Below are 41,470 nucleotides of genomic sequence, written 5' to 3'. Positions count from 1 at the left end.
GCCGGGGACCCCGCCCTGCTCGGCCGCTCCGTACGCGTTGAGCTGGGCGGCCTGGCCGGTGTCGAGGAGGCCCTGGCGGCGGCCTCCGGCGCGGGCCCCGAGGGCGATCCCACCGCGGACGCGCTGCGCCGGGCCGCCGGCCGCGCGCCACTGGTCGGAGCGCTGGTAGGCCTCGCGCATCCGCCGCTCCAGGGAGTACTTGCCGAGGCCGTCCGCGTACAGGGCCTCGTACCAGGTGGCGTGGCCCTCGTTGAGCCACAGGTCCGACCAGGTGCGCGGGGTCACGCTGTCGCCGAACCACTGGTGGGCCAGCTCGTGGACCATCACGGATTCCACGTACCAGTCGGGGTATCCGCTGCCGCCCGCGAAGAGGGAGCTCTCGAACAGCGACAGGGTCTGCGTCTCCAGCTCGAAGCCGGTCCTGGCCTTCGCGATCAGCACCCCGTAGTTCTCGAAGGGGTAGCGGCCGACCCGCGCCTCCATCCACTCGATGTGCGCGGCGGTCTTCTTCAGCCACGGCTCCAGCCGCTCCCGGTCCGCCGCCGGGACCACGTCGCGCAGCGGCAGCCCGTGCGGACCGGTGCCGCGCACGACGGCCGAGGTGCCGAGCGAGACCTGGGCGAGCTCGGTGGCCATGGGGTGCAGCGTGCGGTACGTCCACGTGGTCGCGGAGCCCGCGCGAAGGTCCGGGAGCGCGCCCGGCACCCCGTTGGCCACGACCGTGGTCCCGGCCGGCGCGGTGATCCGGAAGGTGAAGTACGCCTTGTCGGCGGGGTGGTCGTTGCAGGGGAAGACCCGGTGGGCGGCGTCGGCCTGGTTGGCCATCGCCAGCCCGTCGTCGGTGACCACCCAGCCGCCGTCGCCCCGCCCGCGCGGATCGCTGGTGTGCCGGATGGTGACGTGCAGGGGCACGCCCTTCTCCACGGGCCGGGCGGGGGTCAGCACGAGGTCCTCGCCGACGCTCGTGAAGGCCGCCGGCTCCCCGTTGACCTCGGCGGAGGCGACCTTCCCGTGGGTGAAGTCCAGGTTGACGGTTTCGAGCCGTTCCAGGGTGCGGGCGTCGATGACGGTGACCGCGTCGAGCGGGGTGTGGTTGTCCTTGTACGCGAAGGACAGGTCGTACGAGAGCACGTCGTACCCGGGGTTCCCGAGCTCCGGGAACAGCGGGTCGCCGATGCCGAGGGCCTTGGGTACGGGCGCCACGGCGGCGACGAGGGTGAGGGAGGCCGCGGCCAGCAGGGCGGCGCGCAGGCGCGGGGAGGTGAGCTGCATCCCCCATCGGATACCAGCGCCCGCCACGCGCCCGCGAACGGCGCGCGACGGCTCCACCCGAAAGGGGTCGGGCGGGCTAGCGCAGGCCCCCGGGAGCGCCTACGCCCGGCTGACGTCGTAGACCCCCGGCACGTCCCGCATCGCCCGCATCAGCGCCTGGAGCCCCGTGGCGTCGGGCAGTTGCAGGGTGTAGGTGTGCCGGACCCGCTGTTCGACCGGGGGTTCGACGGTCGCGGACACCACTTCCACCCCCTCGCGGGCGATGGCCTCGGTCAGATCGGCCAGCAGGTGCGGGCGGCCGAACGATTCGGCTACCAGCGTGACCCGGCAGTCGGCGGTCGCCCTCCAGTGCACGGCGACGGGGGTGCGCCCCACCGCCCGCATCTGGGCCACCGTCGCGCACTGGACCCGGTGCACGGTGACGGCCCCGCCCCGGACGACGAACCCCGCGACCGCGTCCGGCGGCACCGGCGTGCAGCACCCCGCGAGCCGCACGGTGGCGTCCGGCAGGTCCGCGACGGCGTTGCCCCCGCCGCCGCGGGCCCCGATCACCGACAGAGGCGCCCGGGGCGCCGCCGCGGCGGGCCCGGCCCCGTCGGGATGGGACTCCAGCCAGCTGCTGACGGCGATCCTGGCGGCCGGGGTCTTGGCGTGCTCCAGCCAGTCGGCGGCGGGCCCGGAGGTGGCGTCGTGGGCGAGCAGCAGCTGGACGGTGTCCCCGTCGGAGAGCCGGGAGGACAGGGAGGTCAGGCGCCCGTTGACCCGGGCGCCGATACAGCCGTGGGCCGCCTCGCCGTACTGCGCGTAGGCGGCGTCGATACAGCTGGCGCCGGCCGGCAGGCCCAGCGTGCCCCCGTCGGCCCGGAACACGGTGATCTCCCGGTCCTGTGCCAGCTCCGAGCGCAGGACGTCCCAGAAGGTGTCGGGGTCGGGCGCCGACTGCTGCCAGTCGAGCAGCCGCGACAGCCAGCCGGGCCGGGTCGGGTCGACCCGCTCCTCGTCGGGGTCGGCGGCCTTGGCGGCCTCCGCGGCCTCGCCGGGCTGCTGCGGAGCCGTCGTGGAAGCCGTGGCCGCCGTGGCCGCCGTCGGGGCCGTGGCCGGCGTCGACGTGTACGGATTGCCGAGGGCCACCACCCCCGCCTCCGCGACCCGGTGCATCTGCCGGGTCCGGACGATCACCTCGGCGACGTACCCCTCGGTCGTGGCGAAGGCGGTGTGCAGCGACTGGTAGAGGTTGAACTTCGGGGTGGCGATGAAGTCCTTGAACTCGGAGACGACCGGGGTGAAGCAGGTGTGCAGCTCGCCCAGGACCGCGTAGCAGTCGGCGTTCTCCCCCACGAGGACCAGCAGGCGGCCGAAGTCGGAGCCGCGCAGCTCCCCGCGCTTGAGGGCGATCCGGTGCACGGAGACGAAGTGCCGGGGGCGTACCACCACTTCGGCGGCGATGCCCGCTTCGCGCAGGACTACGCGGACGGATTCGGCGATGGCGGGCAGCGGGTCGCGGTCCCCCGCGTGAGCCGCGATGAGGGAGCGGGTGTACTCGTACTCCTCGGGGTGCAGGATCGCGAAGACGAGGTCTTCCAGCTCGGTCTTCAGGGCCTGGACGCCGAGCCGCTCGGCGAGCGGGATCAGTACGTCCCGGGTGACCTTGGCGATGCGGGCCTGTTTCTCGGGGCGCATCACGCCGAGGGTGCGCATGTTGTGCAGCCGGTCGGCCAGTTTGATGGACATCACGCGGACGTCGTTGCCGGTGGCGACGAGCATCTTGCGGAAGGTCTCGGGCTCGGCGGCGGCCCCGTAGTCGATCTTCTCGACCTTGGTGACCCCGTCGACGATGAAGCAGACCTCTTCGCCGAACTCCTCGCGGACCTGATCGAGGGTCACGTCGGTGTCCTCGACGGTGTCGTGGAGGAGAGAGGCCGTCAGGGTGGTGGTTTCGGCGCCGAGTTCGGCCAGGATGAGCGTCACGGCGAGCGGATGTGTGATGTACGGCTCACCGCTTTTGCGCATCTGACCGCGGTGCGAGGTCTCGGCGAGCAGATAGGCGCGGCGCAGGACGGACATGTCCGCGTCGGGGTGGTGGGCGCGGTGCGCCTCGGCGACATGGCCGATGGCGTCCGGCAGCCGGTCCCGCGACGCGGGACCGAGCAGTGCGGCGCGTCCGAGTCGTCGCAGGTCAAGCCTGGTCCGGCCCCGTCTGCGAAGTTCAGGGCGCGCTTCGGAACGTGCTTCGGGGTTCGTGGCCTCTGCACTCATGGGCACCTCCGGCGGCTTCGACCGGCGGTGGCGGGCATGGGGTGAGCCCTCAGGGCCGGTGCCTGATGCTACCGACCCCACCACGTGGCGCAGTCCACCTCTCGCTCAGCGTGAAACGGATCACCCATTAGAGGGAAGCTTCAGGCGAAAGCCGTTTCGGTGAGCCAGGCCGGATCGAACTCGCCCTCGGCCACGATGACGGCCGGTCCGGCCATCTCGATCCGGCCGTCGGGGTGCTCGGTGATGACCAGCGTGCCGCCGGGCAGATCGACGGTGTACGTGACGGGCGTGCCGGTGACGGCCGGGTCCGCGCCATCGCGGCGGATGGCGGCCACGGCGACCGCGCAGGCGCCGGTACCGCAGGAGCGGGTCTCGCCGGAGCCCCGCTCGTGGACGCGCATGGCGACGTGCCGGGGGCCGCGGTCGACGACGAACTCGACATTGACACCCGTCGGATAGGCCGACGCCGGGCTGTACGGGGGCGGGTCCAGCAGCTTCCCGGCATCGTCCAGGCTGTCAACGAACGCCACCGCGTGCGGGTTCCCCATGTTGACGTTCCGGGCCGGCCAGGAGCGCTCGCCCACGGAGACGGTGACCTCTCCCTCGGGCAGTTCGGCGCGGCCCATGGAGACGGTCACGTCGCCGGTCTTGTCGAGGTGCACCCGCTTGACCCCGCCCCGGGTGGCGACGGCCAGTTCGCCGGGCTCCACGTGTCCGGCGTGCTGGAGGTAGCGGGCGAAGACGCGGACGCCGTTGCCGCACATCTCGGCGATGGAACCGTCGCTGTTGCGGTAGTCCATGAACCACTCGGCCTCGCCGGCCATGTGCGCGGCCTCGGGGTGTGCGGCGGAGCGCACGACGTGCAGTACGCCGTCCGCGCCGATCCCGGCGCGCCGGTCGCACAGGCGCGCGACGGCGGACGCCGGCAGCTCGACGGCGTTGTCCGGGTCCGGGACGATCACGAAGTCGTTCTCGGTGCCGTGGCCCTTGAGGAAGGGCAGAGAGGAGAGCGGGGAGGCGGGGCTGGTCTGCGTCACCCGCCCATCGTACCGAGCCGCGACTAGCGCAGCCGGGCCACCCGGTACACCGCCAGCGCTACGACGGCCACCGCGACCAGCGCGTACAGCAGGGCCATCCGCCAGTCGGGGCGGAGCCCGGACCCGCGGGCCGGGAGCCCGGGCAGGGCGTAGCCCACGCGGCGCGCGGCCATCATGCCCCAGCCGCCCGCGCAGCTCATGAGGAGGAATCCGAGCATGGCGACGACCGCTCCGCCGTCGCCGAACTCGAAGGCGAGGGGGAAGGCGAACATCAGGGATCCGGCCGCGGCCAGCACGACGATGGGGGCGATCTGCCACAGCCTGAGCCGGCGCTGCGGGCGCAGTTCCACCTCGAACTCGGGCGCTGCGGCGGCCTCCGCCTCGGCGGTGTCCGGCGCGTCCGGGCCGTCGGGGGTCAGCCGCGCGGGCCCCGCGGGCAGTCCGAGCGCGTCGACCGCGGCGAGCGCGTCGGTATCGGCAGGCGCGTCGGCCGCGGCGACCACCGCGAGCTCGTCGGCCGGGGCGAACCCGTCGGCCACCGCGAACCCGTCGGCCGCGGCGAGCTCGTCGGCCTCGCCGAACCCCTCCGCCCGGGCGAGCGCGTCGGCTTCGGCGAGCGCAGCGGGAAGCATCGGGTCCGGTTCTCGCCGGGTGTCGTCCCGACCGGTGTCGCGAGGGCCGGCCTCCATCGCCACGCGCCCTCCCCACTCGGACTTCGTACGCTGCCGTTCACCGCCGGTGACGGCACCGCCGGAAGTTTGATGATGGCACGCCACCGGGCCCCGGACAGGCGCCCGGGGCTTCCCGATGCCATCACGTGATCAGGCTGTGACCGCTCGTTCGACCAACGACTGCGCGAGTCCGGCCAGTTCCCCCCGGTCGGCGACGGCCCCGCTGAGCCAGTGCACCCTCGGGTCGCGGCGGAACCAGGAGTCCTGCCGGCGGGCGAACCGCTTGGTCGCCCGTACCGTCTCGGCGCGCGCCTCGTCCTCCGTGCAGGCGCCGGCGAGCGCGGAGAGCACCTGCTGGTAGCCCAGCGCCCTGGAGGCGGTGACCCCGTCGCGCAGCCCGGCGGCTTCCAGCGTGCGGACCTCGTCCACCAGCCCGGCCTCCCACATCCGGTCCACGCGCAGCGCGATCCGCTCGTCGAGCTCGGGCCGGGCCACGTCCACGCCGATCTGGACCGTGTCGTAGACGGACTCGTGGCCGGGGAGGTTGGCGGTGAACGGCCGTCCGGTGATCTCGATGACCTCCAGGGCGCGCACGATGCGGCGGCCGTTGCTGGGCAGGATCGCCTGCGCGGCGGCCGGGTCGGCGGCGGCGAGCCGGGCGTGCAGGGCGCCGGGGCCGCGCAGGGTGGCCTCGGCCTCCAGCCGGGCCCTGACCTCGGGGTCGGTGCCGGGGAACTCCATGGCGTCGAGCGCGCCGCGCACGTACAGGCCGGAGCCGCCGACGAGGACGGGGGTGCGGCCCTGCGCGAGCAGTTTGTCGATCTCGGCGCGGGCGAGGCGCTGGTACTCGGCGACGCTCGCCGTCTCGGTGACGTCCCAGATGTCCAGGAGGTGGTGCGGCACCCCGCCGCGCTCCTCCGTCGTCAGTTTGGCGGTGCCGATGTCCATCCCCCGATACAGCTGCATCGAGTCGGCGTTGACGACTTCTCCGTCGAAATGACGGGCCAGGGCGACGCCCAGATCGGACTTTCCGGCCGCGGTGGGTCCTACGACGGCGATGACCCGCGGGGCGGGGGCTGCTTTCCTCACCGCCCCAGTCTCGCAGCCCCCGGTCAAGTCACGGCCATGTACCCGATCGAGCTACGTGACGCGGCCCGGCCGGGGTCGTTGCCTTGGCGGGGTTCCGGCCCGGCGCACGCCTGTCGCACGCCCGGCTCGTGACCGGCGCAGGCCGGTCCGTCCACGGCGGAACTTCACTCACACGAGTAACGTTATAGGAGTAGACATGGGCATTTTGGACCGGTTTCTCGGCCGCAAGAGCCAGGCCGCGACCGAAGAGGTCGCTGCCGCGGATCTGACGGCGGAGTCCGCGACGGCCGACGAGGCCGTGACCGAGCCGGCTGTGGCCGAGGGGACGGAGACGGTGGAAGCCGTCGAGATCCCCAAGCAGCAGTCGGCGGAGGTCGCCGCGGACAGCGAGGCCGCCGGCGAGGGTGCCCGTACGTAGCGATCGCCAACGGAGGGTGACCCATGGGGCTGCTGGACGATTTGAAGGCCAAGCTCGCGCCCGCGAAGGAAAAGGTCGGCGACCTCGCGCAGCAGCACGAGGGAAAGATCACCCAGAATCTGGAGAAGATGGCCAAGGTCGTGGACTCCAAGACCAAGGGCAAGTACAGCGGCCAGATCTCTAGCGGTACGGACAAGGCGAAGGACGCCCTGGGCAAGATCGCGCACAAGGACACGCCCGGCGGGAAGACACCGCCGGCCTCTTCCTGACGCGGTCCCGGAAAGGGGCGCGGCACCACCGGGCGTGGTGCCGCGCCCCTTCGTCGTGTTCCGGGCCGGCTGTCGTCGCGCCCGCCGCCCCGCCCCGCGCCTAGGACCAGGCGGCGACGAAGTATCCGACCCCGTAGGGCGCGTCCTCGTACAGCAGCCGCCCTTCGAGACCGGCGTCCTCGGCGGCGCCGGCGAGCACCTGCCAGGGGGCCCGCCCGGCGGCCTGGAGCTCGGTGGCGAGCCCCGCGTCGAGGGCGGCGAGCGCAGCCACGTCGGCGGCGCCGAGCGCGCGGGCGGCCTCGGCGTCGAAGGCTGCGGCCCGCTCGTCGAGGTAACCGGGTGCCTTGAGGGAGCGGCAGGCGCTGCCGTCACCCATCACGAGCAGCGCGACCCGGGCATCGCGGGCGGCGAGCTCCCGGCCGGCCGCCAGGCACTGCGCGGTGTCCAGCGGCGCGGCGATCCCGAACCCCTCCACGGGCGCGGCGCCCCAGCCCGCCCGGCCGAGCAGCCAGGCGCCGACGGCGAGCGGGGTGGGCAGCAGGCGCGGGCCTTCCTCGCCCTCGCCCAGCTGTACCTCGGTCCCGGCCCCGAACCCGCGGAAGCTGCCGCGGGAGCCCTGGGGGTAGGCGCCGTGGTGGTCCCGGTCGGCGGCTCCGACGACCACGAGCAGATCGGGCCGGGAAGCGGCGAGCACCGACAGCGCGTCCGAGCACGCGGTACGGGCATCACCGAGTTCGGCGGCGGCCCCCACGGCGAGCTCGGGCAGGAGCAGCGGCGGGGCGGGGCAGACGGCGGCGGCTACGAGCATGATCCGCAGCGTAGCCGCAGCCGGCCGGGTCGGTCCGGTCAGTCCGGTCAGGAAGAGGGCATCGCGCAGCCCGAGGCGGCCACCGGCAGCGGAGCCGGGACGCCCAGCGTCGGGATGCCGAGCAGGACGCCCTTCGGCTGGGCCGGAGCCGCGTTGCGCTTCTCCCAGGCGTCGCCCGCGCGGGTACGGCGTACCGACCGGGTCGGGCCCTCGGCCAGCAGGTGGTGCGGGGCCGCGTAGGTGATCTCCACGGTCACCACGTCACCCGGCCGGACCTCTTGCTCCGGCTTGGTGAAGTGCACGAGGCGGTTGTCGGGGGCGCGCCCGGACAGCCGGTGCGTGGCGCCGTCCTTGCGGCCCTCGCCCTCGGCGACCATGACCTCCAGCGTCCGGCCGACCTGCTTCTTGTTCTCGTCCCAGGAGATCTCCTCCTGGAGGGCGACCAGGCGCATGTACCGCTCCTGGACGACCTCCTTGGGGATCTGCCCCTCCATGTCGGCGGCCGGGGTGCCGGGGCGCTTGGAGTACTGGAAGGTGAAGGCGTTGGCGAAGCGGGCCTCGCGCACGGCGTGCATCGTCTGCTGGAAGTCCTCCTCCGTCTCACCGGGGAAGCCCACGATGATGTCGGTGGAGATCGCCGCGTGCGGGATCGCGGCGCGGACCTTCTCGATGATGCCGAGGAAGCGGTCCTGCCGGTACGAGCGGCGCATCGCGCGCAGGATCGTGTCCGATCCGGACTGCATCGGCATGTGCAGCTGCGGCATGACGTTCGGGGTCTCGGCCATCGCCGCGATCACGTCGTCCGTGAAGTCGCGCGGGTGCGGGGAGGTGAACCGGACCCGCTCCAGGCCCTCGATCTGCCCGCAGGCGCGCAGCAGCTTGGAGAATGCCTCGCGGTCGCCCAGGTCGGAGCCGTACGCGTTGACGTTCTGGCCGAGCAGGGTGATCTCGGAGACGCCCTCGGCGACCAGGGCCTCGACCTCGGCGAGGATGTCGCCGGGACGGCGGTCCTCCTCCTTGCCGCGCAGCGCCGGAACGATGCAGAAGGTGCAGGTGTTGTTGCAGCCGACGGAGATCGAGACCCAGGCGGCGTACGCGGACTCGCGCCGGGTCGGCAGCGTGGAGGGGAAGGCCTCCAGCGACTCGGCGATCTCGACCTGCGCCTCTTCCTGGATGCGGGCGCGCTCCAGCAGGACGGGCAGCTTGCCGATGTTGTGCGTGCCGAAGACCACGTCGACCCAGGGGGCGCGGGACACGATCGTGTCCCGGTCCTTCTGCGCGAGGCAGCCGCCGACGGCGATCTGCATGCCGGGGCGCTTGGTCTTCATCGGGGCGAGCCGGCCGAGGTTGCCGTAGAGCTTGTTGTCGGCGTTCTCGCGGACGGCGCAGGTGTTGAACACCACGACGTCGGCGTCTCCGTCCGACCCCTCGGGGGCCCGGACGTACCCGGCGTCCTCCAGCAGACCGGACAGTCGCTCGGAGTCGTGCACGTTCATCTGGCACCCGTAGGTGCGCACCTCGTAGCTCTTGGGAACGTTCACACCCGGGCTCCGGTCACTGCTGCTGGTCATGCAACAAGGGTAAGGGTCTCCCCGGCGACGCTCGGCCGGGAGGCCGCCCCGGGGCCCCGGGCCCCGGCTCCGGGGGTGCCCCCCGTGACAGGACGGCGGGGCGGTGGCAGGATCGCGGCCATGCCTCTCGTACCGCCCCGGATCAGCAGGCGCCATGCCCTGCGGGCCCTGGTGGCCGTACTGGCCGTGCTCTGCGCCCTCGTCTGGTGGCTGCGGCCCTTCGGGGCGCCGGAGCTGAAGGGGGATCTCACCTTCAGCACGGGCGTCCGTACCGGGGTCTACCACCGCTACGGCCAGCTCCTGGAGCAGGAGCTGGCGACGAGCATGCCCGGGGTCCGCGTCCGGCTGGAGACCAGCGAGGGGTCGCAGCAGAACCTGCAGCGGGTGGCCGCCGGCGAGGCGGACTTCACGGTGGCGACGGCGGACGCGGTGTCCAAGTACCGCCTCGACGCGAAGCCCGGCGCCGACCGGCTGCGCGGCCTGGCCCGCCTCTACGACGACTACGTGCAGCTGGTGGTGCCCGCCGGTTCACCGGTCCAGTCGGCCAAGGACCTGCGGGGCAAGCGCGTCGCGGTGGGCCAGGACGGCTCGGGGGTACGGCTGATCTCGGAGCGGATGCTCACGGCGGCGAAGCTGGACCCGGCCCGTGACATCACCCCGGTGTCCATCGGCATCGACACGATGCCGGCGGAGCTGCAGGCCGGCCGGATCGACGCGTTCTTCTGGTCCGGCGGGCTGCCGACCAACGCCGTGCGCGAGCTGTCGGAGCGCTTCGACATCCGGCTCGTGCAGCTGGGCGACCTGGTGGAGGCGCTCCAGGCCAGCGGCACCCCGGCGCGCTACTACCGGGCGGCGGTGATGCCGCAGGACGCCTACGCGCGGGCCCGCAACACCTCGGCCGTGGCCACCGTGGCGGTGCCGAACCTGCTGGTGACCCGGGACGACATGGGCGCCGAGCTGACGGAGCAGTTCACCCGCACGGTGATCCTGAGCCGGGACAGGATCGGGCACGAGGTGCACGCGGCGCAGCTGGTGGACCTGCGGACGGCGATCTACACCGATCCGCTGGAGCTGCACGTGGGCGCCGCCCGGTACTACCGCTCGGTCAAGCCCTAGCCGAGCCGGCCGCCGGACACACCCGGGCTCACGCCGAAGTCAGCAGCATCGTCGCCGCCGCGGCCGCGCCGATCAGGCCCGCGTGCGTGCCCAGGGCCGCCGGGACGACCTGGAGCTCCTTGACGAACGAGAGGGTCGCGTACGAGGCCAGGTGCGCCCGGATCGGCCCGAAGAGGGTGTCTCCCGAGGCCGCGACACCGCCTCCGACGACCGCGATGTCGGTCTCCACGAGGGTGGCGGTGGCCGCGATGGCCGCGGCCAGCGCCCGGCCCGCGCGGTCGAAGGCGGCCAGGGCGACCGGGTCGCCGGCTGCCGCCGCCGCGGCCACGCCCGCCGCGGTGGGGTCCCCCGCCGGGATCCAGCCCTGCGCCAGGGCCCAGCGCGCGATGGCGGTGCCGGAGGCGATGGACTCCACGCAGCCGAAGCCCCCGCACGCGCAGGGCTCCCCGTCGAAGGCGACGCTGATGTGGCCGATGTGACCCGCGTTGCCGGTGGGGCCGGGGTGGAGCCGGTTGTTCAGGACGAGTCCGCCGCCGACCCCGGTGGAGACCACCATGCAGAGCGCGTTGGCGTGCCCCCTGGCCGCGCCGAGCCAGTGCTCGGCGGCGGTCATCGCCACCCCGTCGCCGGCCAGCACCGTCGGGATCCGCGCCCCGTGCTCCGCGAGCCGCTCCTCCACCCGGGCCTGGACCGGGAACTCCCGCCAGGCTCCGATGTTCACCGGGCTGACCGTGCCGCGCGCGGAATCCACCGGGCCCGCGCTGCCGATCCCGCAGCGCACCGCCGAGGACCAGAGCGGGCTCGCGGCGAGCTCCGCGACCACCTCCGCGACGGCCGCGAAGACGGCGTCCCCGTCCGGGCCGCGCGGGGTCGGGCGGCGGGTGGTGGCCGTCATCGTGCCGTCGGAGTGCACCAGCGCGCCGGCGATCTTCGTACCGCCGATGTCGATCGCGACCGTCAGGCCGGGGTCGCCCGGCACACCGGCCCGGGGGGCGGGAAATGCGGGGGTGGGGGTGGGAGTGGTCACGGGGGCGCTCCAGGAAGGGGTCGAAATCAGTATGCGGCCGACGGCGGGGCCGTACTCTCACGGGGCTCAAGCCGGGGGCGCTCGCTCTCGCGGGACCTCGGCGGGCTCCCCGCCAGGACGGCGAGGAGCTCCTCGGCGGCGAGCCGGCCGAAGCCCGCGGTGTCCCGGACGAGGGCGGTGAGGCGGGGGTGGGTGACCCGGCAGAGCGCGGAATCGTCCCAGGCCACGATGGAGAGCCGGCCCGGCACGGGGATGCCCAGCTCGGCGGCGACGGCCGCGCCGGCCACCGCCATCACGTCGTTGTCGTAGACGATCGCGGTCGGCGGCTCCGGCTCGGCGAGGAGCCGCCGGGTGGCCGCCGCTCCCTCGGCGTCGGAGTAGTCGGTGGGCACCGAGCGCACCTGGCCGGGGCCGAGCCCGAGTCGCCGCGCCTCGGCGCTCAGCGACCTCATGCGGCGCTCGGTGTGGGCGAGTCCGGGCAGTCCGGCGACGTGCGCGATCCGGCGGTGGCCGAGCCCGTACAGGTGGTCCAGCACCTCCGCCATGGTCCCGGCGTCGTCCGCCCGCACCGCGGCCAGGGTGGAGGGCGGGTCGGTCTCCCCGACCGTGACGGCGGGCAGGGCCAGCTGTTCGAGGAGGGCCGGGCGCGGGTCCTCGGTCCGCGGGTCCACGACGATGACCCCGTCCACGCGCCGCTCGGCCCACCAGCGGCGGTATACGGCGCATTCGGCGTCGATGTCCCCGACGACCTGGAAGAGGAGGGCGATCCGGCCGGCGGCCAGGACCTCCTGGATGCCGGAGACCAGCTGGAGGAAGAAGGATTCGACGCCGAGGGTGTGCGCGGGCCGGGCGAGGACCAGTCCCACGGCGCCGGACTGTTCGCCGGACAGGGCGCGGGCGGCGCTGTTGGGCTGCCAGCCGAGCTCCTCGGCGACCCGGCGGATCCGGGCACGGGTGTCCTTGGAGACTCCCGGCCGGTCGTTGAGCGCGAAGGAGACCGCGCTCTCCGACACCCCGGCCTGACGGGCGATGTCCTTGATGGTGGGTCTGCGGGCCATGGCCTGTCTCATTCCTCGCTGACGTGGACGGCGATGGCCGGACCGTACGCGATCCTGCCCTGACAGACCGCCTTGACCACCACCCAGTACTCCCCCGGAGAGCTGCCGAGTGGCGGCCGCACCTCGAAGACGGCCTCGGCCCAGCCGTCCGCCGGTACCTCGACCGGCTGCACGGCGGGGGGCCGTGGGCGGCGAGGGTGACGGTCGCACCGGACGGGATCCCGTCACATGTCACCGTGTACGGGGCGTCGCCGAGCGGAGCCGCGCCCGTGTTGTGCAGCCAATACCGGCTGAACACCGGCTGGTGCGCCTCCCGTTCGCCCTCCCGCAGCGGCATGCCCGATTCCGCGAGCAGCAGCAGGGTGGTCGTCGCCGCACCCTGGATCCGACCCTCGAAGAAGCCGAGCGGGCGGTCCAGCAGATCGGCCTCGGCGGCCGGATCCGTCGGCCACAGCGTCTCGGTCATCACCGGCCGGCCGTGCGTCTCCCGCAGCCGGACGGCGAGGTCCGCGGAACCCTCGGCCCGTTTGACCGTCTCGATCAGCACCCGGCCGGCCGGCTCCACACCGAGCAGCGACCGTGCCGAAGGCGCGCTCGGCGAGCGGGCGGCCGTCGGGGGTGGTGACGCGGACGGTGGCGGGCAGGACGGTCCCGGGAGCGGCGTCGCCGGTGCGGACGGCGACCTCGACGGTGGACTCGGGCACCTCGGCCCGGTCCCCGAGCGCGGCGCGGGCGTCCGTGCCCGCGTAGGCCTCGGCGGTGTCGGCGCGCACGAGGCGCGGGTGCGCGGTGGTGATTGCGGCCCCGTGCACGGCCCCGTGCACGGCCCCGTGCAGCGGCCCGGCCGGGCGCGCCCTGCGGATGCGCACCCGGATGACCTGCGAGGGGGTTTCCGGCGGGCCGGAGAAGAGGGCCGGTGTGGCGACCGCAGTGACCGTAATTCCACTGTCCATTTCCGTACACTTCCTTGTGTGACAACACCGCTCAACAACAGCTAAACCGCATTAGTGCACTTAGCTTCCAGCGGCCGGAACCGGCCTGTCAACGGGACTGAAGCGCATAAGTACCACCGCCCCGGAGGTCAGGACTTCCATCCCGCCGAGTCGGGACGTTCGAAGATGGGGACCCTGTTGACTTTCCTCGCCAGGTGACGGCAGGTTATGGGGCATCCGGCGAATTCCCCTGAACTCCAGGACCTTTCATGCACGACGGCCCCGCCGCCTCCCCGGCCCCGCGAACCCTCCGCTTCGGCGCCAACTACACGCCGACGCGCGGCTGGTTCCACCACTGGCTCGACTTCGACCTCGACGAGGTCAGGGCCGATCTCGACTCGATCGCGGGCCTCGGCCTGGACCACGTACGGGTCTTCCCGCTGTGGCCGGTGTTCCAGCCGAACCGGACCCTGATCCGGCCGCGCGCGGTGGAGCAGCTCGTCTCGCTCGCCGACGCGGCCGCCGAGCGCGGGCTCGACGTGAACGTGGACGGTCTCCAGGGACACCTGTCGAGCTTCGACTTCCTGCCGGCGTGGACCGGGACCTGGCACCGCCGCAACATCTTCAGCGATCCGCAGGTCGTCGCCGGGCAGGAGGACTACCTGCGCACGCTGGCCGCCGCCCTCTCGGACCGGCCCAACTTCCTCGGCATGACCGTCGGCAACGAGATCAACCAGTTCTCCGACGACCCGCACCCCTCCCCCGACCGGATCACGCGGGAGCAGGCCGGGCGGTGGCTGGAGCGGATGCTCGCCGCCTGCGAGGAGGGCGCGCCCGGCCGTCTGCACCTGCACGCCGAGTACGACGCCGCCTGGTACCGGGACGGGCACCCCTTCACCGTGGCCCAGGCGGCCCGCCTCGGCGGCGCGACCGCCGTGCACTCCTGGGTGTTCAACGGCACCGCCCAGCGCCACGGCCGCACCGGGACGGCCACCGAGCACCACGCCGCGTACCTGATCGAGCTCTCCAAGGCCTGGGCCCGCGATCCGCACCGGCCGGTCTGGCTCCAGGAAGTGGGCGCGCCCGCGCCGCTGATCGGGGCCGAGCACGCGGCTTCCTTCACCGAGGCGACCGTGGCGAACGCGCTGGACTGCCCGGACCTGTGGGGCGTGACCTGGTGGTGCTCGCACGACGTGTCCCGGGAGCTCGCGGACTTCCCGGAGCTGGAGTACGGGCTCGGCCTGCTCACCAACGACCGCGAGACCAAGCCCGCCGGTGAGGTGATCGCCCGGATCGCCGAGGAGTGGCGGGGCCGCGCGCACCGCCCGGCGGTTCGCTCCACCGCGCTCGCCGTGGACGTGGGCGGCGCCGAGGCCGCGCCGGACCGCTCGGTGTGCGCCCCGGGCGGAGCGTTCTTCGAGGCCTGGGCGGAGCTCACCGCGCAGGGGGTCCGCCCGGCGGTGGTCCTGGCCGAACTCGCCGGGGACGCCGAGCACTTGGCCGCGCGAGGCATCACCGAGGTACTGCACGTGTCCGAGGTCTCCACGCGGGCCTGACCGGCCCCGAACACCCTCCGGAGGATCCCTCATGCCCGATCCCGACAACGACGTCGAGCCCCACAACGACCGCGTACCCGGCCCCACGACGTTACGGCCCTCCCGGCGCGGGATGCTCACCGCCGGGGCCGGGATCGGAGCCACCGCCCTCCTGGGCGCGGCGGCCGCCCCCGCCGCGGCCGCAACGACCCCGCCCCGCACCACCCCCTCACCCGCCCCCGTCGGCCCCGCCGACCTCGCGCCGTACGCCTCGTACTGGTTCCCGGACTCGCTCCCCCAGGGCTCCCCCGGCCCCGGGATCACCTGGCGCTCCCTCTTGCGGTGGAGCCCGGAGTCCGACCCCGATCTGGCCCACAACACCGCGACCGTGCCGCTGGCCCCCCGCTTCACCCCGGTGGCGCCGAACACCACCGCCCGCGCCGGCCAGGCCCGCATCTCCTCGCTCGTCTCCTTCGGGAACACCGCCGGGAATCCCTCGCAGGGTTCCCCGACCGCCGACTACTACGCCCTCACCCACTGGGCGTACATCGACGAGCTGGTCTTCTGGGGCGGCTCCTCGGGCGAGGGCATCGTGCTCGCCCCGAACGCGCCGGTCGTCGACGCCGCGCACCGCAACGGCGTACGGGTGCTGGGCAACGTGTTCCTGCCGCCCGTGGCCTACGGCGGCGACCTCCAATGGACCCGGGACCTGGTCCAGCGGGACTCCCTCGGCCGCTTCCCGGTCGCGGAGAAGCTGGTGGAGGTGGCGCGGACGTACGGGTTCGACGGCTGGTTCGTCAACGCCGAGACTGAGGGCGGCGACAGCGGACTCGCCGCCCGGACCCAGCGGTTCCTGCGCGCCCTGCGGGCCGCGGGCGAGCCGCACGGGCTGCGCATCACCTGGTACGACGCCATGAACTCCACCGGCGGGGTCGGCTGGCAGGGCGCGCTCAACGAGTTCAACCAGGAGTTCTTCGAGGACCGCCGGGGCAAGGTCGCGGACACCCTGTTCGTGGACTTCCGCTGGACCCCCGCGAAGCTGGCCGCCTCCGCCGCCCTCGCGGACGGGCTGGGGCGCAGCCGCCACGAGCTGTGGGCGGCCGTGGACACGGAGTCCGACGGGTGGAACTCCCGGGTGGACTGGGACGCGATCGTCCCGCGCGGCCGCGACCACGTCGTCTCCTACGGGTTCTACCGGCCCGAGTGGACACGCAACCACCTCACCGACCGCTCCCCCGGCGCCTTCCACCGTGCCGACGACCGGTTCTGGACGGGCGAGTCCCTGGACCCGTCGCGGCCCGCGGCCGGGGCCGCCTGGCGGGCGCCCGCCACCGCCGTCGCCGACCGGTCCACCGTCGCCGCGCTGCCCTTCGCCTGTTCTTTCAACACCGGCCACGGCGACCGCTGGTACGAGGAGGGCGAGCCCGTCTCCGACGGCCCGTGGAACCACCTCGACCTCCAGGACCGGCTGCCGGGCCGCCGCTGGGTCGTGGACGCCGCCGGGACCCGCCCCGAGGTCACCCTCGACTTCGCGGCCGCCTGGCGCGGCGGCTCCAGCCTCCTCGTCGCGGGCGCGCTCACCGCCCCGACCGCCGTCGGGCTGCACTCCACCCGGCTGCCGCTGACCCGCTCCACCGTGGCCGAGCTGGTGCACTCCACCGAGTCGGGTCCGGTGTCGGTCGAGCTCGGGATCGCCACGCGCGAGCCGGCCGCTCCGGGGCAGGAGGTCCCGTACACCTGGCTGAAGGCGCAGACCCCGGGCACCGGGCAGGGCTGGCGTACGACCCGGGTCGGGCTGTCGGACCTGGCGGGCGGGACCGCGTACGGTCTGGCCGTACGGATCACGGGACTCGGGAAGAAGCCGGTGCGCTGGCGGCTCGGCGCCCTGACGGTACGCGATGGCGCCCCGCACCCCCGCCCGGCGACCCCGGGGACCCCCGCCGTGTCCGCCTCGGCCCAGCAGTCCGGCAGGGCGGCCCTGCGCCTGTCCTGGCACCGGGCAGCCGGACGGATCCGTCACTACGAGGTGTCGCGGGCCCTCCCGGACGGCACCCGCCGCTTCCTCGGCGGCACCTGCGGCACCGCCCTGTACCTCCCGGCCGTCGAACGGGCCGGCCGGGAGAAGGCGGCGGTCTTCGAGATCCGGGCCGTGGACGAGCTGTACGCCGTCTCCGACCCCGCCCGCACCACCCTGGGCTGGTGACCTCAAGCCCCTCAGACCCTCAGACCCCCAGCCCCTCAGACCCCCAGCCCCTCAGGTCCACTCGGGCGTGGCGGTGGGGTCGGTGCGCGGGACGGCCACCGTCACGCGCAGCCCGTGCGGCGGGTTCGTCTCGTAGGAGAGGGATCCGCCGCCCGCGGCGAGCAGGGTGCGGGAGATGGACAGGCCGAGCCCGGAGCCCTTGACGTTCTGGTGGCGTCCGCTGCGCCAGAACCGGTCCCCGACCCGGAGCAGCTCCTCCTCGGTGAGTCCGGGTCCCCGGTCGGCGACCACGATCCGCACCTGGTCGCCCACCACGGAGAGCGTCACCTCAACGGCTTCACCCTCCGGAGTGAACTTGAGGGCGTTGTCGATGACGGCGTCGAGCGCGCTGGAGAGCGCGATCGGGTCGGCCCAGCCGGTGGCGGCGGTCCGGCCCGTCCCGGTGAGCCGGACCCCCTTCTCCTCGGCGTACGGCCGCCAGGCGGTGACCCGTTCGGCGGCCAGCCCGGCGATGTCGATCAGGCGGATCTCGGCGGTGGCGTGCTCGGCCAGCGCCAGGTCGAGCAGATCGTCCAGGACCTGGGTCAGGCGTTTGCCCTCGGTCCGCACGGAGGCGATCTCCTCGTTCCCGTCGGGGAGTTCGAGGGCGAGCAGCTCGATCCGCAGGAGCAGCGCCGCGAGGGGGTTGCGCAGCTGGTGGGAGGCGTCAGCGACGAAGGCGCGCTGCTGTTCCAGGACCTCTTCGACGTTGTCTGCCATCTCGTTGAACGAGCGGGCCAGGCGCCGGAGTTCCGGGGGGCCGCCGCCGGCCGCGACGCGGGAGTTCATCCGACCGGTGGCGATGCCGTGGGCGGCCGCGTCCAGGGTCCGTACGGGCTTGAGCACCCAACTGGTCAGCCGCAGGGCGGCGCCGAAGGCCACGAGCATGGCGGCGCCGAGCCCGCCGATGATGAGCAGCCAGCCCCGCAGGATCCGGGCCCGCATCTGGTCGGTGGGCGATTCGGTGGCGACGACGGCGACCACGTCCCCGTCGAGGACCACCGGGGAGACGACGAGGAGTTTGCCGTCGGTCTGCCAGGGCCACACCTGGCCGGGGTCGTGGCTGCGCCGTCCGGCGAGGGCCTCCTCGAAGGCCTTGCGGCCCTCGCCCGACTCCGGGAGCCGCCACCAGCCGGGGGCGCTGACCATGGCGTTGTCGTCGCGGTAGAAGATGCCGACGTTGATGCCGTACAGCTCCTGGTAGCGGGCGAGTTCGAGCTGGAGGGTGTCGCGGCGCTCGTCGGCGCCGCTGGCCTTCTGACCCTCGGCGTCGATGACGAACTGCGCGAGGGCTGCGAAGCGGGCGCTGTCGTCGATCCGGTCGACGACCACCCGCTGCTGCTGCCCGGCGGCGAGGGAGACCGCGAGCGGGAAGCCGAGGGCGAGGAGCACGCCCGCCATGAGGACGACGAGCAGCGGGAGCAGGCGGGCGCGCACGGCGGATCCCCGTTAGAGGGCGGGCGGGACGGGCGCCGCGGCGGGCCCGGGCGGTGCCGGCGGCGCCGCCGGGACCACGAGCCGGTATCCGACGCCGCGGACGGTCTCGATGAGGGCCGGCATGCGCAGCTTGGACCGCAGCGAGGCCACGTGCACTTCGAGGGTCCGGCCGGTCCCTTCCCAGCTGGTGCGCCAGACCTCGCTGATGATCTGCTCCCGGCGGAAGACCACGCCCGGCCGCTGCGCGAGCAGGGCCAGCAGGTCGAACTCCTTGCGGGTGAGCGGCACATCGGTGTCGTTGACCCCGACCCTGCGGGTGGACAGCTCGATGGAGACGGGACCGAGCCGGACGGTACCGGGCGCGGCCGCGCCGCCCGCGGCGGACTCCTCGGAGACCCCGGTGCGCCGGGCGACGGCGTGGATGCGGGCGAGGAGTTCGCCGGTGTCGTAGGGCTTGGTGACGTAGTCGTCGGCGCCCATGTTGAGGCCGTGGATCCGGGAGCGCACGTCCGCGCGCGCCGTCACCATGATGACGGGCGTGCTGGTGCGCTTGCGGATCTTGCCGCAGACCTCGTAGCCGTCCTGGTCGGGCAGGCCCAGGTCGAGGAGGACCACGCCGAAGGGCGGGGCTCCGGCCGGGAGCAGGGCCTGGAGGGCTTCCTCGCCGCTGCGGGCGTGGGTCACCTGGAAGCCGTGCCGGGCGAGGATCGCGGACAGGGCGGCGGCAACGTGGTCGTCGTCCTCGACGAGCAGCAGTCTCATGCCGTCCCTTCCGTTCTTCTCATATCCGATGTCCGTCATCCGTTTTCCGGACACCTTGCATCCACGCCGATGGAGACTCTCACGTCAAGGTCGTTCAGGTCGGAGGCGGCTTCCGTTATGGACCCGGTACGGCCCCGGGCGCCCGGCGGCGCGGCCGCGTACGGAGCGTATCGGTGCGAGGCCGGATCGTTATGCTCAATTCTCCCTCAGATGTGCTGACGCTGTGCGCGCCACGTCACTACTGTCCTCCCAACCGAGGAGGACGGAGCAAGAAGCCGATGAGCGGAGTATCAGTGACCGAGGACGTGCGGGACGCGGCCGGTGCCGCGGACGACCTGGTCGTGCTGAGCAACGTAAACAAGCACTTCGGCGCGCTGCACGTGCTTCAGGACATCGATCTGAGCATTGCCCGCGGCGAGGTCGTCGTGGTGATCGGGCCTTCTGGATCGGGCAAGTCGACGCTGTGCCGGACCATCAACCGCCTGGAGACGATCGATTCGGGCTCCATCACGGTCGACGGGAAGCAACTGCCGTCGGAGGGGCGCGAACTGGCCCGGCTGCGTGCCGATGTCGGCATGGTCTTCCAGTCCTTCAACCTCTTCGCCCACAAGACGGTGCTGCAGAACGTCATGCTGGGCCAGCTCAAGGTCCGCAAGACGGACCAGGCCGCGGCGCTGGAGAAGGCGAAGTCGCTGCTCGACCGGGTCGGTGTCGGCTCGCAGGCCGACAAGTACCCGGCCCAGCTCTCGGGCGGTCAGCAGCAGCGCGTGGCGATCGCCCGCGCGCTGGCGATGGGCCCGAAGGTGATGCTGTTCGACGAGCCGACCTCGGCCCTCGACCCGGAGATGATCAACGAGGTGCTGGAGGTCATGCAGCAGCTCGCCCGGGAGGGGATGACGATGGTGGTCGTCACGCACGAGATGGGCTTCGCCCGCTCCGCCGCCAACCGGGTCGTCTTCATGGCCGACGGAAAGATCGTCGAAGAGGCATCGCCCGAACAGTTCTTCAGCAACCCGCGCAGTGACCGCGCCAAGGACTTCCTGTCGAAGATCCTGCACCACTGAGCTTCGCGTCTGGTAGTGATCCGGTGACGGATCGTCGTCCAACCACGTCTCACGTCTGTCTCACGTCTCACTCCGAGGGAAGTCCACCATGAAGTTCTCCAAGGTCGGCGCTGCCGCCGCCGTTGCCGTCGCTCTCGCCCTGACCGCGACCGCCTGTGGCGGAAGCAGCGACAAGACCGCCGGCGACGGCGGCGCGAGCGGCGGCGCCGCCAAGAAGGACAAGATCGTCATCGGCATCAAGTTCGACCAGCCGGGTGTGGGCCTCAAGACCCCCGACGGCAAGTTCACGGGCTTCGACGTGGACGTGGCGACGTACGTGGCCAAGGAACTCGGCTACGAGCCGGACCAGATCGAGTTCAAGCAGGCCGTCAGCGCCGAGCGCGAGAACCTGCTCTCCAACGGCGACGTGAAGCTGGTCGTCGCGAGCTACTCGATCAACGACAAGCGCAAGGCGAAGGTCGACTTCGCCGGCCCGTACTTCCTGGCCCACCAGGACCTGCTGGTCCGCGCCGACGACAACTCGATCACCAAGCCCGAGGACCTCAACAAGAAGAAGCTCTGCTCGGTCACCGGCTCCACCTCGGCGCAGAACGTCAAGACCAAGCTGGCCCCCGAGGCCGACCTCCAGGAGTTCCCGGGCTACTCCGAGTGCCTGACGGGCCTGGAGAACAAGGCCGTCGACGCCCTGACCACGGACAACGTGATCCTGGCCGGCTACGCCGCGCAGGACAAGAACAAGGGCAAGTTCAAGCTGGTCGGGCTGAGCCTGAGCAACGAGAACTACGGCATCGGCCTGAAGAAGGGCGACAAGGACCTTCAGACCAAGGTCAACGCCGCCATCACCAAGATGGAGAAGGACGGCGCCTGGCAGGCGGCCGTGACCAAGAACTTCGGCCCCTCCGGCTACAAGAACGAGCCGGCTCCGGCGATCACCGAAGGCAGCTGACCCGTCGGCCGGTCGTCCACCGGCCGGCCCACCGGCTGATTCACCGGCCGGATTCGTCGGCCGGATCGGTCGGCCCGATTCATCGATGAGGTGCGTCGCCGCCCGCCTGCCGCGGGCGGCGGCGTACCGCACCGGCCAACCTGGCCATCCTGGGGAGAGCGCAGGCCATCGTGTTCGATTTTCTTGAGTCCGGGCAGTACGACCTGCTCGGGGCCTTCTGGGTGACGGTTCAGCTCACCCTCTACTCGGCCGCCGGGTCCCTGGTCTGGGGCACCGTCCTGGCCGGGATGCGGGTCAGCCCCGTCCCGCTGATGCGGGGCTTCGGCACCGCGTACGTCAACGTGGTCCGCAACACCCCGCTGACCGTGCTTCTCATCGGCTGCGCGCTGGGCCTGAACCAGACCATGGGCGTCACGCTCGGCGGCGGTACCTTCAAGGACATCGGCTTCCGGCTGGCGGTCCTCGGACTGACCGCCTACACCGGCACGTTCGTCTGCGAGGCGCTGCGCTCGGGCATCAACACCGTGCCCGTCGGGCAGGCCGAGGCCGCCCGCGCACTGGGCCTGAGCTTCTTCCAGGTGCTCACCCTCATCGTGCTCCCCCAGGCCTTCCGGGCGGTCGTCGCACCGCTCGCCAACGTCCTGATCGCCCTCACCAAGAACACCACGGTGGCGGCGGCGATCAGCGTGGCCGAGGCGGCCGTGCTGATGAAGGAAATGATCGAGAACGAGCCGCAGGCGCTCTTCACCATCTTCGGGATCTTCGCCCTCGGCTTCATCGTTCTGACCCTGCCCACCGGCCTGCTCCTGGGCTGGGTGGCCAAGCGAGTGGCGGTGAAGCGATGACCTCCGTGCTGTACGACGCCCCGGGCCCCAGGGCCAAGGCGCGCAACTGGATCTACTCCGGTGTCTTCCTGGTCCTGTGCGCGGCGGGCCTGTGGTGGGTGCTGTCCTCCATGGCCGACAAGAAGCAGCTCGACGCCGACAAGTGGAGCCCGTTCTTCACCGACAGCCAGGTCTGGACGACGTTCCTGCTGCCGGGCCTCGGCGAAACCCTGCTGGCCGGCGCCATCTCCATGGCGATCGCCCTGCCGCTGGGCGCGCTGCTCGGCATCGGCCGGCTCTCCGACCACGTGTGGGTGCGCGCCGCCGTGGGCGCCTGGGTCGAGTTCTTCCGGGCGATCCCCGTGCTGATGCTGATGCTCTTCGGCTCGGCCTTCTACGTGAAGTACACGGGGGTCTCCCACGAGATCCGCCCGCTCTACGCCGCAGTCACGGGCCTGGTCCTGTACAACTCCGCCGTCATCGCCGAGATCGTCCGGGCCGGCGTCCATTCGCTGCCCGGCGGCCAGACCGACGCCGCGAAGGCGATCGGCATGCGCAAGGGCCAGGTCATGACGTACGTCCTGCTCCCGCAGGCCGTCACGGCGATGCTGCCGGCACTGGTCAGCCAGCTCGTGGTGATCCTCAAGGACACCGCGATCGCCGGCGCGGTGCTGGGCCTGGCCGAGCTGATGTCGGTGAACCGGCAGATCTCGGCGAACTTCAGCAACACCATCCCGACCCTCGTCGTGATCGCGGTGCTGTACATCGCGGTGAACTTCGCCATCACCACCTTCGCCTCCTGGCTCGAAGGACGGCTGAGGAAGTCGAAGAAGACCACGGACGCGATCGTTCCGGCGACCGAGTTCGACGGCGGCGCCGCGGCCTGACAGCCGGTCAGTACACTGGCGGGACACGTGTGGTACGGCGGAACTCATCCGCCGCACCACTCGGCATTGTCCGGACCGGCGTCACTTGACGCAGGCACCTCCAGTGGGTTGCATACGTTCTGTGATCACATACCGGACACCGGGAGCCACATCATGGACCCGGTGATCGTCGTCGGCGCGGGGCCCGTCGGGCTGTCCCTGTCCCTCGCCCTGGCCGGACAGGGCGTGCCCTGCGTCGTGCTCGACGAGGGACCCGGCAAGGAAGAGCCCCGCCCCGCCCGCACCGTCGCCCTGCACGCCGACACCGCCGCCATGGTGCACCGGCTGGGCTGTACGACCCTGCGCGACGAGGGCGCGTACTTCGCCGCCTGGCGCACCATGCGGCGCGGCCGGGACTCCCAGCGGATCACCTTCGAGGACGGCCCGGCCCCGATCCACCTGCCGCAGCACGCCCTGACCCGCGGGCTGCGCCACTCCGCCGCCGCGCACCCCCTGGTCCAGCTGGTCACCGAGAGCAGGATCGACTCCCTGGAGCAGGACGACCACGGGGTCACCGCGCACACCCGGGGCGCCGAGACCACCTGGTGGCGCGGCAGCTACCTGGTCGGCTGCGACGGGGCCCGCTCCACCGTGCGCAAGCTGCTCGGCATCCGCTTCCCCGGCCGCACCGCCGTCGAACGGCACGCCGTGGCCGCGCTGCGCACCGAACTCCCCTGGCCGGGCGAAGCCCTGCTGCACCGCGGGCTGACCGGAGGCGCCGGCGAGGTCACCGCCCGGCCGCTGCCCGACGGGGTGTACCGGCTGGACTGGCTGCTGCCTCCGCAGGGGGAACTCGTCACCCCCGACGCGCTCGTGACCCTCATCCGCGACACCCTCGCGGTGTGGTGCGGGGGCACGGCTCCCCCGTACGACCTCCTCGACACCGGGGTCCACACCCTGCACCACCGGCTGGCCCGGCGCTGGCGCGACGGCCGCGCCTTCCTCGCCGGGGACGCGGCGCACCTGCTCGGCGCGCTCGGCACCCAGGGCGTCGAAGAGGGCCTGCGGGACGCCGAGAACCTCGCCTGGAAGCTCTCCCTCGCCTGGCACCAGGGGGCCTCCGCGGAACTCCTCGACAGTTACGAGGCCGAGCGCCGCAGGGCGGTGGCCGCCCGGCTGCGCGCCGCCGACCAGGCCATGCCCGCGCTACGCTCCGGGGGCGGGCTGCGCACCTTGCTCCCCGGAGCCTCGCGCGCCGCCGAATCCCTCCTCACCGACGGCCACCTGGGGCGGGGCCCGCTGGGCGCCGAGCCCGTGTACGCCCCGGCCGTGGCCGTGCGCGAGGTACCGACGGCCACCGAGCCGGGCGGGCCCGTGGAGAACATCCCCGTCACCGCGCCCGACGGCGCCACCGTCCCGCTGCGCGACCAGCTCGGCCGGGGCAGGCTGCTGGTCGTCCTCGTCGCCCCCGGCACCGGCGTCTGGGACCGGCGCCACTGGCTCGGCGCCGGCCTGATGCCCCGCCTCGCGGCGGCCGTCGCGGCGCTCCCGGTCCGGGCGGAGCTGCTGGTCGCGGACGGGTACCCGGGGGCCGCGGCGCACACCGTGCTCCTCGTACGACCGGACGGGCATCTGGCGGCGACCTTCGCCGGGGTCCGCCCGGCGGAGCTGTACGAGGCCGCGGACGCGGTCCGCCACGGCCCGCCCGAGGCCGCCCCCTCTCCCGTCCCCGCCCCTTCGCCGGCCCCCGCTGTGACGCCCGCCGTCACACCGGTGATCGATTGACCCTCCGGCCCGCTCGTGCTTCACTCACGGACATGACCGGCAACGACGTACGCCTGTGGCGGAGGGTCCATATGGACCTGCTCCGCTATGCGGGCTGCGTGTGTCGCCCTTCCTGCTGATTCGCCTTTCCTCCGCGCGCCCGCCGTGTGCCGCGCACCTTCGCGAACCCCCAGGACGGTCACCCTCCATGTCTGCACCTTCGTACGCCCCCGCGTCCACGCACGCCCCTGCTCCGGCTCCGGCGTCCACACACGCTCCGGCTCCCGCCCCGGCGCCCGCCGCCATCACGGCGGCGGACCTCCTCGCCTTCACCCTCCGCGTCGCCTCCGACCCCGAGCTGATCGCCTCCCTCCCCCTCGACCCCGAGGGCCGGACGTGGATCCGGCTCGACGGACCGGGCGGCAGCGAGGCCTGGCTGATCGGCTGGCCGCCGGGGACCGGCACCGGCTGGCACGACCACGCCGAGTCGCGGGGCGCGTTCACCACCGCCCGCGGGCACCTCACCGAGAACTCCCTGGCGGTCCGCATCCCCTCGGAGGGGTGGCGGTCCCTCTCCCTGGCTCCGGACGTGGACCGCACGCGCAGCCTGGGTGCGGGTGCCGGGCGGGCCTTCGGCGAGCACCACGTCCACGAGGTGCTGAACGAGTCCGGGACCGAGCACGCGATCTCGGTCCACGCGTACTACCCGCCGCTCCCGCTGATCCGCCGCTACAGCCGCACCGGCCCGGTGCTCACGCTGGAGCAGGTCGAGCGTCCGGCGGACTGGCAGTGAGCGGCATCGACGCCCTCGTGGACCGGCTGCGCACCACGTACGCGCGAGTGGACCCGGCCCGGGCGTACGCGGAGTCCCTGGCCGGGGCGCTCCTGGTCGACATCCGCTACCAGGCCCTGCGCGAGCGGGACGGGCTGATCCCGGGCGCCCTGGTGATCGAGCGCAACGAACTGGAATGGCGCCTGGACCCCGAGGGCTCCCACCGCCTCCCGGAGGCCACGGACCACGGGATCCGCGCCATCGTCATCTGCAACGAGGGCTACGCCTCCACCCTCGCGGCGGCCTCCCTGCACGCACTGTCGCTCCCGAACGCGACGGACCTCACGGGGGGCTTCCAGGCCTGGCGCGCGGCGGGCCTGCCGGTGACTCCGCCTTCTTCTTGAGGCGTGCCGAAACGCCGGTGAGGCTGCATCAGCCTCACCGGCGTTCCTGCCGCACGCCCCGGGGCCTAGCCCTTCGCGGCCGCGACGTCCACCGGCCGGATGCGCAGGGCCAGCCGGCCCGGGACCGACGTCGCGCACAGCGCCAGCAGGCCCGCCCCGGCGACGACCACCCCGTACGCCAGCGGTAGCACCACCGGCGCGGCCACCCCGGTCATGCCCACGCTGAAGGCGGTCAGTACCGCCAGCGCGATCCCCGAGCCCAGCGCCGCCCCCATCAGGAGCACCGCCAGCGCCTCCACCCGCAGCATCCCCCGTACCTGCCGGCGCGTCGCACCCGTCAGGCGGAGCATCGCGAACTCCCGCAGCCGCTCCCCCGTGGACATCGCCAGCGTGTTCGCCACCGCGATCGCGGTGAAAGCCAGGACCAGGCCCATCGCCAGCAGGTTGATCTCCGCCCCCGCGGCCTGCCGCTCCGCCCGCGCCCCGTCCGCGTCGGCCGCCGACAGCACCGCCACGCCCGGGTACTCCCGTACGGCCGAGGCCAGCGCGTCCCGGCCGGCGGTACCCGCCACCAGCACGCTCGAAGCCAGCGGATCGTCCACGTGCGCGGCCACCAGAGCGTGCGGCAGCGTCACGTCCCCGAAGCCCAGCCCCCGCGCGTACACCGCCGACACGGTGAGGGTGACCGGCGTTCCGTCGCCCAGTGTCAGCGCCAGCGGGCTCCCGGGCTTCAGCCCGAGCTGGTCGGCGGCCAGTTCGCTCACCGCGACGCTCCCGTCCCCGAAGCCCGCCAGGGTTCCGCCCGTCACGCCCGGGTCCCAGGTCCGGTCCAGGCCGGCCGGGGTCACGCCCTGGGCCGCGTACTTCGTCAGCCCCACCCGTACCGAGGTGTGCACGATCTCGGTGACCGCCTCGACCCCGGGGGTCCGGCGGAGCCGGTCGGCCGCGCCGCCGGAGACCCCCGGCCCCCGCCCCGCGAGCACCCACTCGGCCCGCACCCCGTCGCGGGCCTGCGCCCGCGCCGCGTCGCCGAGGGTCGGGGTGACGAAGAGCACGGTGCAGGCCATCCCGATCAGCAGGGTGAGCGGGGTGACGGCCGAGGCCATCCGGGTGGCGTTGCCGCGCAGGTTCGCGGTGGCCAGGTGTCCGCCCGGACCGGCCGCGCGCAGCGGTCCGGCGAGCACCGCGGCCGCGCCCCTGACGATGAACGGGCCCAGCAGCGAGACCGCTCCGGCGAGCACCACGACGGCGAGGAAGGTGACCGGCGTGGACGCCGGCTCGGTGCGCAGCGTGCTCAGTACGGCGACCAGGACCATCCCGGCGGCCAGCAGCAGCACCCCGGCCGCGGTCCGCGCCCACGCGGGCCGGCGCCGCTCGACCGCGGCTTCGGCGAGCGCCTCGGCGGGCCGGATCCGGGCGATGCGCCGTGCGGTGATCCGGGCCGCGGCCCAGGCTCCGAGCAGGCTCGCCCCGACGGCGGCGATCATCGGGAAGATCCCGGCGGTGCGCTCCAGGGTGACGGGAACCACCCCGCCGGCCACGAACCGGCCGTGCAGCCAGGCGGCGAGCGGCAGCCCGGCGAGCGCTCCGGCCACCCCGGCGGCCAGGCCGACGAGCAGCGCCTCGCGGCCGATCATGCGGCGCAGCTGGCGGGGCGTGGCGGCGATGGCGCGGAGCAGGGCGAGTTCGCGGTGGCGCTGCTGGATCGACAGGGCGAAGGTGCCGGTGACCACGAGGATCGCCACGAGGAGGGAGGTGCCGCCCATCGCGCCGCCCATGGAGACCAGCTTGATCCGGGCACCGGCCGCGTCGAGGAACTCCACGGGGCCCCGCTCGTCGCCCGAGGCGACCTGCGCGGTGGCGCCGTCGGCGGTGCCGTGGAGCGCCTGACGGACCCGGTCCGCGAGTTCTCCGGCAGCGGTCCCGGGCTCGGGAACCACCCCGATGGCACTGACTTGCCCGTCGCGGGCGGCGAGCCGCCGGGCTTCGGCGTCGCTGAAGAACAGCGCGCCCTGCTGCGCCAGGCTCCCGCCGGCCGTGGCGGCGATCCCGCTGACCTTGTACGTCCTGGGCTCACCGGTGGACTGCACGATGAGGTCCGAGCCGGGCTCCAGGCCCGCGCGGGCGGCGAGTTCGCGGTCGACGACCACCTCGGCGCCGCCCTGGGGGGCACGGCCCCGGTCGAGCGTGAAGGGGGTGAGCACGGCCGAGGTCCAGGCGTGCCCGTACGAGGGCTTCGTGCCCGCGCCCTTGACCAGCGGCACGGCCTGGAAGGTGAGCTCGGGGACGGCCCGCGCCACTCCGGGCACCGCGCGGACGGTGTCCACGGTGGCGGCCGGCAGCCAGGCCCGTTCGGCGACGGGCTTGGCCTTGTGCTTCGTCTTGCTCTTGCCCTTCTTCTCCTTGACCGTCGTCTCGTGGACGTTCTGGTCGGCGGAGACGAGGACCGGGGCGCCCGCGTAGCGCTCGGTGGCGATCTTTCCGCGGAGCCCCGTTTCCAGGAGGGTGCCGCAGGCGGTGACGAGGGCCGCCGCGCACAACAGGGCGACGAAGGCTCCGAGGAAACCGGCTTTGCGGTCCCTGACGGTCTGGAGTGCGTAGCGCAGCATCATGCGGTCAACTCTGCCGCCGGGGCGGTTCCCTGACATTGGAGCACCCCGGCGTCCGCCCCCTGGGGCTAACCCCACCCCACCGGCGGGATCAGCCCCCCGAGTACCCCGAGTACCCCGAGTACCCCGGGTCGTCGGCGTCGAGGTCCTCGTCGGTGCCCTCCGCCTCCAGGGCGCGGCGCACCACCCGCAGGGCCATGCCCTCCGGGTATCCCTTGCGGGCGAGCATCCCGGCGAGCCGCCGGAGCCGCTTGTCCCGCTCCAGGCCCCGGGTGGAGCGGAGCTTGCGCTCCACGAGCTCCCGGGCGGTCTCCTCCTCCTGGTCGGAGTCCAGCTGCTCCAGGGCCTCCTGCACGAGGGTGGGGTCCACCCCCTTGGTCCGCAGCTCCTGCGCGAGCGCCCGGCGGGCCAGGCCCCGGCCGCGGTGCCGGGACTCGACCCAGGCACCGGCGAACGCGGCGTCGTCGATCAGGCCCACCTCCTCGAACCGGGAGAGGACCTGCTCCGACACCTCCTCGGGGATGTCCCGCTTGGCCAGGGCGTCCGCGAGCTGCCGCCGGGTGCGCGGCATCCCGGTGAGCAGGCGCAGACAGATCGCCCGCGCCTGCTCCTCGGGACTCTGGGGCGGCAGTTCCTGACGGTCTTCCCTGCCGCCCTCCGCGCGGCGGCCGCCCCGGCCGCCGCCTTCACGGCGGCCTTGACGACTGCCCGCGCGGCGGCCTTCAGGGCCGTCCGCGCCGCCCCTTTCCTGCTCCCACACGGGTCAGCTCTTGGCGACGGCGGCCTTGGCCGCGGTCTTGGCCTTCGACGCGGGAGCGGGCACGGCCGGCGTCTCGGCGGCGGCGTCCGCGCCTGCCTCGGCGGTGGTGGCGGTGGCGTCCTTGCGGACTCCGACGCCCAGCTTCTCCTTGATCTTCCGCTCGATCTCGTTGGCGAGGTCGGGGTTGTCCTTGAGGAAGTTGCGGGCGTTCTCCTTGCCCTGGCCGAGCTGGTCGCCCTCGTATGTGTACCAGGCGCCGGCCTTGCGCACGAAGCCGTGCTCCACGCCCATGTCGATCAGGCCGCCCTCGCGGCTGATGCCCTGGCCGTAGAGGATGTCGAACTCGGCCTGCTTGAAGGGCGGCGCGACCTTGTTCTTGACGACCTTGACGCGGGTGCGGTTGCCGACCGCTTCCGTGCCGTCCTTCAGGGTCTCGATGCGCCGGATGTCGAGGCGCACGGAGGCGTAGAACTTCAGCGCGCGGCCACCGGTGGTGGTCTCGGGCGAGCCGAACATCACACCGATCTTCTCGCGGAGCTGGTTGATGAAGATCGCGGTGGTCTTGGACTGGCTGAGCGCACCGGTGATCTTCCGGAGGGCCTGGCTCATCAGGCGGGCCTGGAGACCCACGTGCGAGTCGCCCATCTCACCCTCGATTTCCGCGCGCGGCACGAGCGCCGCGACGGAGTCGATGACGATCAGGTCGATCGCACCGGAGCGGACCAGCATGTCCACGATCTCCAGCGCCTGCTCGCCGGTGTCCGGCTGGGACAGGATGAGGTTGTCGGTGTCCACGCCGAGGGCCTTGGCGTACTCGGGGTCGAGCGCGTGCTCGGCGTCCACGAAGGCAACGGTGCCGCCGGCCTTCTGCGCGTTGGCCACGGCGTGCAGGGTCAGGGTCGTCTTACCGGAGGATTCCGGTCCGTACACCTCGACCACACGGCCGCGGGGCAGCCCGCCGACGCCGAGCGCGATGTCCAGCGCGGTCGAGCCGGTAGAGATGACCTCGATGGGGTCGTTCGGCTTGTCGCCGAGCCGCATCACGGCACCCTTGCCGAATTGCCGTTCAATCTGTGCGAGCGCGGCGTCGAGAGCCTTCTCGCGGTCGTTGCCTGCCATGGGTTCCACCCGATTTGCTTGAGTCGATCGCTTCACGCCATTGACGCTAACGCCTGCCACTGACAACGCGGTCCGCCGTCCGGTTTGACTGTGGATAACCCATAAGAATGTGTGTTCGATTTCCCTGTCAAGCGCGCCACGCCGAACCCGTCCGCCCCGCCCGCGACTGGCATGATCCACTGCCATGGCAGACAGAGACGACACCAGGTTCCGGGCAGGTCAGACGGCGCTCATCATGCGGATACCCGAGGCGGAGCCCGTGGTCGGGGCCTGGCGGGACCGGCTCGACCACTCGGCCCGGGCCGGGGTCCCGGCGCACGTCAGCGTCCTCTATCCGTTCCTCGACGAGAGCCGCATCACCCCCGCCACCCTGGCCGCGCTCGCCGCGATCCTGCACCCCGTCCACGCATTCGACCTCCGCTTCGAGCGGACCGGCCGCTTCCCCGGGGGCCTCTACCTCGCCCCCGAGCCCGGCGACCGGCTGAAGCGCCTGACCCTGGCGGTCGCCGAACGCTGGCCGGAGGCGCCGCCCTACGGCGGCCGGTACCCCGAGGTGGTCCCGCACCTCACCGTGGCCCAGCGGGCGGACGAGGCGGCCCTGGCCGCCGCCGAGACCGACCTCCGCGACCGGCTCCCCTTCACCGCCCGCGTCCGCTCGGTGGAGCTGGTGGCCTTCGACGGCACCGCCTGGCGCGAGCGCACGTCGTTCGCACTGCGGGAGCCGTCGCGGGATCCGTCGCCGGAGCCGTCGCGGGAGTCGGAGACAAGAAAGTGACAACCCATGGTTGACAGTCATTCGACTGTCAACCTACGGTTGCACTCATGACGAACCCTTCAGTGGAACCCGTTCGCATGACCAACCCGGTACGCCTCGACGAGCTCATCGAGGCCATCAAGAAGGTCCACACCGACACCCTGGAGCAGCTCAGCGGCGCCGTGGTCGCCGCCGAGGCGCTCGGGGAGGTCGCCGACCACCTCATCGGCCACTTCGTCGACCAGGCCCGCCGCTCCGGCGCCTCCTGGACGGACATCGGCCGCAGCATGGGCGTCACCCGCCAGGCCGCCCAGAAGCGCTTCGTCCCCAAGGCCGACAAGGCCGGGGAGGGCAACGACCTCGACGCCTCGCAGGGCTTCGCCCGGTTCACCCCCCGCGCCCGCAACGTGGTAGTGACCGCCCAGAACGAGGCCCGCGCGGCCTCCAGCGCGGAGATCGGCGCCGCGCACCTGGTCCTCGGGCTGCTCGCCGATCCCGAGTCCCTCGCCGCGATCACCCTGCGGGCGCAGGGGATCGTCCTGGACGACGTACGGGCCGCCGCGACCGCCGCCCTGCCGGCCGCCGCCGCGGAGATGCCGGCGCTCGTGCCCTTCGACGCCGCCGCCAAGAAGGCCCTCGAACTCACCTTCCGCGAGGCCCTGCGGCTGGGCCACGCCTACGTCGGCACCGAGCACATCCTCCTCGCCCTCCTCGAACTGGAGGACGGCGAGGGCGTGCTCACCTCCCTCGGCATCGACAAGGCCGCCACCGAGGCGAGCGTCACCGAAGCCCTGGAATCCGTACTCGGCGCCACCGAGGAGAAGTAGCACCCACCGCGGGGTCGTCCCCGGCCCGGGGCGGGCCGGGGACTTCCCCGTCCGGGTCCTCCGCCACCGCGTACCGCTTCACGTACGCGCCCAGCAGGGCGGTGCCGGCGATGACCGATCCGAAGGCCACCGCCGGATGGATGTCCACGGTCCTCGCGGTCAGCTTCGGCTGGAGGACGTAGTTCTCGAACTGCTGGTAGACCACCACGAATCCGAGCACGTACAGCGGGTACCAGGGGCTGACGGTGAAGGCCTGCAGCATCGGCAGCGCGCCCGCTAGGTAGGTGCCGATGGTGGGGATGAACTGCGACACCAGCCCCACCCACACCGCGAGCCCGGGCGCGTACGGCACGTGGAGCGCCACGAAGCAGATGTAGTGCGCGACCCCGGAGACCAGCGCTCTGCACGTACTTCTGCAGCCAGTCGGAGTGCAGCAGGCTGTCCTGGATGTCCAGCCGGGACAGATCGGTGTGGAAAGTGCGGTTGATCGAACCGATCACCGAGTCCAGATAGCCCGGGAACCCTTCCACCAGGTCGACGATCTGCCCGGCGAGCATCGAGCCGAGCAGGACGACGAATCCCGCGGCCGCCACGAACACCCGAGGAACACCAGGAAGGTGGCGAGCCCGCGGCGCATGCCCCGGGCCGCCATCCGGGCCACGGCGGGTTCGACGGCGAGGGCGAGGAAGAACGCGATCAGGATGTTGACGAGCAGCCCGATCAGCTGGTGGAAGGCCCAGCTGCCGAGCTGGAAGCAGGCGACGAGGGCGCTGCCACGCCGCCAAGTCTGTCCCACCCGGCCCCCGCCCCTCCCCCGTCCGACCCCCACCCGGCTTCGTACGGGGAACCGCGCGGGTGGGTCAGCGCAGCGAGGCCGGCACGTCCATGGCCGAACACACCGCGCGCCACACGTCCTTGGTCTCCCAGCCCGCGTCGAGCGCCTCGTGGACCGTGCGACCCCCGAGCTCCCCCATCACGTGGTCGCGCGCGAAGGACTCCGCGTAGCCCGCGCCGAAGTGCTCTGCCATCCGTTCCCAGAAAATCGTCAACCGCATGCCCCCAGTATCCCGCCCCGGAGAGTGCACCGGCCGCGTTCGGGCCCCCTCGGCGCAGCACCGGCCCCTACGTTTCTCGCATGCCTGGAGACGAAGCTTCCGCACTGGCCCGCGCCGAGCAGTTCATCTGGCTCACGGCCCGGGTCCTGGAGCAGCGGCGGTACGCGTTCCACTTCCTCGGCGGGGAAGCCGACCCGGTGGACGCAGCCCTCGGCGCGTACCTCGGCGCCGACGGCGGCTACGGCCACGCCCTCGATCCGGACCTGCGCGGCCCCCTCAGCCATCCGCTGCACACCGCGCACGCCCTGCGCGTCCTGGACGGCCTGGGCCGCTGCTCCGGGCAGCGCATCGAGCGGCTCTGCGCCCACCTGACCCGCGTCTCCACCCCGGACGGGGCGCTTCCGGTGGTCTCCCCGCAGCCCGGCGGCTACCCGGCGGCCCCGTACCACGCCCTGCACGACGATCCGCCGGGCGACCTGCTGACCACCGGCCCCGTGGTCGGGCTGCTGCACCGCAACCGGATCTGGCACGCGTGGCTGTTCCGGGCCACGGACTTCTGCTGGGACCGGGTGGAGCACCTGCGCCGCTCGCACCCGTACGAGATCCAGAGCGCGGTGGCCTTCCTGGACGCGGTCCCCGACCGGGCGCGGGCCGCGGCGGCCGCGGACCGGCTGGGGCGGCTCACGCGCGAGCAGCGGCTCGTCGTACTGGATCCCGGGCACGAGGACTCGTACCCCCCGGTGCCCGGCTACGCCCCGGGCGAGCACCTCTACCCGTACGACTTCGCCCGCCGCCCCGACTCGCTGGCCCGCGGCTGGTTCACGGACGCGGAGCTGCGCCGCTCGCTGCGCTTCCTGGCCGGCTCGCAGCAGCCGGACGGCGGCTGGCCGGTGCACCGCAGGGCCTGGGCGCCGGGCAGCTCGCTGGAGCGCCGGCCGATCGCCACCCTGGAGGCACTGCTGACGCTGCGCGCGTACGGGGTCCTTCCGGAAGCTCCGGAGGTTCCGGCAGGACCGGAAGCTCCGGAGGGAATCAGCCGCCCAGGGCCCGCAGACCCGCGGTGACGACCACGGCCGCCGCGACCACGACGAGGAACGGGGCCCGCAGCAGCAGCGCGATCCCGGCGGCCGCGAGCCCGGCGGCGCGGGCGTCGAGGACGAGCTCGTGCCCGGTGGCGAAGGTCTGCTGCGCGGTGAGCGCGGCGAGCAGCGCGACCGGAAGCAGTGCGGACAGCTTGCGCACGGCCGGCCGCTCCAGGGCCCCGGCGGGGACGAGCAGTCCGGCGAGCTTGACTCCGTAGCAGCCGACGACGGTCAGCCCGATGGCGATCCAGACGTTCACGAGCGGCGTCCCTTCATCCACAGCACGACCGGCGCGGCCAGCGCCGCGATCAGCACCGGAACCCCGGCCGGGAGCACGGGCAGCAGCCCCAGCCCCAGGACGAGGGCGAGCCCGGCGACGGCCCGCTCGGTGGAGGTCTTCAGCATGGGCGCGAGCAGCGCGAGGAAGACGGCGGGTCCGGCGGCGTCCAGCCCCCAGGCCCTGGTGTCCCCGATGGCCTCGGCGCCGAGGGCGCCCAGCAGGGTGGTGACGTTCCACAGGAGGTAGAGGCTCAGCCCGGTCACGGTGAAGCCGAGGCGCGCCGACTTCCGGTCTGGCTGGGCGAGGGCCACGGCGGTGGTCTCGTCGATCACCCAGTGCGCGGCGAGGGGCCGGACGGCCTTGGGGAGCGCGAGCAGCTGGGACAGCCGCAGCCCGTAGAAGGCGTTGCGGGTGCCGAGGAAGAAGGCCCCGGCCGCGGCCGTGAACGGATTGCCGCCTGCGGCCAGCGCCCCGACCAGCGCGAACTGCGAGGCCCCGGTGAACACCAGCAGGCTGAGCACGCACGCCTGGAGGGTGCTGATCCCGGACCCGGCGGCCGTCACCCCGAAGGCGAACCCGGACAGCCCGACCGCCACTCCGACGCCGAGCGCGTCCCGTACGACGGCGGCGCGCGGCTTGTCCACCGCGACGGCCTCGGCCTCGGCCTCGCCCCCGCCGGGGACGGGCACTTCTCGTATGACCATCTGATGTTCTCCCACGCCCCGAAAGTACGGAGTGAGGGGCGACGGGGTCTTGTACGTTCTTGCACCGTCTCTGGCGCGTACGACGGCGCCCCGGCCGCGGAGGGCGCTCCTAGCCGGCGGCCCGTCCCCGCCGGTAGGCGCCCGGCGGGACCCCCACGATGCGGGTGAAGTGCCGGTTCAGGTGGGGCTGGTCGGTGAAGCCGACGGTGACGGCCGCCTCCGCCGGCGGGGTTCCGGCGTCGAGGAGCAGCCGCGCGCGCCGGACCCGGGCGTCCGTCAGCCAGGTGTGCGGGGGCATGCCGTACCGGTCCCGGAAGGCCCTCAGCAGGGCGAACGGGCTGGTGCCCAGCTCCGCCGCGAGCTGCTCCAGCGAAGGCGGTTCGCCCATCCGCTCCTCCAGTACGGCCCGGGCCCGCTCCGCGTCGGCCGCGCCCGCGCGGCGTACCGGACGGGCGGGCAGCGGCCCGGCGTGCCGGGTCAGCATCCGGGCCACCGCACCGCGCAGCAGGGTGTCGGCGGCCAGGGCGTTGCCGGCCTCGGCGGCCCGGTGGACCTCGGTGATCACCCGGGAGGCCTGCGGGTCGGCGACCATGTCGGCGGTGAAGCCGGGGGTTCCGCGCAGGGTGCCGATCTCGGCGGCCACCTCGGCGATCAGCGCCCGGGACGGGTAGAGGGTGGCGTAGGCCCAGCCCTCGGGAACCCCGGCGCGCGCGGTGTGCGCGACCTCGGGGTTGATCAGGACCACGCTGCCGGGGCCGGCGCGGACGGTTCCGCCGGGCAGCCCGATCTCCTCGATGCCGCCGGTGACGGCCGCGATGACGTAGCCGTCGTGGGCGTGGCGCGGGAAGGTGTGGCGTACGTAGTGGGCGCGCAGGAGGTCCAGGCCGGGCAGTTCCGCGTACTGCCAGTGCCGTGCCCATTCCCGGCGGTCGCGGCCGTCGGCCGCTCCGGTGCCCGCTCCTGTCCCCGTGCCCGTCCCCATCCCCCCATTCTGCGCCCGCTCGGGCTCCGCTTCCGCGCCCGTCCCGGCTCCGCGTTTTCCACAGGTCCGGCCGGCTGTCAGTGGCCGGGTGCACGATGGGGGCATGTCCGGTACCGCGCTCGACTCGTTCTCCCCCGCGACCCGCTCCTGGTTCACGGGGGCCTTCGCCTCGCCCACCTCCGCGCAGGAGGGCGCCTGGCGGGCGATCGGGCAGGGCTCGGACGTGCTGGTGGTGGCCCCCACCGGCTCCGGCAAGACCCTGGCCGCCTTCCTCGCCGCCTTGGACCAGCTCGCGTCGACCCCGCCGCCGGCCGACCCGAAGAAGCGCTGCCGGGTGCTGTACGTATCTCCGCTGAAGGCCCTGGCGGTGGACGTGGAGCGCAACCTGCGCAGCCCGCTCACCGGGATCCGGCAGGAGTCCGCGCGCCTGGGGCTGCCCGAGCCGGAGATCCGGGTCGGGATCCGCTCCGGCGACACCCCGCCCGCCGAGCGGCGGGCCCTGTCCACCCGGCCGCCGGACATCCTGATCACCACGCCCGAATCGCTGTTCCTGATGCTGACCTCGGCGGCCCGCGAGGCCCTGACCGGGATCGAGACGGTGATCCTGGACGAGGTGCACGCGGTAGCCGGGACCAAGCGCGGGGCCCATCTCGCCCTGTCGCTGGAGCGGTTGGACGAGCTGCTGGCGCGTCCGGCCCGCCGGATCGGCCTGTCGGCGACGGTCCGGCCGGTGGACGAGGTGGCCCGGTACCTCGCGCCGCGCGGCAAGGTGGAGATCGTCCAGCCGCCTTCGGCCAAGGAGTTCGACCTGTCGGTGGTCGTCCCCGTCGAGGACATGGGCGAGTTGGGCGGCTCCCCCGCCACCGAGGGCAGGGAGGGCGGCGACAAACCCTCGATCTGGCCGCATGTGGAGGAGCGGATCGCCGATCTGGTGCAGGCCCACCGCTCCACGATCGTGTTCGCCAACTCCCGCCGCCTCGCCGAGCGCCTGTGCAACCGGCTCAACGAGATCGCGTACGAGCGCGCCACGGGCGGCCCGCTGCCCGAGGGACCGCCCCCGGCCGAGCTCATGGCCCAGTCGGGCGCCGCCCATGGCGCGCCGCCGCTGCTGGCCCGCGCCCACCACGGTTCGGTCTCCAAGGAGCAGCGGGCCCTGGTGGAGGAGGACTTGAAGGCGGGCCGGCTGCCGGCCGTCGTCGCCACCTCCAGCCTGGAGCTCGGCATCGACATGGGCGCGGTGGACCTCGTCATCCAGGTGGAGTCCCCGCCGTCGGTGGCCTCCGGGCTCCAGCGGGTCGGCCGGGCCGGGCACCAGGTGGGCGCGGTCTCCACCGGGGTCGTCTTCCCCAAGTACCGGGGGGACCTGGTCCAGGCCGCCGTGGTCACCGAGCGGATGCGCACCGGCTCGATCGAATCCCTGCGCGTCCCCTCCAATCCGCTGGACGTCCTCGCCCAGCAGCTCGTCGCGATGACCGCGATGGACACCTGGCAGCTGGACGACCTGCTCGCCCTGGTGCGACGGGCGGCGCCGTTCGCGGCTCTGCCCGATTCGGCGTTCACGGCGGTCCTGGACATGCTGGCGGGCCGCTATCCGTCGGATGCGTTCGCCGAGCTCAGACCCCGGGTGGTGTGGGACCGCGTGGCCGGTACGGTCACCGGCCGGCCCGGCGCCCAGCGGCTCGCGGTCACCTCCGGCGGGACCATCCCGGACCGCGGCCTCTTCGGCGTCTTCCTGGCCGGCAGCACTGCATCCGATGAGAAGCGGGGCAAGAAGGGCGGCGGCCGGGTCGGAGAGCTCGATGAGGAGATGGTCTACGAATCCCGCGTCGGCGACGTCTTCACCCTGGGCACCACCTCCTGGCGGATCGTGGACATCACCCGCGACCGCGTCCTGGTCACCCCCGCTCCCGGGGTCCCGGGCCGGCTCCCGTTCTGGAAGGGCGACCAGCTGGGCCGGCCGCTCGAACTGGGCCGCGCGGTCGGCGCGTTCCTGCGCGAGCTCGGCGGGCTCACGGCGGACGACGCGCGCCTGCGCCTGCTGGCGGCGGGTCTGGACGCCTGGGCCGCGGAGAACGTCCTGTCCTACCTCGCCGAACAGCGCGAGGCCTGCGGCCACGTACCGGACGACCGCACCATCCTGGTCGAGCGGTTCCGCGACGAGCTCGGCGACTGGCGGGTCGTCGTCCACTCCCCCTTCGGCGCCCAGGTGCACGCCCCCTGGGCGCTAGCCCTCGGCGCCCGGCTCTCCGAGCGGTACGGGATGGACGCGCAGGTGATGCACGCCGACGACGGCATCGTGCTGCGCCTCCCGGACGCCGACCTGCTCTCCATGGACCTCCTCGACCACGACCCCGCGGGCCAACCCGTCAGCGGGCTGGGGTCCTTCGAGTTCGACGACGAGAAGGCCCCGCTGGGCGCGGCGGACGTGACCTTCGACCACGGGGACGTCCAGCAGATCGTCACCGACCAGGTCGGCGGCTCCGCCCTGTTCGCCTCCCGCTTCCGCGAGTGCGCGGCGCGCGCCCTGCTGCTGCCGCGCCGCAACCCCGGCAAGCGCACCCCCCTGTGGCAGCAGCGCCAGCGCGCCTCGCAGCTCCTCCAAGTGGCTTCGGAGTTCGGATCGTTCCCGATCGTGCTGGAAGCCGTACGGGAATGCCTCCAGGACGTCTTCGACGTACCGGGCCTGACCGAGCTGATGGGGGACATCGAAGCCCGCCGGGTCCGCCTCGTCGAGGTCACCACCGCGGAGCCCTCCCCCTTCGCCCGTTCCCTCCTCTTCGGCTACGTCGCCCAGTTCCTCTACGAGGGCGACTCGCCCCTGGCCGAGCGCAGGGCGGCCGCGCTGTCGCTGGACTCCCGGCTGCTGGCCGAACTGCTCGGCCAGGCCGAGCTCCGCGAGCTGCTGGACGCGGAGGTACTGGCGGAGCTGGAGCGGGAGCTCCAGTGGCTGACGGAGGACCGGCGGGCCAAGGACGCCGAGTCGGTGGCCGACCTGCTGCGCCTGCTGGGCCCGCTCACCGCCGCGGAGCTGAAGGCGCGCGGCGCGGACCCGGCATGGGCGCGGTCCCTCGCCTCGTCCCGCAGGGCGATCCGGGTCCGGATCGGCGGCGAGGAGCACTGGGCGGCGATCGAGGACGCGGGCCGGCTGCGGGACGCGCTGGGCACGGCCCTCCCGGTGGGCGTCCCGGAGGCGTTCACCGAGCCGGTGAAGGACCCGCTGGGCGATCTCCTCGCCCGGTACGCCCGCACCCACGGCCCGTTCACCACGGCCACCGCCGCCGCCCGGTTCGGGCTGGGCGCGGCCGTGACGGACGGCGCGCTGCACCGGCTGGCGGCGGCCGGGCGGGTGGTCCAGGGCGAGTTCCACCCGGCGGGCATCGGCCAGGAATGGTGCGACGCCGGCGTGCTGCGGCGGCTGCGCCGGCGCTCGCTGGCCGCGCTGCGCCAGGAGCTGGAGCCGGTCCCGCCCACGGCCCTCGCCACGTTCCTCCCCCAGTGGCAGCACCTGGGCGGAGCCCTGCGCGGCATCGACGGCCTGGCCCGCGCGATCGAACAGCTCCAGGGCGCCCCGGTCCCGGCCTCCGCCCTCGAACGCCTGATCCTCCCGTCCCGGGTCTCGGACTACTCCCCGGCCCTCCTGGACGAACTCACCACCACGGGCGAGGTGATCTGGGCGGGCGCGGGTTCCCTCCCGGGCAAGGACGGCTGGATCTCGCTCTACCTGGCCGAGGCGGCCCCGCTCCTGCTGCCCCCGCAGCACCCGCTGGAGCTCACCCCGCTCCACGAAGCGGTCCTGAGCGCCCTCTCCGGCGGCTACGCCCTGTTCTTCCGCCAGCTCGCGGACGCGGTCCGCGCCCATACCCCGGAGGTCTCGGACCTGGACCTCTCCTCGGCGATCTGGGACCTCACCTGGTCGGGCCGCCTGACCAACGACACCCTGGCCCCGCTCCGCTCCGTCCTGGGCTCGGGCCGCACAGCCGGCTCCACGGCCCACCGGGCCCGCCGCACGATCCCCAGAGGCCGCTACGGCACGCTCACTCCCCCGTCCTCCCGTACGGGCCCCCCGACGGTCTCGGGCCGCTGGTCCCTGCTCCCGGCCCACACCCCCGACCCGACCCACCGCGCCCACGCCCTGGCCCGGACCCTGCTGGACCGCCACGGCGTGGTGACCCGGGGCGCGGTGGCCGCCGAAGGCGTGGAGGGCGGCTTCTCCTCCGTCTACCGGATCCTGTCGGCCTTCGAGGACAGCGGCCAGGCCCGCCGGGGTTACGTGGTCGAGGGCCTGGGCGCGGCCCAGTTCGCCATGGACGGAGCGGTCGACCGCCTCCGCGCCGCCGAGCGCACCCCGCCCCCACTGGCGGCGGTGGTCCTCGCGGCCGCCGACCCGGCGAACGCCTACGGCGCGGCCCTCCCCTGGCCGGAGCCCCCGACCGGCGCCACCCACAAGCCGGGCCGCAAGGCGGGCTCCCTGGTCGTCCTGGTGGACGGCGCCCTGACCCTCTACCTGGAACGCGGCGGCAAAACCCTCCTCGCCTGGCCCCCACCGGACGCCCCGTCCCTGACAGCAGCCCTGAAAGCCCTCACCACAGCCTCCCGCGCAGGCACCCTCCCGGCCCTCACGGTGGAACGCGTCAACGCCACCCCGTCCCTCACCTCCCCCTACGCCCCACCCATCGAATCCTCCGGCTTCCACGCCACCCCCCGAGGCCTACGCCTCCGCTGACGGCGACCCCCGCCTGCCCTCCGCCCGACTGAGCCCCGCCCCACCGAAGCCCCGCCGGGCGGGTACGCCCCGGCGAAGCCCCGGCCGGGGTACGGCCCGGCGGAACCATGGCCGGCTGGGGTACGGCCCAGCGGAGCCCTGGCCGAGGTGCGGCCCGGCGGAACCCTGGCCGGGGTGCGGCCCGGCGAAGCCCCGGCCGAGGTACGGCCCGGCGGAACCCTGGCCGGGGTGCGGCCCGGCGAAGCCCCGGCCGAGGTACGGCCCGGCGAAGCCCTGGCCGAGGTGCGGCCCGGCCGGGGTGCGGCCCGGCGAAGCCCCGGCCACTCGGGGTACGGCCCGGCGAAGCCCCGGCCGGGGTACGGCCCGGCGAAGCCCCGGCCAGGGTGCAGCCCGACGAAGCCCCGGCCACTCGGGGTACGGCCCGACGAAGCCCCG

The 41,470-nt window shown here is 73.5% G+C and carries 36 protein-coding genes and 2 pseudogenes; 18 read left to right on the top strand and 20 right to left on the bottom strand.

From position 1 onward, the window contains the following. The 5 genes from ACFXDJ_RS13360 to miaA form a co-directional block, all read right to left on the bottom strand. The coding region (locus ACFXDJ_RS13360; protein WP_384849048.1) for a M1 family aminopeptidase at positions 1 to 1,272 on the bottom strand (1,272 nt) is incomplete at its 3' end. Positions 1,273 to 1,371: 99 nt separating this feature from the next. Continuing rightward, positions 1,372 to 3,528, bottom strand: a complete 2,157-nt coding sequence (locus tag ACFXDJ_RS13355; RefSeq protein ID WP_384651221.1) for a RelA/SpoT family protein — start codon at positions 3,526 to 3,528, stop codon at positions 1,372 to 1,374. A 140-nt stretch (positions 3,529 to 3,668) separates the two neighbouring features. Further along, positions 3,669 to 4,565: a diaminopimelate epimerase gene (gene dapF, locus ACFXDJ_RS13350; RefSeq protein ID WP_384651219.1), complete on the bottom strand. Its 897-nt coding sequence runs from the start codon at positions 4,563 to 4,565 to the stop codon at positions 3,669 to 3,671. Positions 4,566 to 4,588: 23 nt separating this feature from the next. Continuing rightward, positions 4,589 to 5,104 carry a hypothetical protein gene (locus ACFXDJ_RS13345; protein WP_384651237.1) on the bottom strand — a complete coding sequence of 172 codons (516 nt, stop codon included), beginning with the start codon at positions 5,102 to 5,104 and terminating at the stop codon, positions 4,589 to 4,591. A 282-nt stretch (positions 5,105 to 5,386) separates the two neighbouring features. Continuing rightward, the gene (gene miaA / locus ACFXDJ_RS13340; protein ID WP_384651217.1) at positions 5,387 to 6,325 is read right to left on the bottom strand and encodes a tRNA (adenosine(37)-N6)-dimethylallyltransferase MiaA; all 939 of its coding nucleotides are present in this window, start codon (positions 6,323 to 6,325) and stop codon (positions 5,387 to 5,389) included. A 196-nt stretch (positions 6,326 to 6,521) separates the two neighbouring features. Between miaA and ACFXDJ_RS13335 the strand changes: the two genes are divergently transcribed. Together ACFXDJ_RS13335 and ACFXDJ_RS13330 are read left to right on the top strand one after the other, a co-directional pair. Next, on the top strand, positions 6,522 to 6,743 hold the full coding sequence (locus tag ACFXDJ_RS13335; protein ID WP_384651215.1) for a gliding motility protein: 222 nt from the start codon (positions 6,522 to 6,524) through the stop codon (positions 6,741 to 6,743). A gap of 23 nt (positions 6,744 to 6,766) precedes the next feature. After that, complete coding sequence (locus ACFXDJ_RS13330; RefSeq protein ID WP_384849045.1) at positions 6,767 to 7,012, top strand: antitoxin; 246 nt, start codon at positions 6,767 to 6,769, stop codon at positions 7,010 to 7,012. Positions 7,013 to 7,112: 100 nt separating this feature from the next. On the opposite strand, the gene ACFXDJ_RS13325 is transcribed toward ACFXDJ_RS13330, so the two are convergent. Together ACFXDJ_RS13325 and miaB are read right to left on the bottom strand one after the other, a co-directional pair. Continuing rightward, the gene (locus ACFXDJ_RS13325) at positions 7,113 to 7,820 is read right to left on the bottom strand and encodes a hypothetical protein (RefSeq protein WP_384651214.1); all 708 of its coding nucleotides are present in this window, start codon (positions 7,818 to 7,820) and stop codon (positions 7,113 to 7,115) included. Between the two features lie 47 nt (positions 7,821 to 7,867). Then, on the bottom strand, positions 7,868 to 9,391 hold the full coding sequence (gene miaB / locus ACFXDJ_RS13320) for a tRNA (N6-isopentenyl adenosine(37)-C2)-methylthiotransferase MiaB (RefSeq protein WP_384651212.1): 1,524 nt from the start codon (positions 9,389 to 9,391) through the stop codon (positions 7,868 to 7,870). Between the two features lie 120 nt (positions 9,392 to 9,511). On the opposite strand from miaB, the gene ACFXDJ_RS13315 reads away from it, so the two are divergent. Beyond that, complete coding sequence (locus tag ACFXDJ_RS13315) at positions 9,512 to 10,507, top strand: TAXI family TRAP transporter solute-binding subunit (protein WP_384651210.1); 996 nt, start codon at positions 9,512 to 9,514, stop codon at positions 10,505 to 10,507. A 28-nt stretch (positions 10,508 to 10,535) separates the two neighbouring features. Here the strand turns inward: ACFXDJ_RS13315 and ACFXDJ_RS13310 are convergent, their stop codons facing one another. The 3 genes from ACFXDJ_RS13310 to ACFXDJ_RS13300 all read right to left on the bottom strand — a co-directional run bounded on the left by ACFXDJ_RS13310 (position 10,536) and on the right by ACFXDJ_RS13300 (position 12,765). Further along, entirely contained in the window at positions 10,536 to 11,468 is a 933-nt protein-coding gene (locus ACFXDJ_RS13310) for an ROK family protein (protein ID WP_384651235.1), read from the bottom strand. 92 nt (positions 11,469 to 11,560) lie between these two features. Then, a complete protein-coding gene (locus ACFXDJ_RS13305) occupies positions 11,561 to 12,592 on the bottom strand; it encodes a LacI family DNA-binding transcriptional regulator (protein WP_384651208.1) in 1,032 nt (343 codons plus the stop codon). Between the two features lie 8 nt (positions 12,593 to 12,600). Further along, positions 12,601 to 12,765 carry a hypothetical protein gene (locus tag ACFXDJ_RS13300; protein WP_384651206.1) on the bottom strand — a complete coding sequence of 55 codons (165 nt, stop codon included), beginning with the start codon at positions 12,763 to 12,765 and terminating at the stop codon, positions 12,601 to 12,603. 1,028 nt (positions 12,766 to 13,793) lie between these two features. On the opposite strand from ACFXDJ_RS13300, the gene ACFXDJ_RS13295 reads away from it, so the two are divergent. Together ACFXDJ_RS13295 and ACFXDJ_RS13290 are read left to right on the top strand one after the other, a co-directional pair. Continuing rightward, positions 13,794 to 15,080: a glycosyl hydrolase gene (locus tag ACFXDJ_RS13295; RefSeq protein ID WP_384651204.1), complete on the top strand. Its 1,287-nt coding sequence runs from the start codon at positions 13,794 to 13,796 to the stop codon at positions 15,078 to 15,080. 112 nt (positions 15,081 to 15,192) lie between these two features. Next, positions 15,193 to 17,262, top strand: a complete 2,070-nt coding sequence (locus tag ACFXDJ_RS13290; RefSeq protein ID WP_384651233.1) for an endo-beta-N-acetylglucosaminidase — start codon at positions 15,193 to 15,195, stop codon at positions 17,260 to 17,262. Positions 17,263 to 17,313: 51 nt separating this feature from the next. Here the strand turns inward: ACFXDJ_RS13290 and ACFXDJ_RS13285 are convergent, their stop codons facing one another. Then, a complete protein-coding gene (locus tag ACFXDJ_RS13285) occupies positions 17,314 to 18,738 on the bottom strand; it encodes an ATP-binding protein (RefSeq protein ID WP_384651202.1) in 1,425 nt (474 codons plus the stop codon). 12 nt (positions 18,739 to 18,750) lie between these two features. Next, positions 18,751 to 19,500, bottom strand: coding sequence for a response regulator transcription factor (locus ACFXDJ_RS13280; RefSeq protein ID WP_384651231.1), 750 nt, complete (start codon positions 19,498 to 19,500; stop codon positions 18,751 to 18,753). A gap of 278 nt (positions 19,501 to 19,778) precedes the next feature. Here ACFXDJ_RS13280 and ACFXDJ_RS13275 point away from each other — a divergent pair, with 278 nt between their 5' ends. The 8 genes from ACFXDJ_RS13275 to ACFXDJ_RS13240 all read left to right on the top strand — a co-directional run bounded on the left by ACFXDJ_RS13275 (position 19,779) and on the right by ACFXDJ_RS13240 (position 26,140). Beyond that, entirely contained in the window at positions 19,779 to 20,564 is a 786-nt protein-coding gene (locus ACFXDJ_RS13275; RefSeq protein WP_384651200.1) for an amino acid ABC transporter ATP-binding protein, read from the top strand. Positions 20,565 to 20,652: 88 nt separating this feature from the next. After that, entirely contained in the window at positions 20,653 to 21,510 is an 858-nt protein-coding gene (locus tag ACFXDJ_RS13270; RefSeq protein WP_384651198.1) for a glutamate ABC transporter substrate-binding protein, read from the top strand. 170 nt (positions 21,511 to 21,680) lie between these two features. Beyond that, positions 21,681 to 22,355 (top strand): amino acid ABC transporter permease, encoded by a 675-nt coding sequence (locus ACFXDJ_RS13265; protein WP_384651196.1) that lies wholly within the window; start codon positions 21,681 to 21,683, stop codon positions 22,353 to 22,355. Continuing rightward, positions 22,352 to 23,221 (top strand): amino acid ABC transporter permease, encoded by an 870-nt coding sequence (locus ACFXDJ_RS13260; RefSeq protein WP_384651194.1) that lies wholly within the window; start codon positions 22,352 to 22,354, stop codon positions 23,219 to 23,221. The genes ACFXDJ_RS13265 and ACFXDJ_RS13260 overlap by 4 nt, the downstream gene beginning before the upstream one ends. 153 nt (positions 23,222 to 23,374) lie before the next feature. After that, positions 23,375 to 24,985: an FAD-dependent oxidoreductase gene (locus ACFXDJ_RS13255; protein WP_384651193.1), complete on the top strand. Its 1,611-nt coding sequence runs from the start codon at positions 23,375 to 23,377 to the stop codon at positions 24,983 to 24,985. Positions 24,986 to 25,017: 32 nt separating this feature from the next. After that, complete coding sequence (locus ACFXDJ_RS13250; protein ID WP_311318651.1) at positions 25,018 to 25,104, top strand: putative leader peptide; 87 nt, start codon at positions 25,018 to 25,020, stop codon at positions 25,102 to 25,104. Between the two features lie 68 nt (positions 25,105 to 25,172). Continuing rightward, the gene (locus tag ACFXDJ_RS13245) at positions 25,173 to 25,757 is read left to right on the top strand and encodes a cysteine dioxygenase (protein WP_384651191.1); all 585 of its coding nucleotides are present in this window, start codon (positions 25,173 to 25,175) and stop codon (positions 25,755 to 25,757) included. Then, positions 25,748 to 26,140 carry a rhodanese-like domain-containing protein gene (locus ACFXDJ_RS13240; protein WP_384651229.1) on the top strand — a complete coding sequence of 131 codons (393 nt, stop codon included), beginning with the start codon at positions 25,748 to 25,750 and terminating at the stop codon, positions 26,138 to 26,140. Before ACFXDJ_RS13245 ends, ACFXDJ_RS13240 begins: the two co-directional genes overlap by 10 nt. 65 nt (positions 26,141 to 26,205) lie before the next feature. On the opposite strand, the gene ACFXDJ_RS13235 is transcribed toward ACFXDJ_RS13240, so the two are convergent. The 3 genes from ACFXDJ_RS13235 to recA form a co-directional block, all read right to left on the bottom strand. Beyond that, the gene (locus tag ACFXDJ_RS13235; RefSeq protein ID WP_384651190.1) at positions 26,206 to 28,752 is read right to left on the bottom strand and encodes an FtsX-like permease family protein; all 2,547 of its coding nucleotides are present in this window, start codon (positions 28,750 to 28,752) and stop codon (positions 26,206 to 26,208) included. 88 nt (positions 28,753 to 28,840) lie between these two features. Continuing rightward, complete coding sequence (gene recX / locus ACFXDJ_RS13230; protein ID WP_384849042.1) at positions 28,841 to 29,509, bottom strand: recombination regulator RecX; 669 nt, start codon at positions 29,507 to 29,509, stop codon at positions 28,841 to 28,843. Positions 29,510 to 29,512: 3 nt separating this feature from the next. Beyond that, the gene (gene recA, locus ACFXDJ_RS13225) at positions 29,513 to 30,628 is read right to left on the bottom strand and encodes a recombinase RecA (RefSeq protein WP_384651188.1); all 1,116 of its coding nucleotides are present in this window, start codon (positions 30,626 to 30,628) and stop codon (positions 29,513 to 29,515) included. 184 nt (positions 30,629 to 30,812) lie between these two features. Between recA and ACFXDJ_RS13220 the strand changes: the two genes are divergently transcribed. Beyond that, entirely contained in the window at positions 30,813 to 31,403 is a 591-nt protein-coding gene (locus tag ACFXDJ_RS13220; RefSeq protein ID WP_384651186.1) for a 2'-5' RNA ligase family protein, read from the top strand. Positions 31,404 to 31,450: 47 nt separating this feature from the next. Continuing rightward, a complete protein-coding gene (locus ACFXDJ_RS13215; RefSeq protein ID WP_384651184.1) occupies positions 31,451 to 32,209 on the top strand; it encodes a Clp protease N-terminal domain-containing protein in 759 nt (252 codons plus the stop codon). Here the strand turns inward: ACFXDJ_RS13215 and ACFXDJ_RS13210 are convergent. Continuing rightward, positions 32,163 to 33,005, bottom strand: a pseudogene (locus ACFXDJ_RS13210) (AI-2E family transporter). The gene ACFXDJ_RS13215 and the pseudogene ACFXDJ_RS13210 sit on opposite strands and share 47 nt — an antisense overlap. Positions 33,006 to 33,069: 64 nt before the next feature. Further along, positions 33,070 to 33,264 (bottom strand): DUF3046 domain-containing protein, encoded by a 195-nt coding sequence (locus tag ACFXDJ_RS13205; RefSeq protein WP_384651182.1) that lies wholly within the window; start codon positions 33,262 to 33,264, stop codon positions 33,070 to 33,072. Between the two features lie 80 nt (positions 33,265 to 33,344). Between ACFXDJ_RS13205 and ACFXDJ_RS13200 the strand changes: the two genes are divergently transcribed. Continuing rightward, positions 33,345 to 34,328, top strand: a complete 984-nt coding sequence (locus ACFXDJ_RS13200; protein ID WP_384651180.1) for a hypothetical protein — start codon at positions 33,345 to 33,347, stop codon at positions 34,326 to 34,328. Here ACFXDJ_RS13200 and ACFXDJ_RS13195 read toward each other — a convergent pair. The 3 genes from ACFXDJ_RS13195 to ACFXDJ_RS13185 all read right to left on the bottom strand — a co-directional run bounded on the left by ACFXDJ_RS13195 (position 34,297) and on the right by ACFXDJ_RS13185 (position 36,312). Further along, a complete protein-coding gene (locus ACFXDJ_RS13195; protein ID WP_384651178.1) occupies positions 34,297 to 34,605 on the bottom strand; it encodes an AzlD domain-containing protein in 309 nt (102 codons plus the stop codon). The two genes, ACFXDJ_RS13200 and ACFXDJ_RS13195, sit on opposite strands and share 32 nt — an antisense overlap. Continuing rightward, a complete protein-coding gene (locus tag ACFXDJ_RS13190) occupies positions 34,602 to 35,330 on the bottom strand; it encodes an AzlC family ABC transporter permease (protein WP_384651225.1) in 729 nt (242 codons plus the stop codon). The genes ACFXDJ_RS13195 and ACFXDJ_RS13190 overlap by 4 nt, the downstream gene beginning before the upstream one ends. A gap of 109 nt (positions 35,331 to 35,439) precedes the next feature. Next, positions 35,440 to 36,312: an AraC family ligand binding domain-containing protein gene (locus tag ACFXDJ_RS13185; RefSeq protein WP_384651176.1), complete on the bottom strand. Its 873-nt coding sequence runs from the start codon at positions 36,310 to 36,312 to the stop codon at positions 35,440 to 35,442. A gap of 103 nt (positions 36,313 to 36,415) precedes the next feature. Between ACFXDJ_RS13185 and ACFXDJ_RS13180 the strand changes: the two genes are divergently transcribed. Together ACFXDJ_RS13180 and ACFXDJ_RS13175 are read left to right on the top strand one after the other, a co-directional pair. After that, positions 36,416 to 41,035 carry a DEAD/DEAH box helicase gene (locus ACFXDJ_RS13180; protein ID WP_384651174.1) on the top strand — a complete coding sequence of 1,540 codons (4,620 nt, stop codon included), beginning with the start codon at positions 36,416 to 36,418 and terminating at the stop codon, positions 41,033 to 41,035. A 147-nt stretch (positions 41,036 to 41,182) separates the two neighbouring features. Then, a pseudogene (locus ACFXDJ_RS13175) lies at positions 41,183 to 41,470 on the top strand (hypothetical protein); the annotation flags it as partial.

Origin of the sequence: Streptomyces sp. NPDC059443, assembly GCF_042750105.1 — a bacterium.
GTDB lineage: Bacteria > Actinomycetota > Actinomycetes > Streptomycetales > Streptomycetaceae > Streptomyces.
This window is presented reverse-complemented; position numbering and strand designations above follow the sequence as displayed.

Coding starts and splice junctions, on each gene's coding strand:
- ACFXDJ_RS13305 (WP_384651208.1), bottom strand. CDS start 12,592: ATGGCCCGCAGACCCACCATCAAGGACATCGCCCGTCAGGCCGGGGTG.
- ACFXDJ_RS13220 (WP_384651186.1), top strand. CDS start 30,813: ATGGCAGACAGAGACGACACCAGGTTCCGGGCAGGTCAGACGGCGCTC.
- ACFXDJ_RS13260 (WP_384651194.1), top strand. CDS start 22,352: ATGACCTCCGTGCTGTACGACGCCCCGGGCCCCAGGGCCAAGGCGCGC.
- ACFXDJ_RS13325 (WP_384651214.1), bottom strand. CDS start 7,820: ATGCTCGTAGCCGCCGCCGTCTGCCCCGCCCCGCCGCTGCTCCTGCCC.
- ACFXDJ_RS13330 (WP_384849045.1), top strand. CDS start 6,767: ATGGGGCTGCTGGACGATTTGAAGGCCAAGCTCGCGCCCGCGAAGGAA.
- ACFXDJ_RS13245 (WP_384651191.1), top strand. CDS start 25,173: ATGTCTGCACCTTCGTACGCCCCCGCGTCCACGCACGCCCCTGCTCCG.
- ACFXDJ_RS13215 (WP_384651184.1), top strand. CDS start 31,451: ATGACGAACCCTTCAGTGGAACCCGTTCGCATGACCAACCCGGTACGC.
- ACFXDJ_RS13200 (WP_384651180.1), top strand. CDS start 33,345: ATGCCTGGAGACGAAGCTTCCGCACTGGCCCGCGCCGAGCAGTTCATC.
- ACFXDJ_RS13290 (WP_384651233.1), top strand. CDS start 15,193: ATGCTCACCGCCGGGGCCGGGATCGGAGCCACCGCCCTCCTGGGCGCG.
- ACFXDJ_RS13250 (WP_311318651.1), top strand. CDS start 25,018: ATGACCGGCAACGACGTACGCCTGTGGCGGAGGGTCCATATGGACCTG.
- ACFXDJ_RS13190 (WP_384651225.1), bottom strand. CDS start 35,330: ATGGTCATACGAGAAGTGCCCGTCCCCGGCGGGGGCGAGGCCGAGGCC.
- ACFXDJ_RS13270 (WP_384651198.1), top strand. CDS start 20,653: ATGAAGTTCTCCAAGGTCGGCGCTGCCGCCGCCGTTGCCGTCGCTCTC.
- recA (WP_384651188.1), bottom strand. CDS start 30,628: ATGGCAGGCAACGACCGCGAGAAGGCTCTCGACGCCGCGCTCGCACAG.
- miaB (WP_384651212.1), bottom strand. CDS start 9,391: ATGACCAGCAGCAGTGACCGGAGCCCGGGTGTGAACGTTCCCAAGAGC.
- ACFXDJ_RS13275 (WP_384651200.1), top strand. CDS start 19,779: ATGAGCGGAGTATCAGTGACCGAGGACGTGCGGGACGCGGCCGGTGCC.
- ACFXDJ_RS13355 (WP_384651221.1), bottom strand. CDS start 3,528: ATGAGTGCAGAGGCCACGAACCCCGAAGCACGTTCCGAAGCGCGCCCT.
- ACFXDJ_RS13280 (WP_384651231.1), bottom strand. CDS start 19,500: ATGAGACTGCTGCTCGTCGAGGACGACGACCACGTTGCCGCCGCCCTG.
- ACFXDJ_RS13235 (WP_384651190.1), bottom strand. CDS start 28,752: ATGATGCTGCGCTACGCACTCCAGACCGTCAGGGACCGCAAAGCCGGT.
- ACFXDJ_RS13335 (WP_384651215.1), top strand. CDS start 6,522: ATGGGCATTTTGGACCGGTTTCTCGGCCGCAAGAGCCAGGCCGCGACC.
- ACFXDJ_RS13205 (WP_384651182.1), bottom strand. CDS start 33,264: ATGCGGTTGACGATTTTCTGGGAACGGATGGCAGAGCACTTCGGCGCG.
- ACFXDJ_RS13185 (WP_384651176.1), bottom strand. CDS start 36,312: ATGGGGACGGGCACGGGGACAGGAGCGGGCACCGGAGCGGCCGACGGC.
- ACFXDJ_RS13295 (WP_384651204.1), top strand. CDS start 13,794: ATGCACGACGGCCCCGCCGCCTCCCCGGCCCCGCGAACCCTCCGCTTC.
- ACFXDJ_RS13255 (WP_384651193.1), top strand. CDS start 23,375: ATGGACCCGGTGATCGTCGTCGGCGCGGGGCCCGTCGGGCTGTCCCTG.
- ACFXDJ_RS13180 (WP_384651174.1), top strand. CDS start 36,416: ATGTCCGGTACCGCGCTCGACTCGTTCTCCCCCGCGACCCGCTCCTGG.
- ACFXDJ_RS13315 (WP_384651210.1), top strand. CDS start 9,512: ATGCCTCTCGTACCGCCCCGGATCAGCAGGCGCCATGCCCTGCGGGCC.